This window comes from Sphingobacterium sp. UBA7038, from assembly GCF_002494055.1.
GTDB lineage: Bacteria > Bacteroidota > Bacteroidia > Sphingobacteriales > Sphingobacteriaceae > Sphingobacterium > Sphingobacterium multivorum.
In genome coordinates this window covers 1-57,671 of sequence record NZ_DLAV01000022.1, presented here as the reverse complement: position 1 = coordinate 57,671, position 57,671 = coordinate 1, and the positions used below count along the sequence as shown (strand labels likewise).

Annotated in this window: 52 protein-coding genes and 2 pseudogenes (1 of these 54 running past the window's edge); 27 read left to right on the top strand and 27 right to left on the bottom strand. The window is 39.3% G+C overall.

Annotated features, from left to right (window positions below):
- Positions 1 to 255, bottom strand: the start of a protein-coding gene (locus tag B3H30_RS14910; protein WP_070561099.1) for a glycerophosphodiester phosphodiesterase family protein. The gene continues 660 nt to the left of window position 1, outside the view; 255 of the gene's 915 nt are visible here — the first part of the coding sequence; it begins with the start codon at positions 253 to 255; the stop codon falls past the left edge of the window.
- Positions 256 to 633: 378 nt separating this feature from the next.
- Here B3H30_RS14910 and topA point away from each other — a divergent pair, with 378 nt between their 5' ends.
- From topA to cmk, 3 genes are read left to right on the top strand one after another with little or no spacing between them, the layout of a single operon-like run.
- Entirely contained in the window at positions 634 to 3,033 is a 2,400-nt protein-coding gene (gene topA / locus B3H30_RS14905) for a type I DNA topoisomerase (RefSeq protein ID WP_070561098.1), read from the top strand.
- A 2-nt stretch (positions 3,034 to 3,035) separates the two neighbouring features.
- Entirely contained in the window at positions 3,036 to 3,449 is a 414-nt protein-coding gene (locus B3H30_RS14900; protein ID WP_046672862.1) for a hypothetical protein, read from the top strand.
- Positions 3,449 to 4,144 (top strand): (d)CMP kinase, encoded by a 696-nt coding sequence (gene cmk / locus B3H30_RS14895; RefSeq protein ID WP_070561097.1) that lies wholly within the window; start codon positions 3,449 to 3,451, stop codon positions 4,142 to 4,144. Before B3H30_RS14900 ends, cmk begins: the two co-directional genes overlap by 1 nt.
- A gap of 52 nt (positions 4,145 to 4,196) precedes the next feature.
- Here the strand turns inward: cmk and B3H30_RS14890 are convergent, their stop codons facing one another.
- The 4 genes from B3H30_RS14890 to B3H30_RS14875 all read right to left on the bottom strand — a co-directional run bounded on the left by B3H30_RS14890 (position 4,197) and on the right by B3H30_RS14875 (position 7,388).
- Positions 4,197 to 4,490 carry a hypothetical protein gene (locus B3H30_RS14890; RefSeq protein ID WP_070561096.1) on the bottom strand — a complete coding sequence of 98 codons (294 nt, stop codon included), beginning with the start codon at positions 4,488 to 4,490 and terminating at the stop codon, positions 4,197 to 4,199.
- 162 nt (positions 4,491 to 4,652) lie between these two features.
- Entirely contained in the window at positions 4,653 to 5,852 is a 1,200-nt protein-coding gene (locus B3H30_RS14885) for a pyridoxal phosphate-dependent aminotransferase (protein ID WP_286776820.1), read from the bottom strand.
- A 97-nt stretch (positions 5,853 to 5,949) separates the two neighbouring features.
- Entirely contained in the window at positions 5,950 to 6,324 is a 375-nt protein-coding gene (locus tag B3H30_RS14880; protein WP_070561094.1) for a DUF1573 domain-containing protein, read from the bottom strand.
- A gap of 98 nt (positions 6,325 to 6,422) precedes the next feature.
- The gene (locus tag B3H30_RS14875) at positions 6,423 to 7,388 is read right to left on the bottom strand and encodes a KpsF/GutQ family sugar-phosphate isomerase (protein WP_070561093.1); all 966 of its coding nucleotides are present in this window, start codon (positions 7,386 to 7,388) and stop codon (positions 6,423 to 6,425) included.
- A gap of 101 nt (positions 7,389 to 7,489) precedes the next feature.
- Between B3H30_RS14875 and recQ the strand changes: the two genes are divergently transcribed.
- From recQ to B3H30_RS14860, 3 genes are all read left to right on the top strand, one after another.
- Entirely contained in the window at positions 7,490 to 9,679 is a 2,190-nt protein-coding gene (gene recQ / locus B3H30_RS14870) for a DNA helicase RecQ (protein ID WP_070561092.1), read from the top strand.
- Positions 9,680 to 9,693: 14 nt separating this feature from the next.
- Entirely contained in the window at positions 9,694 to 10,509 is an 816-nt protein-coding gene (kdsA, locus tag B3H30_RS14865) for a 3-deoxy-8-phosphooctulonate synthase (protein ID WP_070561091.1), read from the top strand.
- An 84-nt stretch (positions 10,510 to 10,593) separates the two neighbouring features.
- Positions 10,594 to 11,688 carry an SGNH/GDSL hydrolase family protein gene (locus B3H30_RS14860; RefSeq protein WP_070561090.1) on the top strand — a complete coding sequence of 365 codons (1,095 nt, stop codon included), beginning with the start codon at positions 10,594 to 10,596 and terminating at the stop codon, positions 11,686 to 11,688.
- Between the two features lie 140 nt (positions 11,689 to 11,828).
- Here the strand turns inward: B3H30_RS14860 and B3H30_RS14855 are convergent, their stop codons facing one another.
- Positions 11,829 to 13,127: a DEAD/DEAH box helicase gene (locus B3H30_RS14855; RefSeq protein ID WP_070561089.1), complete on the bottom strand. Its 1,299-nt coding sequence runs from the start codon at positions 13,125 to 13,127 to the stop codon at positions 11,829 to 11,831.
- Between the two features lie 53 nt (positions 13,128 to 13,180).
- Positions 13,181 to 13,510 carry a DMT family transporter gene (locus B3H30_RS14850; protein WP_070561088.1) on the bottom strand — a complete coding sequence of 110 codons (330 nt, stop codon included), beginning with the start codon at positions 13,508 to 13,510 and terminating at the stop codon, positions 13,181 to 13,183.
- A gap of 250 nt (positions 13,511 to 13,760) precedes the next feature.
- Here B3H30_RS14850 and B3H30_RS14845 point away from each other — a divergent pair, with 250 nt between their 5' ends.
- The 6 genes from B3H30_RS14845 to B3H30_RS14820 all read left to right on the top strand — a co-directional run bounded on the left by B3H30_RS14845 (position 13,761) and on the right by B3H30_RS14820 (position 21,156).
- Positions 13,761 to 15,911: a sensor histidine kinase gene (locus B3H30_RS14845; protein ID WP_201639164.1), complete on the top strand. Its 2,151-nt coding sequence runs from the start codon at positions 13,761 to 13,763 to the stop codon at positions 15,909 to 15,911.
- 12 nt (positions 15,912 to 15,923) lie between these two features.
- A complete protein-coding gene (locus tag B3H30_RS14840) occupies positions 15,924 to 16,556 on the top strand; it encodes a response regulator (RefSeq protein ID WP_286834558.1) in 633 nt (210 codons plus the stop codon).
- A 312-nt stretch (positions 16,557 to 16,868) separates the two neighbouring features.
- Positions 16,869 to 18,149: a hypothetical protein gene (locus B3H30_RS14835; RefSeq protein WP_070561085.1), complete on the top strand. Its 1,281-nt coding sequence runs from the start codon at positions 16,869 to 16,871 to the stop codon at positions 18,147 to 18,149.
- Positions 18,150 to 18,214: 65 nt separating this feature from the next.
- On the top strand, positions 18,215 to 19,219 hold the full coding sequence (locus B3H30_RS14830) for a YihY/virulence factor BrkB family protein (RefSeq protein ID WP_070561084.1): 1,005 nt from the start codon (positions 18,215 to 18,217) through the stop codon (positions 19,217 to 19,219).
- A gap of 67 nt (positions 19,220 to 19,286) precedes the next feature.
- A complete protein-coding gene (locus B3H30_RS14825) occupies positions 19,287 to 19,826 on the top strand; it encodes a helix-turn-helix domain-containing protein (protein WP_070561083.1) in 540 nt (179 codons plus the stop codon).
- A 106-nt stretch (positions 19,827 to 19,932) separates the two neighbouring features.
- Positions 19,933 to 21,156 carry a retropepsin-like aspartic protease gene (locus B3H30_RS14820; RefSeq protein WP_083295753.1) on the top strand — a complete coding sequence of 408 codons (1,224 nt, stop codon included), beginning with the start codon at positions 19,933 to 19,935 and terminating at the stop codon, positions 21,154 to 21,156.
- Positions 21,157 to 21,221: 65 nt separating this feature from the next.
- Here B3H30_RS14820 and B3H30_RS14815 read toward each other — a convergent pair whose 3' ends face one another.
- Positions 21,222 to 22,379 (bottom strand): Gfo/Idh/MocA family protein, encoded by a 1,158-nt coding sequence (locus B3H30_RS14815; RefSeq protein WP_070561082.1) that lies wholly within the window; start codon positions 22,377 to 22,379, stop codon positions 21,222 to 21,224.
- Positions 22,380 to 22,413: 34 nt separating this feature from the next.
- On the bottom strand, positions 22,414 to 23,466 hold the full coding sequence (locus B3H30_RS14810) for a sugar phosphate isomerase/epimerase family protein (protein ID WP_070561081.1): 1,053 nt from the start codon (positions 23,464 to 23,466) through the stop codon (positions 22,414 to 22,416).
- 348 nt (positions 23,467 to 23,814) lie between these two features.
- On the opposite strand from B3H30_RS14810, the gene B3H30_RS14805 reads away from it, so the two are divergent.
- Both B3H30_RS14805 and B3H30_RS14800 read left to right on the top strand, forming a co-directional pair.
- Positions 23,815 to 25,503, top strand: coding sequence for a GMC oxidoreductase (locus tag B3H30_RS14805; protein WP_286776824.1), 1,689 nt, complete (start codon positions 23,815 to 23,817; stop codon positions 25,501 to 25,503).
- Positions 25,504 to 25,524: 21 nt separating this feature from the next.
- Positions 25,525 to 26,094, top strand: coding sequence for a gluconate 2-dehydrogenase subunit 3 family protein (locus B3H30_RS14800; protein ID WP_070561079.1), 570 nt, complete (start codon positions 25,525 to 25,527; stop codon positions 26,092 to 26,094).
- Positions 26,095 to 26,131: 37 nt separating this feature from the next.
- Here B3H30_RS14800 and B3H30_RS14795 read toward each other — a convergent pair whose 3' ends face one another.
- Positions 26,132 to 26,668, bottom strand: a complete 537-nt coding sequence (locus tag B3H30_RS14795; RefSeq protein WP_139144872.1) for a hypothetical protein — start codon at positions 26,666 to 26,668, stop codon at positions 26,132 to 26,134.
- 266 nt (positions 26,669 to 26,934) lie between these two features.
- Between B3H30_RS14795 and B3H30_RS14790 the strand changes: the two genes are divergently transcribed.
- On the top strand, positions 26,935 to 27,957 hold the full coding sequence (locus B3H30_RS14790; RefSeq protein ID WP_046672841.1) for a bestrophin family protein: 1,023 nt from the start codon (positions 26,935 to 26,937) through the stop codon (positions 27,955 to 27,957).
- A 6-nt stretch (positions 27,958 to 27,963) separates the two neighbouring features.
- Here the strand turns inward: B3H30_RS14790 and B3H30_RS14785 are convergent, their stop codons facing one another.
- Entirely contained in the window at positions 27,964 to 28,422 is a 459-nt protein-coding gene (locus B3H30_RS14785; protein ID WP_070561076.1) for an Lrp/AsnC family transcriptional regulator, read from the bottom strand.
- A gap of 144 nt (positions 28,423 to 28,566) precedes the next feature.
- Here B3H30_RS14785 and B3H30_RS14780 point away from each other — a divergent pair, with 144 nt between their 5' ends.
- On the top strand, positions 28,567 to 29,772 hold the full coding sequence (locus B3H30_RS14780; protein WP_070561075.1) for an aminotransferase class I/II-fold pyridoxal phosphate-dependent enzyme: 1,206 nt from the start codon (positions 28,567 to 28,569) through the stop codon (positions 29,770 to 29,772).
- 73 nt (positions 29,773 to 29,845) lie between these two features.
- On the opposite strand, the gene B3H30_RS14775 is transcribed toward B3H30_RS14780, so the two are convergent.
- From B3H30_RS14775 to B3H30_RS14755, 5 genes are all read right to left on the bottom strand, one after another.
- Positions 29,846 to 30,574, bottom strand: coding sequence for a M1 family aminopeptidase (locus B3H30_RS14775; RefSeq protein WP_070561074.1), 729 nt, complete (start codon positions 30,572 to 30,574; stop codon positions 29,846 to 29,848).
- Positions 30,575 to 30,835: 261 nt separating this feature from the next.
- Positions 30,836 to 33,052 carry a hypothetical protein gene (locus B3H30_RS14770; protein ID WP_070561073.1) on the bottom strand — a complete coding sequence of 739 codons (2,217 nt, stop codon included), beginning with the start codon at positions 33,050 to 33,052 and terminating at the stop codon, positions 30,836 to 30,838.
- A 2-nt stretch (positions 33,053 to 33,054) separates the two neighbouring features.
- Positions 33,055 to 33,927, bottom strand: coding sequence for an ABC transporter ATP-binding protein (locus B3H30_RS14765; protein WP_070561072.1), 873 nt, complete (start codon positions 33,925 to 33,927; stop codon positions 33,055 to 33,057).
- Positions 33,928 to 33,996: 69 nt separating this feature from the next.
- Positions 33,997 to 34,203, bottom strand: coding sequence for a helix-turn-helix domain-containing protein (locus B3H30_RS14760; RefSeq protein ID WP_046672837.1), 207 nt, complete (start codon positions 34,201 to 34,203; stop codon positions 33,997 to 33,999).
- A 3-nt stretch (positions 34,204 to 34,206) separates the two neighbouring features.
- Positions 34,207 to 34,722, bottom strand: coding sequence for a DUF2975 domain-containing protein (locus tag B3H30_RS14755; RefSeq protein WP_070561071.1), 516 nt, complete (start codon positions 34,720 to 34,722; stop codon positions 34,207 to 34,209).
- Between the two features lie 317 nt (positions 34,723 to 35,039).
- Here B3H30_RS14755 and B3H30_RS14750 point away from each other — a divergent pair, with 317 nt between their 5' ends.
- Positions 35,040 to 36,224, top strand: a complete 1,185-nt coding sequence (locus B3H30_RS14750) for a metallophosphoesterase (RefSeq protein ID WP_070561070.1) — start codon at positions 35,040 to 35,042, stop codon at positions 36,222 to 36,224.
- Positions 36,225 to 36,373: 149 nt separating this feature from the next.
- Here the strand turns inward: B3H30_RS14750 and B3H30_RS14745 are convergent, their stop codons facing one another.
- Complete coding sequence (locus tag B3H30_RS14745) at positions 36,374 to 37,018, bottom strand: ankyrin repeat domain-containing protein (RefSeq protein WP_201303541.1); 645 nt, start codon at positions 37,016 to 37,018, stop codon at positions 36,374 to 36,376.
- Positions 37,019 to 37,408: 390 nt separating this feature from the next.
- Between B3H30_RS14745 and B3H30_RS14740 the strand changes: the two genes are divergently transcribed.
- Positions 37,409 to 38,635: an amidohydrolase gene (locus tag B3H30_RS14740; protein WP_175441938.1), complete on the top strand. Its 1,227-nt coding sequence runs from the start codon at positions 37,409 to 37,411 to the stop codon at positions 38,633 to 38,635.
- 268 nt (positions 38,636 to 38,903) lie between these two features.
- Complete coding sequence (gene arr, locus B3H30_RS14735; RefSeq protein ID WP_083295751.1) at positions 38,904 to 39,647, top strand: NAD(+)--rifampin ADP-ribosyltransferase; 744 nt, start codon at positions 38,904 to 38,906, stop codon at positions 39,645 to 39,647.
- A gap of 32 nt (positions 39,648 to 39,679) precedes the next feature.
- On the opposite strand, the gene B3H30_RS14730 is transcribed toward arr, so the two are convergent.
- Positions 39,680 to 40,264 carry a hypothetical protein gene (locus tag B3H30_RS14730; protein WP_070561069.1) on the bottom strand — a complete coding sequence of 195 codons (585 nt, stop codon included), beginning with the start codon at positions 40,262 to 40,264 and terminating at the stop codon, positions 39,680 to 39,682.
- Between the two features lie 234 nt (positions 40,265 to 40,498).
- Positions 40,499 to 41,065, bottom strand: coding sequence for a YceI family protein (locus B3H30_RS14725; protein ID WP_070561068.1), 567 nt, complete (start codon positions 41,063 to 41,065; stop codon positions 40,499 to 40,501).
- Positions 41,066 to 41,264: 199 nt separating this feature from the next.
- Here B3H30_RS14725 and B3H30_RS14720 point away from each other — a divergent pair, with 199 nt between their 5' ends.
- The 3 genes from B3H30_RS14720 (at position 41,265) to B3H30_RS14710 (ending at position 45,311) form a co-directional block, all read left to right on the top strand.
- Entirely contained in the window at positions 41,265 to 42,320 is a 1,056-nt protein-coding gene (locus B3H30_RS14720; RefSeq protein ID WP_070561202.1) for an NAD(P)-dependent alcohol dehydrogenase, read from the top strand.
- Between the two features lie 190 nt (positions 42,321 to 42,510).
- A complete protein-coding gene (locus B3H30_RS14715) occupies positions 42,511 to 43,455 on the top strand; it encodes an aldo/keto reductase (RefSeq protein ID WP_070561067.1) in 945 nt (314 codons plus the stop codon).
- A 140-nt stretch (positions 43,456 to 43,595) separates the two neighbouring features.
- Complete coding sequence (locus B3H30_RS14710) at positions 43,596 to 45,311, top strand: hypothetical protein (RefSeq protein WP_070561066.1); 1,716 nt, start codon at positions 43,596 to 43,598, stop codon at positions 45,309 to 45,311.
- 45 nt (positions 45,312 to 45,356) lie between these two features.
- Here the strand turns inward: B3H30_RS14710 and B3H30_RS14705 are convergent, their stop codons facing one another.
- Complete coding sequence (locus B3H30_RS14705; RefSeq protein WP_236560211.1) at positions 45,357 to 46,088, bottom strand: DUF3667 domain-containing protein; 732 nt, start codon at positions 46,086 to 46,088, stop codon at positions 45,357 to 45,359.
- An 86-nt stretch (positions 46,089 to 46,174) separates the two neighbouring features.
- A complete protein-coding gene (locus tag B3H30_RS14700; protein ID WP_070561200.1) occupies positions 46,175 to 46,981 on the bottom strand; it encodes a DUF5694 domain-containing protein in 807 nt (268 codons plus the stop codon).
- Positions 46,982 to 47,131: 150 nt separating this feature from the next.
- Here B3H30_RS14700 and B3H30_RS14695 point away from each other — a divergent pair, with 150 nt between their 5' ends.
- Positions 47,132 to 47,887: a response regulator transcription factor gene (locus B3H30_RS14695; protein WP_070561065.1), complete on the top strand. Its 756-nt coding sequence runs from the start codon at positions 47,132 to 47,134 to the stop codon at positions 47,885 to 47,887.
- Between the two features lie 59 nt (positions 47,888 to 47,946).
- Here B3H30_RS14695 and msrB read toward each other — a convergent pair whose 3' ends face one another.
- The 5 genes and pseudogenes from msrB to B3H30_RS14675 form a co-directional block, all read right to left on the bottom strand.
- On the bottom strand, positions 47,947 to 48,366 hold the full coding sequence (msrB, locus tag B3H30_RS24775; protein WP_349676162.1) for a peptide-methionine (R)-S-oxide reductase MsrB: 420 nt from the start codon (positions 48,364 to 48,366) through the stop codon (positions 47,947 to 47,949).
- A gap of 108 nt (positions 48,367 to 48,474) precedes the next feature.
- Positions 48,475 to 48,942 (bottom strand): annotated as a pseudogene (gene msrA / locus B3H30_RS24770) (peptide-methionine (S)-S-oxide reductase MsrA); the annotation flags it as partial.
- Between the two features lie 287 nt (positions 48,943 to 49,229).
- A complete protein-coding gene (locus tag B3H30_RS14685) occupies positions 49,230 to 50,300 on the bottom strand; it encodes a transketolase C-terminal domain-containing protein (RefSeq protein ID WP_254667630.1) in 1,071 nt (356 codons plus the stop codon).
- 54 nt (positions 50,301 to 50,354) lie between these two features.
- Positions 50,355 to 50,447, bottom strand: a pseudogene (locus B3H30_RS14680) (1-deoxy-D-xylulose-5-phosphate synthase N-terminal domain-containing protein); the annotation flags it as partial.
- Positions 50,448 to 50,499: 52 nt separating this feature from the next.
- Positions 50,500 to 51,150, bottom strand: a complete 651-nt coding sequence (locus B3H30_RS14675) for a 1-deoxy-D-xylulose-5-phosphate synthase N-terminal domain-containing protein (protein ID WP_254667629.1) — start codon at positions 51,148 to 51,150, stop codon at positions 50,500 to 50,502.
- 58 nt (positions 51,151 to 51,208) lie between these two features.
- Between B3H30_RS14675 and B3H30_RS14670 the strand changes: the two genes are divergently transcribed.
- The 3 genes from B3H30_RS14670 (at position 51,209) to B3H30_RS14660 (ending at position 54,734) form a co-directional block, all read left to right on the top strand.
- Positions 51,209 to 52,624 (top strand): PLP-dependent aminotransferase family protein, encoded by a 1,416-nt coding sequence (locus tag B3H30_RS14670; RefSeq protein WP_070561063.1) that lies wholly within the window; start codon positions 51,209 to 51,211, stop codon positions 52,622 to 52,624.
- A gap of 85 nt (positions 52,625 to 52,709) precedes the next feature.
- On the top strand, positions 52,710 to 53,225 hold the full coding sequence (locus B3H30_RS14665; protein ID WP_070561062.1) for an N-acetyltransferase: 516 nt from the start codon (positions 52,710 to 52,712) through the stop codon (positions 53,223 to 53,225).
- 210 nt (positions 53,226 to 53,435) lie between these two features.
- A complete protein-coding gene (locus tag B3H30_RS14660; protein ID WP_286834552.1) occupies positions 53,436 to 54,734 on the top strand; it encodes a hypothetical protein in 1,299 nt (432 codons plus the stop codon).
- Positions 54,735 to 54,885: 151 nt separating this feature from the next.
- Here B3H30_RS14660 and B3H30_RS14655 read toward each other — a convergent pair whose 3' ends face one another.
- Positions 54,886 to 55,287, bottom strand: a complete 402-nt coding sequence (locus B3H30_RS14655) for a helix-turn-helix domain-containing protein (RefSeq protein WP_070561060.1) — start codon at positions 55,285 to 55,287, stop codon at positions 54,886 to 54,888.
- A gap of 925 nt (positions 55,288 to 56,212) precedes the next feature.
- Here B3H30_RS14655 and B3H30_RS14650 point away from each other — a divergent pair.
- Positions 56,213 to 57,553, top strand: a complete 1,341-nt coding sequence (locus B3H30_RS14650) for a M60 family metallopeptidase (RefSeq protein WP_201639170.1) — start codon at positions 56,213 to 56,215, stop codon at positions 57,551 to 57,553.
- Positions 57,554 to 57,671: the final 118 nt, after the last annotated feature.

Genomic DNA, 57,671 nt, shown 5'->3' with positions numbered 1-57,671 from the left:
GTGAAAGACAACAACCTTACGGTCTTTGGTAATATGACAATCCATTTCCAGTGTTGTCACCTTTGCAAAATCTATTGCATTTTTCATGGCAGCGATAGATTCTTCAGGGTATAGGCCGCGGCCACCACGATGCGCTTCCAAGCTAAGTTTAGGGAAATTGTCTGAAGTTGATTTTGCTGAATCTTTCATAACTGAACAAGATGCAAATGGTAATAACGTGCCCCAAAAGGCAATTCTGAGAAGACTTCTTTTCATTATTAAAATATTTAAACAAAATAGCGGAGTTGTTATATATTGCCCTTTTGAATAAGCGAATATACATATATATTTTGCTTTTACGTATTTTAACTGTTTCGAATACTTGATTTTGCAACTTTATGAAGGTGAATTCGAAACCGAATAAAGTTAAATGAATTTGTTTTGGTTTGAAATTGAGGGGCACAAAGTAGTTCGATGGGCAAATTACCTTGATCTGACAGCGTTTCTATGCCAACCATGAGCTCGTTACCTGCTTCTTGATTGTAGGATAAATTTCTTAATTGTCGACATGAAATCTATTTTTTTTGTCTTTTTTGTAAGAAATTATTGTCATTCCTTTCAGAATTCCCTTTATTTGCACAAATCTCAAATTAGATGGCGAAAAATTTATTGATAGTTGAGTCTCCGGCGAAAGCGAAAACGATAGAAGGGTATTTAGGAAAGGATTTTTTGGTCAAGTCAAGTTATGGACATATTCGCGACTTGGTGAAAACCGATGATGCAATTGATACCGAAAAGAATTTTGAACAAAAGTATGAAGTTCCATCCGACAAAAAGGCGGTTGTAAGTGAACTGAAGAAATTGGCTAAAGCTGCAGAAACCGTTTGGTTAGCGTCCGATGAGGACCGCGAAGGAGAGGCTATTTCATGGCATTTATTTGAGACTTTGGGATTAAAAGATGAAAGCACAAAAAGAATTGTGTTTCATGAGATTACAAAGCCAGCTATTTTGAAGGCTATTGACAACCCGCGTAAAATAGATTATAACCTCGTAAATGCACAACAAGCGCGAAGGGTGTTAGATCGATTAGTCGGATTTGAATTGTCTCCGGTTCTATGGAAAAAGGTGAAACCTTCTTTATCTGCCGGACGCGTGCAGTCAGTTGCGGTTCGTCTGATTGTAGATCGTGAGCGTGAAATCAATAAATTTGAACCCGAAGCGGCTTTTAAGATCGTTGCTTTTTTTCATACGGGAAAAGTTAAGGATAGTTTTAAAGCCGAGCTTCCGCAGCGTTTTGCGACAGAGGCAGAGGCGACCAAATTTTTGGAGGATTGTAAAGCAGCGCTTTTTTCTGTAAAAAATCTCGAAACAAAACCTGCGAAGCGTTCACCGGCAGCGCCATTTACTACATCAACATTACAGCAGGAAGCAAGCCGGAAACTTGGATTTTCGGTTGCCCGCACCATGCAGGTGGCTCAAAGGCTGTATGAATCAGGACGAATTACCTATATGCGTACCGATTCTGTTAATTTGAGTGATACGGCGATTGAGGCTGCTGAAAAGGAAATCAAATCGGCTTATGGTAACCAGTACCATAAAGTCAGAAAATATAAAACAAAGACATCGGGTGCACAAGAGGCGCACGAAGCTATTCGTCCTACTTATTTCTCTGAGCACACCATCGATGGCGATGCATCCGAAAAAAGATTATACGAGCTTATTTGGAAAAGAGCAATTGCTTCTCAAATGAGTGAAGCGGAGTTTGAACGTACATTGGCAAAAATCGACATATCAACTCGTACTGAAGATTTGAATGCTTCAGGAGAGGTGATGAAATTTGATGGATTCTTGAAAGTTTACATGGAATCCTTGGATGACGATCAAGACAACGCGATGGACGAAGATAGTGACAATGCTATTCTTCCACCATTAGCTGTTGGTATGCCATTAACGTTGAAAAACATGTCGGCGACGGAGCGTTTTACACGACCTCCAGCACGTTATACGGAAGCTGCTTTGGTGAAAAAATTAGAGGAATTGGGAATTGGCCGTCCTTCAACCTACGCCCCTACGATTTCAACGATTCAAAACCGCGGGTATGTCATAAAGGAAGAGCGTGAAGGTAAATCGCGCGATTACCGTGTACTGACATTAAAGGATGCCGAATTAACAGCGGTAACAAAAACCGAAATCACTGGTGCCGAAAAAGGAAAAATGTTTCCAACAGATATCGGTGTTGTCGTGAATGACTTTTTGGTTGAACACTTCAACGGTATTGTGGATTTTCATTTTACGGCCAACGTAGAAAAAGAATTTGATGATATTGCGCATGGACTGACCGAATGGACAAAAATGCTGCATGATTTCTATGGGCCTTTTCATTCTGAGGTAGAAGATACTTTAGTCAATGCAGATCGTGCGAATAATGAGCGTGAGCTCGGTGTCGATCCGGTTTCCGGTAAGCCTGTTTCGGTTCGCATTGGTAAGTTCGGCCCATTGGTACAGATTGGTTCTCCTGACGATGAAGAGAAACCTCGTTTTGCTTCCTTGAGAAAGGGACAGATGATCGAAACCATTACTTTTGATGATGCCATGGAATTGTTCAAATTACCGAAAAAAGTTGGTTTATTTGAAGATAAGGAAATGACGGTTGCTGTTGGGCGATTTGGACCTTATATCCGTCACAATTCGGCGTTTTACTCACTACCAAAAGGTGTTGACCCATTGGATGTGACAGAAGAAGAGGCGATACAGATTATCAAAGACAAACGTCAGAAAGATATCGAAAAAGTGATTCGGGTTTTTGATGAAAATCCGGATGCTCAGATTGAACAGGGACGCTGGGGGCCATTTATTCGTTTTGGCAAGCAGAATCTGAAGATTCCTAAGGGAACGGAAATTGAAAAAATTACCTATGAAGATGTGTTAAAATGGGCTGAGGCGGATGCGCCAAAAGGAAAAGCAACTAAAACAAAAACAACAGAAAAGAAAACTGTAGCAAAAAAGACTACCGCTAAGAAGGCTCCAGCTAAAAAAACTACAAAGTCTAAATAAGCATGAAAGCAGATTTGCCTGAAAATATAGTCAAAGACATTATGATCGCCGTCGTTTTGGAAGGTGAGACGGTGGAGACAAAAAATTGGACTGTCTATGTTATCAACGACAAGAATATTGCTATTCAGAACGTGCTGATTAGCTCAAAAGGTTATGGCGAAAAGGATGGCCGACAAGTAACAACAACGACTTTGCGTCATTTTATTGGTAATATAGAAGCTAAATCTTTCGATCGTGTTGAAGCGATTGATGAACAGGTATTCGGGCTTACAAATGAATATTGGTTGAGTTTTTATATTGATAACATTATTTACGATAAAAAATATATCTTTTTACCTGAAAGCATTGTGGATGGTAACCTGACTAAGGTTCCTTTGGTCAATCGCCCAGGTGTAATCATAGGAGGAAACGAATAATGAGTGGACGTCACAATTTTATTATTGCCATAGATGGTTTTTCCTCCTGCGGTAAGAGTACACTGGCAAAAGCTTTGGCAAAAAAACTGAAGTTTGCCTTTATTGATAGCGGAGCCATGTATAGGGCTGTCACACTCTATTTTATCCGGCATAAAATAGCGCTGGATGATCAAGAAGCGATCGAAAGCGCACTAAAAGATATCCATATTGATTTTATCCCAAATGCAATAAAGACGGAGATCCATCTAAATGATGAGGATATTTCGGAAGAGATCCGTCAGATGTATATTTCTGATAAAGTTAGTGATGTGAGTGCAATTAAAGCTGTCCGGGTTGCCATGGTTGCCCAGCAGCAAAAATTGGGTAGCAGACGAAATATTATTATGGATGGCCGTGATATCGGTACTACTGTTTTTCCAGATGCTGATCTGAAGATTTTTATGACGGCCGATCCTAAAGTACGTGCTGCGCGACGTTATTTGGAGTTGACGGAAAAAGGGGAGGATGTGACGTTGGAAGAAGTCGTGGAAAATCTTGCAACACGTGACCGTATCGACAGTACCCGTGCGGAAAGTCCATTACGACAAGCGGAAGACGCGATTGTTTTGGATAATTCTAATCTGACACCAGAACAACAGCTCCATTTTGTTGAAGAAGAGTATTTGAAAGCTAAGGCTGCAAAAGTCCAATTATAAAACACAAAGAAGGCCGATTATTTAATCGACCTTCTTTGTGTTTGGAATATCATTATTTTATACTGTTAATTTGTTGTTGTTCCAATAATTTTCCAACATTGTTCTTTTCTCCAAACTCTGCTGTCTCATCTTGAAAAGATTCCAGAAGAGCTTTAATAGCATCTGAATTATCTGCTGTACGTTGATAGATATCGGGAATTGTTTTTTCGATATTTTTATCGCCGAGTTCAATGTTATCAACTTCGATTTTGCCTATTTTTTCCAAAACAGCTTGCTGGCTATTTCTGACATCTTCTAATTCTCTCGCTATTTTTTCCATCAATTGGAATTTCTTCAATTTATCCATATGAAATCGCTTTTGTTACTATTAGAAGAACAAGATGCTTCAAAACTTTGTTTTGTTTTTTTTTAAAAAGAAATAGAATTGGGGTTTATGGGAAGGAACCATGAAAAAAGAAAAAGGCGGAACATGCATGTTCCGCCTTTCTTAAGTGCTGTTATCTTATTGTTAATTTGTGCGTCCCGGATACACTTGGAGTGCTTTCTCTAAGCAAACTAAAGCGCTTTTAAGATCATCCTGATTCAGTACATAGGCCAGGCGGACTTCATTTACTCCAGCACCCTCTGTACTATAAAAGCCCGTAGCTGGAGCCATCATAACTGTTTCGTTATTGTAAGAGAACTCTTCCAACATCCATTGACAGAATTTATCTGCATTATCAATTGGTAATTTGGCTACGACGTAAAATGCGCCACCCGGGTTAGGAGAGTAAACTCCTTCAATGGCATTGAGCCCTTTTACGAGGGTATCTCTTCTTGCTGTATATTCTTTGGATACCGCCTCGAAGTAACTGTCTGGTGTATCAACAGCAGCTTCACCCGCTATTTGTCCTTCTAAGGATGGGCTTAAGCGCGCTTGTGCAAATTTCAGTGCTGTCTGATATAGTTCTTTATTTTTGGTAATGATACATCCAATACGCGCACCACAAGCGGAGTAACGTTTTGATACTGTATCAAAAATAACGACATTATTTTCGAGACCTTCTAAATGCATTGGTGAGATAAACGCTCTGCCATCGTAACAAAATTCACGATAAGCCTCATCTGAAAAAAGGTAAAGATCATATTTTAGACAAAGTTCACGAAGAGCTTCGAGTTCTTCTCTGGAATAAAGGTAACCTGTAGGGTTATTTGGATTACAGATGCAGATTGCTTTGGTTTTAGCGGTAATTACTTTTTCAAATTCGGCGATGGAAGGTAATGCAAATCCACTTTCAATATAGGACATGATTGGTTTGATTACCACATCGGAGGAACAAGCAAAACCATTGTAATTCGCATAAAATGGCTCTGGAATGATGATCTCTTCGCTTTCATTTAAACAGGCTTGCATAGCGATCATAATCGCTTCCGAACCACCATTTGTTACTAATATATCTGTCGGCTCGATATTATAATTTAGCTTATTATAATATTCTGCTAACTTGTTTCGGTAAGAGGCTGTACCTTCAGAAGGTGTGTAGGCCCACACTTTGAACTGTATATTTTTCAAAGCATTAAGCATCACTTCAGGTGTTTGGATATCAGGTTGTCCGATATTGAGGTGATATATCTTTTTACCTTCTTTTTTTGCTTGATCAGCATATGGCGTCAACTTTCTAATAGGCGACGCAGGCATATTCAGCCCTTTTTCTGATATTACTGGCATTATAGTTTTTTTAAAATTAGTAGTGCAAAGCTAACCAAAATAAAACGAAAAAAGCCACATGATAATGTGGCTTTTTTCGTTTTATCTATGGGAATTGTTATTCTACAATACCCTTAATGTATAGCGTTTTTACAGGAGTCTTGGTATTCGACTGCACCGTGAAGCTCTTTGTGAATGGCGCTTTTGCTGCAGCATTGTAAGTCACTTTAATCGTACCACTTTCTCCTGGTTTGATTGGCGTTTTTGTAAATTCTGCTACAGAACATCCACAGGTAGGCACCACGTTGGAAATGATAATTGGCTCGCTACCGGTGTTAGAAAATTTGAAATTATACGAAACGGGCGTGCCGGCAGGAATTTTACCAAAATCATGTGTTTCTTTTTCGAATTTAAATTCTCCTTGTCCTGTTTGCATCGAAGAAAAACCAATAAAGGAAATGATCACTGCTAAGATTATTATATACTTTTTCATGCTTCTAAAATATTACTTTACGATTAAAATAGTACAACTGATATGCCAAATTTAATATTTATTGCCAATTTATTGTACATCTAACAACTTTATTACAGTTATATTATCCCTTCTTTCAATAGATCCTGTATGTGGATAACACCAGCGTAATTTCCTTTGTCGGAAACCAATAGTTGTGTGATATTGTTTTCACGCATAATATGGAGCGCATTGGCGGCCAATTCATCTTTATCGATAATTTTAGGTGATTTTCCCATGATATCGGCGGCAGTAATTGTCGCTAAATCCGTGTGTTTCTCCAGCATACGACGGATATCACCATCTGTGATGATGCCAAGTATGTTTTCATCATCCAACACGGCGACAGCTCCCAGTCTAAACTGTGTTATGGTGATGATGATATCACTTACTGTGGCTTGTTGTGGGACGCTAGGTTTGCCATTCTGATCGGATAGATCGCCGACTCTCAAGTACAGCTTTTTGCCTAATGCTCCTCCTGGATGGTATTTTGCAAAATCTTTATCCGTGAAATCACGGCACTCTTGTAATACCACGGCAAGCGCATCACCCATTGCCAACTGAGCAGTTGTACTTGAAGTTGGTGCAAGGTTGTTGGGACAAGCTTCTTTCTCAACGGTGGTATTTAAAATATAGTCGGCATTTTTAGCGAGGTAGGAATCTGTATTTCCGACCAAAGCAACCAATACATTCTTTGTCTGTTTTAAAAAGGGAACAAGTACTTTAATCTCAGGTGTATTACCACTTTTAGAGATGGCAATAATCAAATCATTTTGTTGGATGATACCAAGATCTCCATGGATAGCATCAGCAGCATGCATAAAAATCGATGGTGTACCTGTCGAATTGAGCGTTGCAACTATCTTTTGAGCAATAATAGCGCTTTTACCAATTCCAGTTACAATAACTCGGCCGTGCAAATTAAGAATACGATCGACAACGGTAACAAAATCATCATCAATATATTGAGCTAAAGCAGCTACTGCCTTGGCTTCTTCTTGAATAGCTTGAATAGCTATATTTTTTATTTCGTAGTTGTTTTTCACAAAAAATACTCTTACTTTTATGTATTAGAATAGATTGCAAAAATAGATTATTTTTCAAGATTATTTCTTCATTTATCTATCTTATTTTTGCCCAAGGCGCAATGGAAATAGAAAAATCACTTTTCGACAATTTACAAGATTTTTTTGGTTTTGATACTTTTAAGGGGGATCAGGAGGCAATTATAAACAGTATTCTTCAACGGAGAGACACGTTTGTAATTATGCCAACCGGAGGAGGGAAATCAATTTGCTATCAACTTCCAGCACTCATGAGTGAGGGGACTGCAATTGTTATTTCTCCATTGATTGCTTTAATGAAAAACCAAGTAGATCAGCTTCGTGCATTCGGTGGCGAAGATAGTATCGCTCATTTTTTGAATTCTTCATTGAATAAAAGTGAGATTACAAAGGTTAAGGATGATGTAATCGCTGGGAAGACCAAATTGCTGTATGTCGCTCCGGAATCTCTTGCTAAGCAAGATAATTTGGACTTCTTACACCAAATCACCGTGTCATTTGTAGCGGTTGACGAAGCGCATTGTATTTCCGAATGGGGACACGATTTTAGACCAGAATATCGTAAAATACGCCAGGTCATTAATGAAATAGGGGCCAATATTCCTATTATTGCGCTTACAGCGACAGCAACACCTAAAGTACAGTCTGATATTCGTAAAAATTTGCAGATGACTGATGCTGTTTTATTTAAGTCATCATTTAATCGTAGCAACTTATATTACGAGGTAAGACCTAAAAAAGATGTCGTAAAAGAAATTGTACGTTTTATCAAAACCAAATCGGGTAAGACGGGCATTGTCTATTGTTTGAGCCGTAAAAAGGTAGAAGAAATCAGTGAGGTTTTGAACCTAAATGGCATCAAAGCTTTACCTTACCACGCGGGTTTAGACGCCAAAACAAGAGCAGATACACAGGATAAATTTTTGATGGAGGATGTCGAAGTGATTGTGGCTACCATTGCTTTTGGTATGGGAATAGATAAACCTGATGTTCGTTATGTGATTCACCACGATATTCCTAAATCCATGGAGGGATATTATCAGGAAACTGGACGTGCTGGACGTGATGGGGGTGATGGTTATTGCTTGGCTTTTTATTCGGAAAAAGATGTTGAAAAACTGACCAAGTTTATGAAAGATAAACCTGTGGCTGAACGTGAGATTGGCACGCAGATCTTAAAAGAGGTTATTGATTATTCGGAGTCTGCAGTATGTCGCCGTAAACAGATTCTTCATTATTTTGGAGAAAATTTTGACGAGCAGGGCTGTAATAATATGTGTGATAATTGTCGTTCGGAAAAAGAATATTTTGAGGCCGAAGACGCTTTAAAAGATGTATTGGGCTTTATTCAAGAACAGGGTGAAAAATTTGATGATCATCACGTGATTAACGTCATGATCGGCCAAAACAACCAACCCGTATCCGCCTATAAACATGATGAACATCGTCTTTTCGGAAAGGGCAAAGATAAAGGTGTTATTTATTGGAAATCCTTACTTAGGCAGGCAGTGCTTGATAACTTTATCGAAAAAGATATTGATCATTATGGCCTTTTAAAATTGACAGCTATTGGTCGTCATTATCTGGATAATCCTTATCAACTAAAATTTGTTTTGAATCGTCCAATTGAAGGGGGGGATAATACAAATTCGGAAGATACAGGACAGGGTACAGGGGCCTTAGATACCGTCTTGTTGGGTATGCTTAAAGATTTACGTAAGAAAATTGCAAAGGGCAAGTCCCTGCCGCCGTTTGTTATCTTTCAAGATCCTTCGCTGGAAGAGATGTGTACACATTATCCAATTGCTATCGATGAGTTGAAACAGATTCAGGGGGTAGGGAATGGTAAAGCGATTAAATTTGGTGCTCCATTTATTGCCTTGATCAAAGACTATGTTGAGGAGAATGAAATTGATAGACCTGTGGATCTTGTCATTAAGAGTACAGCTAATAAATCGGCATTAAAAGTGTCTATTATTCAAAATATCGATCGTAAAATTGCATTAGATGATATTGCCTCAGCTAAGGGGATAACTTATGAAGAAATATTGAAAGAAATTGAGACGATCGTAAACGCAGGAACGAAAATCAATATCAATTACTTTATTGATGAGGTCATAGATGAGGATCGTCAAGATGAGGTATATGACTATTTTAAGACAGCAGAGACTGATTCAATTAATGATGCGCTTAAAGAATTAGGTGGAGACGATTATAGCTATGAGGATCTCCAATTGATGCGAATCAAATTTTTATCAGAACTCGGCAATTAATTTTTTATAATTATATGATTAACAAATACATTCCCGAAATCAAGAATGGGACATCGCAGAATTTCTTTTTAATGGCGGGGCCATGTGCAATTGAAGGAGAAGAAATCGCTTTGCGTATTGCTGAAAAGATTGTTACAATTACAGATAAACTAAATATTCCGTACATTTTCAAGGGATCTTACCGTAAGGCCAATAGATCGCGGCTAGATTCATTTATGGGGATAGGTGATGAGAAAGCGTTGAAGATTTTAGAGAAAGTTGGGAAAACTTTTGGTGTACCGACGGTGACGGATATCCATGAGAGCCATGAGGCGGAAATGGCAGCCGCATACGTTGACGTTCTTCAAATTCCAGCATTTTTGTGCAGACAGACTGACTTATTAGTTGCAGCAGCAAAAACGAACAAGGTGGTCAATGTAAAGAAAGGTCAGTTTTTGAGTGCTGGATCTATGAAATTTGCAGTGGATAAGATCGTGGAATCTGGAAATGAGAAGGTTTTTTTAACTGATCGGGGTAATACGTTCGGCTATCAGGATCTCATTGTAGATTATCGCGGGATTCCCGAAATGCGTTCTTTTAACGTGCCCACAATAATGGACTGTACACATTCCTTACAACAACCGAATCAAACTTCTGGCGTAACAGGAGGGAAACCAGCATTAATTGAAACAATAGCCAAAGCTGCAATAGCGGTGGGAGCCGACGGCCTGTTTATAGAAACACATCCTGATCCGGCAAATGCGAAGTCTGATGGCGCCAATATGTTACATTTGGATTTACTTGAAGGCTTGATGGAAAAACTGGTCCGAGTTAGACAAGCTATTTTATAGTATAATAAATAAATCGCAATAGAAAGGAGCCAATAGGCTCCTTTTTTATAATCAATTACACCAAACTTAAAGCTAAATTATTGTATGTTCTCAAAAGTTGCATTGACAGCGTTTTTGTTGTTGTCTTTTTCTGCCATCAAAGCGCAGGAGAGTTATAGTTGGTTTTCTCCACTAGAAGATAAGCATGTGGAAGGTAGGCTGGAGAATCAGAAGCTTTCGGCCTTCAATAGACTTCCGGATGAACTGGAAAGCCAGGTACGTAAACCCGTATGGGAACTGGGGAAGAATAGTGCGGGATTCTATATTGACTTTCAAACTACTTCACCTGAGATTATGGTTCAATACCAAGTGGCTGGCGGTTTAAATATGCCCCATATGCCAACAACAGGTGTCAGTGGGCTTGATCTTTATGCTTATGATACTGTAAACAAGGAATGGAAATGGGCTTATGGCAATTATGATTTTTCGGATACCATTTCTTATACATGGAAGAATATAGGGCGCAATGGAAAATTTAATTACCGCTTATATCTTCCGCTATACAATACGGTTAAGTGGTTAAAGATTGGTGTGCCAAATACCGCTAAATTAACGTATACCCATACCACAGCAGCCAAACCTATTGTTGTGTATGGGACCTCGATTGGACAGGGGGCCTGTACCAGTCGCCCAGGCTTAGCTTGGACCAACCAAGTGGGACGTGCGTTTGACCATGAAATGATCAACTTATGCTTTTCTGGTAACGGTCGATTGGAACAACCGATTTTGAATGTGATGAATAGTGTAGATGCTGCCTGTTATGTGTTGGATTGTATTCCTAATCTTGCTATTTCAAAGTCGCTAACAGAAGAGCAATTGGATTCACTGTTGGTCAATGCGGTGACATTTTTAAGAAAAGAACATCCGACGACACCCATTATTTTGACACAGCATAGTTCGGGGAGCATAGCCGAAGTCTTTAATGAAGATAAAAATGCGGAATACCAGCAAAGTAGCCGTGTGCTGAAGGCGACTTTTGAAAAATTACAATCAAAAGGAATCCGTCAGCTTTTCTTATTGTCGAGTCAAGACCTTAATCTGGATCTGAATTCGACCGTTGACTACGCTCATCCAAATGATCAAGGTATGGAAAGAATCGCAAATGCGTATATTAAATTGTTGAAGAAAATTCTCAAGTAAACTACAGTCAACGAGGACTTCACCATAGCAGTATTTCGAATTTACCTCATCGAAGGGAAATTGTGTATGAAAAGGATTTGTTGATAAAATGATAACAGTATGCTGTTATTTAAAAAAGGGAAGTTTTAAACTTCCCTTTTTTATTTCTTTTTCATTTTCATGGTCATTTTTGCCTTTTCGCCACCGCCATAATTAAAAGTCTTGGCATTGCTTTCTTTCTTTTGGTGGAATGCGCCACCTCGGGAAAGATCTTCTTTATCTTCCTCCTTGCTCGACTTTTTCTTTTTGTCGGTGATGGGATTATAGATTACAAGATCCTCTGGCAGTTCCAAAACATCCATTCTTTTACCGACAGCCTGTTCTATTTTTTTAACCATGGGTAATTCCAGATCTGTTGTGAAAGTCAACACGACTGATTCTTCATTTTCGTCATTTTTAACAAGATGATTTAAGAATTCCTCCTTTTCATTTGGTAACTCAAATTGAAAAATGAATGGAACAGCGGAAAGGTCTACATCGTTCGTATTTTCCCGTGCAATTATTAGGACACGAGATTGACTATTTTCCTTGAAATCTTCCATCGTCTCATAGCCAAAATCATCATAGAACAATGGATTGAGGATAGCAATTTCTTCTTTATTGCTACTGAACAAACTGCTGGCCAACTTTTGGGCAGTAAGCTTCGAATTTACAAAGACGACTACTTTTTGAAATACTTCTTTATCCTGCAACAGAAGATTTAATAAATTGATCTTTGTTGTGAAATTAGGAACATGATATAATAATAGATCTAGGGTGTCGACAGTGTCATTCTCAAGTTCATCTATTTCGACCGAGGCACAATTTTCATTCATGAAATTGTCGATCATGTCATAAAGTTTTTGGTGTTCAACAGTACTGAAAACTAAATGTTGTACTTTTCCGCAGCTTTCGGCTAATTCCCTTACCGTATTTTGCATTCCTTGTTTGATAATCTCTTCAGCATCATCGATAATCAGTGTCTGAATACGGTTGAGATTCAAAGCCAATTTAAGATAGATAGCTCTTGCACGATTTGGGGTAGCTACAACAATGTCTTTTCCATCAACCAGTTCTTCGATTTCTTCTTCCATGCTGCCTGAAGCCCGCAATCCAATGATGCGAAGATCTTTATTTTTGCTTAATTGATAGAATCTCTCAACAATTTCGTCGATACGTTCTTCATTAGGCGCCAAGATCAAAAACTTCGGAGCTTCATCTGTTGTGAATTTCAACTTCATCAAGGTAGATAAGACATAAGTTGTGGTTTTGCCTGCACCTTCTGGAGCGATGGCAATCACATCCTGTCCACCAAGAATTCTGGAAATGCATCTACTTTGAATTTCCTTTGGAGCAAGATAACCGAGTTCGGTCATCGTAGCATTCAATCTTTTGCTAAGTTTTAGTTTCTCTAACGACACGTATCCTTTTATTTATGTAAGTTACAAAAATACAAATTTTGATCTTAGATCAACTAATGTGCGCCCATTTTTGAAAACAGATTGATAATAATGACTCCAACAACAATCAAGACCATACCGATAATGGCTGCTGTATCGGGAATCTGTTTAAATAAGAACATACCAATAAGCGTAATGGCTACAATACCAACGCCAGACCAAATTGCGTAGGATATTCCGACGGGCAGGTATTTAAGTGTGATACTTAAAAAATAGAAGGCAATAATATAGCCTACAATACAGAGAATGGTAGGCTTTATAAGGGTAAAACCCGCAGACTTCTTGAGGAAAGTGGTTGCAAATATCTCTGCGGCTATAGCAAGAAAAAGATAGGTGTACTTCATTGTTACAAAGGTACAATTTTTTGCTCAGCAAGGTTCGGTTAATTAGGTCAATAACAGGGGGAAGTTAATTTATTTTCGAGACAACGAATTGCGTATAAGAGCAATTTTATCTATGTTTGGCCAATTCACATAGCTAGACGCTAGATTTGATTTTATGGGGCATGTTCGAACTTTTTGGAAATCTGTACTAATATTCTTTGTTTTATTGTGCTTTTGCGATGCTATTGTTGCGCAAGAACAGCTGCAAGATTTGCAGAAGTCGTATTACAGTCTTCCTTTAGGAAGTAAAGAACGGTTTGTGTTAACGGGTAAATATGCACAAGCCCTATATTTTAGTAATGAAAAAGCGCTGGCCAGTCAATTGCTTAATGATAATATTCAGTTGGCCAGAAATTATCCTGACAAGCAATATTATGCCTATTTGAATTGTATTGCTGCCATGAACAGTTTTAATGATCATGCATTTGAAAAATCACGCTATTATTTAGAACATGCTAAATCTGTACTCCCCATAGTTAACGATAATGGAATAAAGGGGTATGTGCATTATTGTGATGGATGGGTTATGACACGACAGAATAAAGAGGATGAGGCTGTTTCCCAATTCCATAAAGCAATTTCATTTTTAGAGAAGGCGCCACCGACTGAGGCAAATATCGCCCGAAAATTGGCAGTTTATAAGGAGCTTACAGCGATCTATGCAAACCAACGCAATTATGATTTTCAAGAAAAGTACACCACGCTTCTGCTGGAAACGGCGAAGGAAGGAAAGAATGTCAATAGCCTATTTGACGCTTACATGCAGGCTGGTTACCTATTTGAAGAGGAGTATAGATCCAATAATGCAGACCAAAATCTATTAAGGAAAGCTGAACAACACTATCTTGAGGCTTACAATTTGGTAGAAAAGAACGAGAAACATCTTGTTAATCCAACAGATTTAGCTTACGTTTCTGTTAATTTAGCGAATCTGTACCATGAGTTTTATCCAGAAAATGGTGGTAAAAAAGCAATATCATATGCGAAACAGGCCTTAGATATTGCTGCTGAAACGGGACAATATGCCATTACAATACCTGCTTACGGTATCCTCGCTGATGAATCTTTCAAAGTCGGACATCGAGAGGAAGGAAAAAAATATCTGCAGCAGGCACTGCACAATCTTCAAAGAGAGCCCCATTATGATTACCAAGTCGGGTTAAGCCTGTTTAGCAGACTGGCTGAAGTAAGTGTTGAAGAGGGTAAATATGAGGAAGCTTTCAATTATCAAAAAAGTTACATAGATGTATTTGAAAAAGCATTTAATTCGGATAAACTGGATAAGACGAAGCAACTTGAGCTAAAGTATGAGCGTGAATTGCAAAACCAAAAGTTAATGCGGCTTCGATTGGAAGGCGAGAAAAAGGAACAGCAGATCAAGCTGATGAAAGTCTTGAACGATAGACAACGTCAACTGGTGGAGAATTTGAAATTAAATGAACTCAATCGAACACAACAGCTCAAGGTACTCCAACTTGAACGGGATAAAAAGGAACAGGATTTGCAATTAAGCCAACTGGAAAATGAACAGCGCTTGCAAGAACTTGACGTGTCAAAAAAGCAAATTGCCTTTAAATCACGAATGAATTCAATTTATATTTGGTTGTTCGTCAGTTGTTTGGTTGTGATTGTTTTGCTGTTTTATGCGTATTGGCAACGTTCAAAGGCCTTGAAGCAGAAGGTTCATTTGCATGAACTGGAGATGGAAAAGAATAATCAACAACATGCTATTAAAAACCTGACTGCAATGCTGGCCGGGGAAGAGAAAGAGCGTACCCGTCTTGCTCGCGACCTGCATGATGGATTAGGAGGTTTGCTGTCAAGTACCAAATTGGGATTATCAGCCATAAATAAAAATGTATTGGAGCAGGAATCCATGAAAGAAGGAATCGATCGAAGTATTGATTTGCTGGACGGGGCTGTAGATGAACTTCGCCGGCTTGCACATAATCTTATGCCAGATTTAATTGTAAAATATGGTTTGAAAGAAACTTTAAGAGACTATGCAAACCGAATGAGTCAATCGACATGTCAAGTAGAATGTGAATTTTTACAATTTGAATCAACCTTAAGCACGGAACAGGAAATTTCTTTGTACAGAATTATTCAAGAATTGGTGAATAACGCGTTGAAACATGCTAATGCGGCCAACATTTTAATACAGCTTTCTTCACATAATAAACGTTTACATATTACTATTGAAGATGATGGCAAGGGTTTTGATATGGAAAGTGTCGATTTGCAGCACTCTGCGGGAATGCATAATGTGCGGTCAAGACTTTCGTTTCTACACGGGGAAATGAAGGTTATGTCGGAGAATGGAGCGGGTACAACCATAGAATTGGAATTACCTATGATTTAACTTTTTGGAAAAATGATAAAAATAGCGATTACAGACGATCACCCTTTGCTACTTGAGGGATTGAAAAACATTATAAATGCGCATGAAGATTTTGAAGTTGTGGGCATGTATTCCAGCGCCACTGAACTGTTCCATCGTATTCCTGCTGATATGCCATTGGTATTGCTGCTCGATATCAATCTGCCGGATGCTAACGGTATTGATTTGGTTAAAGGTCTAAAGGAAAGCAATAAGGATTTGAAAATTATTGCGTTTAGTGTACATAATGAATTTGCAGTGATTAACAGCATTTTAAATGAGGGTGCCAATGCCTATCTACACAAAAATGCAAATGGTGATGAAATAATTGCTGCCATTTCCGCTGTTCTTGTCGGCAAAAGGTATCTCTGTGAGAAAACGCAGGCGATCCTGAACAAGAAGGTGGAAATGGGGCTTAAGCAGGTGCCAAAATTGACACGTCGCGAGAAAGAGGTGCTTACTTTCGTGGCGCAAGGAATGACAACAAATCAAATTGCCGATTCATTGTTTATCAGTTCACATACGGTAGAGAGCCATCGCAAAAATCTAATGGAAAAATTTCAAACCAAAAGTGTTACTGCGGCAGTAAAATCGGCTATAGAATACGGATTAATTCGGGAAGCCTAATTAGACTCCCCAATTCCCTGATTTCAGGGATGAAAAGATCCCCAGGCATTTGATACTTTTGCTATTATTGATTTTAAAATAGAAGGTATCAAGTGCATTGCTGAAACCTAGTTTTTACGCTCTTTTCAGAGAAGGTATTGTTTCAGCCTTTGATTCATTGATCTATTTTAAATCGAATAGGTTTCAGAACAAAATTTCAAATCTAGGATTTTCTTAAGGAGCTCAATACTGCGGAATCTAATTTCTTAGTTGAGGGGTCTGTCAGATAGTTCTTTACGAGATAAACTACCAAAAATTACTGATTCAATTGTTATGATTAAAAAAATAATGCTTTGGACGATAGCTGTCCTCGTACTGTTGGCGATTGTCGCCTGGGGCGGATATATACTACGACAGCAAGAATCCTATAAATCATTGGTCCATAAAAAAAGTAAGGCTTTGTTGACCATATCATTGGATGATATCCTGCTGAATCAGTTTTTTAATAAATGGCAGTCAGCGCCGAAAGAGGGACAGGATTTTGGCAAAAAACTAAGTAAACTCAAAGATAATGGTATTGATATAAAAGCGAATGTATTTCTTTTTGCTTTGGAACCGCATCCAAAAAACTTTTATGCTTTTTTTCAGCTAAAAAATAAACAACAATTTTTGACCTTTCTAAAGGATGTATTACAGGTTGGTGCGGTGGAAAGTGATCTCGCCCCTGATGTGAGCTATGCCTATCATCAACCGAGTAAAATCGCCTTTATCTGGAAAGGGGATGATCTGCTGCTAGGTCTAGGCTTTGATCTTGATACAAAGAAGGAAGAAATGCTTCAGCTAATTCAATCAAAAGAGGACCGGGTTACCATAGAACAATTTATCAACCGTCCAAGCACGTTGACCGGAAAATCACTGCGTTATAGCAATATTTCAACAGATAATTTTATCGAACTTGATTTGAAAGGAGACCATGTCGAAGTATCCGGCGAATTTTTCTCAACAGATTGGAATTTTCCAAAGGAATATCTTGTGAGAGAACTCGCTTCCGCAAAATACATTGGTAAAGCTTGGATCAATATACCCAATAGTCAATTTAAAAATCAGCTAAAACAACTACTTAGTGAACTCCCTTTAGCCGCCGATTCTATTATAACACATTTGGATGGAAATTACGTCGATATTGAAATTTTGAAAAATAAGGTCATTCAAACAGATACCATTATAAATTATGCGGTTGATGAAAATTTTGAAACGATCGAAGAGAAAACACCGTACGAAACGAAAGTTCCGGATGTAAGAATAGCCATGCGTGGAGATAGCGACATGAGTAGATTCCTCCCCAATAAATTATTTTATCACTGGTTTCAAAAACAAGATAAGGGATTTAGTTTGCTGTCCACATCAAAGGATATTGATAAACTTAACGTAGCTTACAATAAGACGGTTGAACTATCCCATGTGGCAGTTCATTTGGCGGATTGGCCAAATGAGGCTAAAATATCACCGATTCTATTATTGAAAACGATCGCGTCAGACATTACGCTGAGCCTTAAAGTTGCAGACCACAATCGCTTGGTTCTCCAGGGAACAATAGGAGACTACTCGCATTAAAACGCGTTAACGACAAACATTCTTAGCTTCTCAATGGTTTGTTTTGGAGTACAAAGTACAAGAACATGGATAAACGAACTAAAAGTAGAAGTAAGGTGAAAACCTATTGGCGAATTTTAAAGAGTACGGTGGCTGGATTTTTGAATGAGGATTCGATGAAATATAGTGCTTCATTATCTTATTATACTGTTTTCTCTATTGGTCCTATATTGGTTTTAATGATTGCCTTAGCTGGAATTTTTTATGGTGAGGATGCGATTGAAGGGAAAGTATTCCTGGAACTCCGCGGTTTGGTGGGAAGCAATGCTGCAAAACAGATTCAAGAAGTTATTCAGAATTTGCAGCTTTCGGGAAAATCAAACCTGGCGTTGCTTATCAGTAGCATTACATTGGTTTTAGGAGCAACGACGGTTTTTGGGGATATACAGAATTCGATTAACAAAATTTGGCACGTAAGGGCAAAGCCGAAAAAAGGCTGGTTAAAATTGATTCAGGATAGATTGTTATCTTCGTCTTTGGTGATTGGATTGGGCTTTTTATTAGTCGTTACACTCATCGTAAATGGTGTAATATTGGCGTTGACAGATCAGCTACAGCATTATTTCCCGGACGTGACCGTAATGTTAATGGATGGGATTAACTTTGCATTGTCTTTTGGAATTATATTCTTGTTATTTAGTGTCATATTTAAAGCACTTCCGGATGTAAATATTCACTGGCGGACCGTACGGGCGGGTGCCTTATTTACGTCAATTTTATTTGTATTGGGACGTTATTTAATTGGAGTCTATCTGGAGCATTCTGCAACCCAAGATACCTATGGTGCGGCAGGTTCATTTGTGTTGATCTTACTTTGGGTCTACTACACAGCAGCTATTTTATATTTTGGTGCAATCTATACAAGGGAGTACGCCACTGTCATGGGCATCCCTATTGAACCCTCGCAATATGCCGTGCATGTTGAAACGCAGGAAATTGAGCGTAATGTAACCGAAATACCTCCGGCCCCGTTAACACAAGAGGAGCAGACGATTACCGAAGAGGATACTACGATCCCCAAGAAAGCATAAACATTAGATTTACTGAATTCTTACCACCAAATTCTGTAAATTTGATGGTAAGATCGATCTATTGTTTATGAACAAATTACAATCATTACGTGAGAAACTCAATTTAACACAAGAGGAACTAGCGCAAAAATCAAATATTTCAGTAAGAACAATTCAGCGGATTGAAGCGGGGCAGTCGCCAAAGGGTTACACCCTTCGCGCACTTGCACAGGCATTGAATGTGGAGGAATCGGAGTTTTCTGCGTATGATATACCTCTTGAGTCAGAAAACTTGAGATGGATCAAGATTATCAACCTGTCTTCCTTACCCTTTTCTATATTGCCACCATTAAATATTTTGGTACCTGTCGCAATTATGCTCTTCAAAAAACAGCATTCATATAAAGTTCGCCAGTTAATCTCAATTCAAATCGTATCGACTTTAATTGCTGTTTTACTGATGCTTATTATTTTTATACTGAACGATTGGGTAGGTATTAAAAGCAATGTGAAATTGCTTATTCCGTTATGTTGGATACTTATGAATATAATCATTATACTGCGAAATGCGATTGGATTAAATAAAGCTGGGCATGCACGTATTTTGCCCGATATAAGTATATTATAGGTGCTTTTATACAATTGTCGGCTAGCTGTCGGGACATTGTCGGGCTGTAAAAGGGTATTCTTCGTCTGGTATTTTTTTTCTTTGATCTTCAAAAAAATGCAAAATTATGAAAACAGACAATCAAAAGAAGAAACGCCATATTGCCTTGGCTACCTTTGCTATTATTCTTTCTTTTTTTACGATGACGAACGTCTTTCCGCAAGCTAAGATTCCTTTGATCAAAGCTTCATCTGAGAAAGCCGGTATTACAGATGGCGCCTATTGCCATGTTGACTGGAAATTAGATCCCAAGGCAGATCCCGACGTCTATTTCGTAAATATTCCAACAAAAGAAAGTACAGTTGTTTTTAAAACAGATCAGGAGGAATTGACTGTGATGACTAAACCCGGGTCGATGTATGATTTCATAGTACTATTGAATGGAACGGATTCTTGTCACGTTCGTATAAGCGCTCAATTACCGCCGGATCTACCCACAATGGATAATAGTAATTTATTTCCGATGCGGATACCGTTTCGTCTTATTGGCTCACGGATTTTCCTGAACGGTACAATTAACAAAAAAGACGTTACGATACAGTTTGATTTAGGAGCTGGAACTGGCGTTGTTAATAGAAATAACGCAAAGCAGCTGGATTTATCATTTTCATCGTTTACGACAGTTGCGAATACCGACGGGCTTAATAACGAGCGGACAAGTCTGGGCAATGAATTGCATATTGGGCCGATTGTTTGGAAAAACGTGTCAGTGACTGAGGTCGGTAATATGAAGCCTTTTGAAGATCTTATTATTGGCAACAGTTTCTTTCGAAATCACATTATTGAAATCGATTATGATAAAATGGAATTGGTAATTCATCGCGATCTCCCCACTAAAGCAAAGAAGTATACAAAGCTTCCAGTATACTATGAGCAAAACCGACCCAAGTTTAAAGCTGCTTTTAGACATAACCAACAAGACTACGATTTTTGGTTCCTTTTTGATACAGGTCGTGATGGTACGATGCTGTTAGGGGAAGATTTTACCGGTATAGATCATAATTGGACCGATCTAACGCCGCTTACCATGATCAGTAACCGTAAGATTATCCGTTTGGATGCTTCAATAGCTGGTGTGGAGTTTAAAGATATTGTGACGAATGCCGCTGATCCGGCCAAGCCCAATGGCAGACCAAGCCTGTTCGGAAATCAGATTCTGAACCATTTTAATGTCATTTTGGATAATCAGGAAGGATTTCTTTATCTGAAACCAAACAGCAGGATCAAGGAACCTTATTCAAACTATGAGGGCTATTTGAAACAGATGTCTCAGTCAATGCAGAAAAATTAAAGTGAGCAGCCAATGCCGTTTGTTCAGGGAGCAAATGACATTGGCTACTTATGGTAAGTATGTATCTAACGAATAAAATCGGTCCATTTCTGTTCGGATTTTCCCGAGGCAATTACAGTTTCTAGAAACTTCATGCCACGCAGACCATCAGCTACAGTTGGAAAATCAGTATCTTCTTCTCGCGGCTCTATACCTTGCATTGATGCCAATAGTGTGGCTGCAAAATTTCTATAAATATTGGCAAATGCTTCGATATATCCTTCGGGGTGACCGGCCGGTAGACGAATGTTATGTTTGGCGATTGGTGAAAGGTACTGCTGACCTGCACGAAATAGCTGGATTGGCGCATCGAGCTGTTTAAAGATGAGTGTATTTGCATCCTGCTGGTTCCATTCCAATCCCCCAAGTTCACCATATACTCTAATTTTTAACGCATTTTCTTCTCCTGCAGCAACTTGGGATGCCGATAGTACGCCGGTGGCTCCATTCTCAAATCCAAGTAATATGTTGCCGTCATCTTCAAGTTTTCTTCCGGTCACAAATGTTTGAAGATCGGCACACATTTTAGTGATTTTTAAACCGGAGATATATTCCGCTAGGTGGGCAGCATGTGTCCCAATATCGCCCATACAACCACTTTTTCCGCTCTTTTCCGGATCTGTCCGCCAGAAGGCCAGAGAAGGACTATTTTCGATCATCTTACTTAGCCATCCCTGCGGATACTCGACCATAATTTTTCTAATCGAACCTAATTGGCCCTCTTTGACAAGATGACGGGCTTGTTTCACCATCGGATAGGCAGAGTAGGTGTATGTGACACAGAGTATTAGTCCAGTTTCCGCTACTTTTTGTTGGAGCAATTCGGCCTGTTCTGTTGTCAGAGTCATCGGCTTTTCAAGCACGACATGGAAGCCATGTTCCAGCGCCATCATTGCTGGTTCGAAATGAGCAAAATTGGGCGTGACGATACTCACAAAGTTCATGCGATCATCCGCCGGACGTTTACTTTCCTCGACAATCATTTCCCGATAACTTCCATAGCTCCTTTCCTCTGGAAGCCCTAAAAGCGCAGCGGATTCTTTTGCGACAAGTGGATCAGCACTCAGTGCTCCGCAACATAATTCAATCAGACCGTCAATTCCAGTAGCCATGCGATGTACAGCCCCTATAAATGCATTTTTTCCACCGCCGATCATGCCCATTTTTAGTTTTGTATTGCGCATAAAGTTGATTTTTTAATGAGGATATCTTTCGTATTTACAAACCCAATAGTTTGCGGTTAAGGCTATCATTGGTTTCGACGGCAGCAAAATTATCGAACGCCTTATCAGTAACACGGATAATATAGTCTTTAATATGTAGCGCGCCTTCCCGTGCACCATCTTCAGCATTTTTGAATGCACATTCCCATTCCAGTACTGCCCAGCCTTGATAATCATATTGTGTGAGTTTGGTAAATATGGATTTGAAATCCACTTGTCCATCACCAATTGATCTAAAACGACCTGCTCTTGACTGCCAGCTCTGGAAGCCACCATAGACGCCCTGACGACCAGAAGGATTGAATTCAGCATCTTTAACATGGAACATTTTAATTCGTTTATGGTAAATGTCGATGAATTGAAGATAGTCAAGACATTGAAGGACAAAATGGGAGGGATCATAGAGAATGTTTGCCCGCTTGTGATAATTTACATTTTCGAGAAATAAGTCAAAAGTAGCACCGTCATGGAGATCTTCTCCAGGGTGTAATTCATAGCATAGGTCGACATCATACAGGTCACATTCATCAAGAATGGGTAACCATAATTTTGCAAGCTCAGCAAAACCTGTTTCGATCAACTTCGCGGGTCTTTGTGGCCAAGGGTATATAAATGGCCATAGAAAGGCTCCACTAAAGGTCGCCAGCGCTTTAAGCCCGAGATTGTGGGAAGCTCGTACGGCATATTTTAATTGCTGGATCGCCCACTGTTGTCGTGCTTGAGGATTACCATGTAAATGCTGTGGTGCAAATGCATCAAATAGATCATCGAAACTTGGATTTACAGCCACTAATTGCCCTTGGAGATGGGTTGAGAGTTCGGTAATTTCCAATCCGAAAGACTGTACTTTCGCTTTTAGATCAATTGCATAGCTTTTATCGAGCGCTGCTTTTTCTAGATCGATAAAACGGGCATCCAAGGTGGGCAGTTGTATACCCTTATAGCCAAGTGCTGCAGCCCACTGGCAGATAGAGTCCAAGGAGTTAAATGGCGCTTCATCACCGATAAACTGCGCGAGGAAGATGGCAGGGCCTTTAATTGTTGTCATATGTATTGCGTTTAGAAAAAGACTACGTTATGTACAAAACAGATCCATATTCCAATACGTTTAAAGAAATGGCTGCGTCTGTCGTTTATACTATTATAATTTGGTTATCCAAGCTACCTGCTTGTTTAATACAATATTACAAAAATTTGCAACCGGTTGCAATAAAATCAAAAAAAACCTTAAACTTGTCTAGACGATCCATTCTTACGCTTTCCAAATGATATAAGAATGTCTCGTCTAAACAAGTAAAGCTATCAGGCACCAGTGTGGCGCTTGATTGTGGAGAAGACTTGATTTGAGCGGGAAATTTCCCCTCGAGTAATAACCCAATAAACCAATTATAAATAAATGGCAAATAATGTTTATGATGCAATTGTCATCGGGTCTGGGATCACAGGTGGCTGGGCAGCCAAGGAGCTAACAGAGCGTGGACTTAAAACCATAATGTTAGAAAGAGGACGCAATATTGAGCATATCAAAGATTACCCATCACCCAATAAAGATCCATGGGATTTTCCGCATCGAAGCCGGGTGCCATTGGATCGCGCCCAGCACTACCTACCTTTTGGAATTAAAAATCAATGGATGAATGAAGGGAACATCGACTTTTGGACTAATGAGACAGAGAGTCCGTATAAGGAGATAAAACCCTTTAATTGGTTCCGGGGTTATCACGTTGGCGGGCGTTCGCTTATGCGGGGACGGCAGAGTTATCGTTGGTCGGATGTTGATTTTGAAGCAAATAGCAGAGACGGACATGGCATTGACTGGCCCGTACGTTATAAAGAAATAGCACCTTGGTATAGTCACGTTGAAAAATTTGCCGGCATTTCGGGTAATAGAGACGGTATAGCGGTGTTGCCTGATGGTGAATTTATGCCACCCATGGACATGAATATCGTGGAAAAAGACCTTGCCGCACGCTTAAAATCGCATTATCAGGGAAAACGACATTTTATAATTGGCCGGGTAGCCAACATAACAGTGCCCCACCATGGCCGTGTTAATTGCCAATACCAAAATAAATGTTGGTTGGGTTGCAATTTCGGCGCTTACTTTAGCACACAATCTGCAACATTGCCTGCAGCAGTGAAGACAGGGAACCTTACCTTACGGCCATTTTCAATTGTAAAGAGTATTATTTACGATCGTGATACCCAGAAAGCTAAAGGAGTAGAAATTGTTGATGCGGAGACGAATCAAACCTATGAGTATTTTGCTAAAATCGTCTTTGTATGTGCTTCAACGTTAAATTCCACCTGGGTATTAATGAATTCCGCTACCAATGTATGGGAGGGTGGGCTTGGAAGCAGTAGTGGTGAACTGGGACATAACCTAATGGATCACATGTTAAATAGTGGGGCTGGGGGAAGAGTAGAGGGATTTGAGGATAAATATATTTTTGGACGACGGGCCAATGGATTATATGTGCCCCGATTTGCCAATATTGCCGGCGATACCAAGAGGAGAGATTACGTCCGTGGTTTTGGCTATCAGGGTGGGGCTTCGAGGGGACAATGGTCGGGTAAGGTCGATAATAAGAGCGTGGGCGGCGCTTGGAAAGATGCTATCGCCGAGCCGGGCAGCTGGGGAGTGGGTTTCAGCGCGTTTGGTGAAATACTCCCATATCACGAAAATAAAGTCCTATTGGATTCATCGGTAAAAGATAAATGGGGACTTCCCGTATTGGCAATAGACGCAGAGATTAAGGATAACGAGCGGAAAATAAGGGTTGATGCAAGCAATGAAATGAAGGAAATGTTAGAATCTATCGGTGTCAAAGACGTAACAACCTACGATAACGGGTTTAGTATGGGACAGGGAATTCATGAAATGGGAACAGCACGAATGGGAAATGATCCGAAAACCTCGGTATTAAACAAATTTAACCAAGTATGGGATGCTAAAAATGTTTTTTTGACAGATGGGGCCTTTATGACTTCTTCTTCCTGTGTGAATCCATCGCTTACCTATATGGCATTTACAGCTAGGGCAGTAGATTTTGCTGTAAATGAATTAAAAAAAGGGAATCTTTAATTATTTTATGATGTAATAGTTATGAATAGACGAGAAGCAATACAACGTGTAGCCATGCTCATGGGCGGAACAGTTATTGGTGCTTCATTATTTTTGGAAGGATGCCAAAGGTCTGCTTCGAAAGATATAGAAATGCTCTTTGATTCAAAATCAATCGATTTTTTGGGTGATCTCGCTGAGGCCATTCTTCCTAAAACCACTACACCGGGGGCGAAGGAAGCTGGTGTAGGTTCTGAGATTCCCGTTCTGGTGCGAGACTGCTATAAACCTGAAGAACAGCAGGTCTTTCTGGCTGGAACAGCCGGAATTGACGAACGTGCCAAGAAAGAATTTGGACGCAATTTTCAGCAACTCGAAAAGAAAGACCAAACGGCCTTTGTCGATATTTTGGACAAGGAAGCGCAGGATTATGACGAAAAGAAATCCGCTAACGATCTACCTCATTTTTTCACACTGTTTAAACAGCTTACTCTCCTTACATTTTTTAGCTCAAAATTGGGAGCCACGGAAGTATTCCGTTATGTGAAAATCCCAGGGAAATATGATGGCGATTTCCCTTATCAAAAGGGTGACCATGCCTGGGCAACCTAGCTAAAAATCGTATAAATTTAATATTGACCCCTTGTCCTTAATTGGCAGCGGGGTCAATTAAAGAGGTTGTCAAGCCTATGAACTTTAACAAATTTTTGCTATCGAAAAGTAGAGTGGTAAAATGTGTCCCTGTTTTCATCGTCAGTCTGGTACCGCCCGGAAACGAGCTTCCCGCATCAAGTTTTTGCTTTTTGACATGGTGTTGGCTGAATTTTGAAAGAGCCTCTTTGACTGTTGTTTTATTGATCGCCAGATCAAAAGGTAATCCTTCGACAATCAAAAACTTGTCTTCTGGTATATCAAAAAATAGTTCATTGACGGATTTATCAGCCCCATAATTGCTATAAAGTTCTAAACCGGATTTTGTGATCCATTTTGCATACTTTTCTTCGTTGGCATCTTCATAGAATTCTGTTTTCACATTCAATGTAGCAGCAATTTTATCCACTGTCTGTGGAAATACAAATTCACTGTTTTTATTTAACAATGATTTTAAGTCGGCTTTATTCTGCGCGAAAGTCGTTGCCGCAAAAAGGAAAAGACCTATATTTAATGTTAGTGCTTTTATCTTCATCGTATCTTTGTTATATCTTTGGCAATTGTTTTTATCCGTAAGATTAAAATTAATCAAATACATAAAAAAATACAATAGTTCTTTATACTTGTTTTATTAATCAGTAATGGAATGATGGTAATGTTGTTGTAGTTGTTGGACCTATCTATCGCGCTGAAATTAGTTGATCAAATATCGTTATGCCGAAAACAATTTGAAGTATTGGACAGTTACAATTTAAATTGTACTTTCATAGCGTTTTTAATAAAGGAAGATATTTACTTTTTATGATCACAACCAAGTATTTCAACTATCGACAAATATTTAATTTAGCGGGCGCACATTTAATATGGCTGACGCTTTGGTGTTCTTTGGTGGCGGTCATTTATTATTTTTTCAATTGGCAGTGGATGATAATTCCGTGGGTGCCATTGGCATTAATCGGAACGGCCGAATCTTTTTACGTTGGTTTTAAAAATAATCAAGCCTATGACAGGCTTTGGGAAGCCCGAAAAATCTGGGGTGGAATTGTCAATTCAAGTCGTTCGTTCACGGCTATGTTATATGCTTTTGATACCCAAGACGGTGATCATACCGATTTGGAGGAACGGAGGAAAAGAATCGCCTATCGTCACATTGCCTGGCTCTATACTTTTCGTGAGCAGTTGTTGGTCCCGACAGAGTGGGAGCATATCAGCATGAAAAAACATTTTGGTTCAATGAATGTGAAACGGAACAGGTTGATAAAGGCTGGCTTTCCAGATTATAGTAGAACTTCGATTTTTTTGCGTAAATATCTTTCTGCGGAGGAGTTTAAGTTGCAGAGCGAATATAAAAATTTTGCGACTTATTTGATTTCTAAACAAGCAAAAGAAGTGAATGCGTTGAAAAATGATCAGATTATTTCGGATTTTAACCAAACGCAACTGCAGAATTGCCTGAATCAATTTTACGATTATCAAGGACAGGCAGAAAGGATCAAAAAATTTCCATCACCTAGGCAGTTTGCCAGTACAGCCTTTGTCTTCAATGTTATTTTAATCATTCTACTTCCTTTGGGCCTCGTGAATGAATTTGCGAAATTAGGGGACTGGGGTATCTGGACCAGTATTCCTTTTTGTGTGGTCATAGGATGGATTTATATTGTGATGGAATTGGTCGGCGATTATACCGAAAATCCTTTTGGAGGTCTGATGTTTGATGTACCGATGCTTTCCATTTGTAGGACCATTGAAATTGATTTATTGCAGATGGTGGGAGATGAGGATCTTCCGGAAGCTATTGCATCGAAAAACGGTGTGTTGGTTTAGAACTTCTTACAGATCTATTACCAATGTATTTTTTACCTCAGCGATCATAAAGGAACTGTGGGTGCTTGCAATGTGCTGTAAGCTAGTTAGTTTTGTTAACATGAAGCTGCGATAGTCTGCCATGTCCTTGACACAAATCTTGAGGATATAGTCGTAGTCGCCACTCACGTGAAAACACTCGGTTACCTCTTGAAGGTTCATGACCTCTTTTTCAAACTGTAAAATATACTCCTTTTTGTGCTGTGTTAATTTTACGTGGCATAATACGAGGAAATCTTTTGCTATCTTCTTTTTATCAAGTATGGCGACATAGCCTGCGATAATTCCCGTATTTTCGAGCTTGCGGACTCTCTCATAGACTGCTGTCACGGACAAGTTCAGCTTGTAGGACAGTTCTTTGGTCGTTTGTTTCGCATCTTCTTGGAGAAAACGCAATAACTTAAGGTCAATTTCGTCAAAGTGCATAGATTATTTTTTTGTGTTTGGTATCAGTTTTTAAAGTGTTCAGATGTTTTAACTAATTATTGTTGATATAATAGATTTATATTCTAATATAGATAAAAATACTTGTGATATAATCTAAAATATCTCAATTTTAAAGATAAAAATATGGATAATTTTAATGCAGCAAATGAAATTCAAGATTTGCAATACTTTGGAGAGTTTGGAGGTGTGAATCCGTCAATTTCAGACAGCTCTACCTATACCTTTCTTTCCGCTAAAAAAATGTTCGACACATTTGAAGGGAATGCAGAAGGCTGTTATCTCTATTCAAGACATTCCTCGCCAATGAATTTGTATTTGGCGCAAGCTTTAGCAAAAATGGAGAATACCGCTGCGGCCAATGTAACATCTTCGGGTATGGGAGCGATCACAACAGTTCTTTTACAGTTATGTAAAAGCGGCGACCATATTATTTCCAGTAGGACGATCTACGGTGGAACTTATGCCTTTCTCAAAAATTTTCTCCCACCTTTCCAGATTGAGACAACATTTTTGGATATTAATGATGCCCACGAAATCGAAAGATCGATAAGACCTAATACAAAGGTGCTGTATTGCGAAAGCGTGAGCAACCCTTTATTGCATGTGGCTGACTTAAGAAAACTTTCAGCCATCTGTAAAAAACACAAGCTAAAACTGATTGTCGACAATACGTTTTCTCCGTTGTCTATATCGCCGATACTTTTGGGAGCAGACATTGTCATCCATAGTCTAACGAAATTTATCAATGGCAGTAGTGATACAGTAGGTGGGGTTTATTGTGGAAGTCAGGAGTTTATTAATGAAACGAAAAATGTGAACACAGGGACCTGTATGTTATTGGGACCAACGATGGACAGCTTACGTTCGGCGAGTATATTGAAAAATTTAAGAACACTTCATATACGGATGAGACAACATAGCTATAATGCGATGTATCTTGCCGAACGGTTTGAGAAAGATGGACTAAAGGTATCTTATCCGGGCTTACATTCGCATCGAGATCATGAATTAATGAAAAGTATGATGCATGAGACCTATGGTTTTGGAGGCTTAATGACAGTTGATGTGGAAACCACTGAAAAAGCCAATGAATTAATGGAACTGATGCAGGCTGAAAATTTAGGGTATTTAGCCGTCAGCCTAGGATTCTATAAGACGCTATTCTCCTGTTCAGGTAGTTCTACGTCATCAGAAATTCCTGAAGAAGAGCGCTTAAAGATGGGTATTTCCGATGGATTGATCAGGTTTTCCATTGGCCTAGATCAAGACATTGAGCGCACTTATCAAAAAATGAGAGCATGCATGCAAAAGATTGGGATTCTACAATAATGCGGATAATCGCCATTAGTTGAATAAAAAGTTCACGACGACAGAGAGGATCCGTAAACTGTTTCGACATTTTCTACAAAAATAGTTTACGGATGTTCTTGTGCAATGCTGGTTCGCTGATCCTGAGAAATTCATGAATTAGGTCCTTACTTGTGGGCGGTCGATGTGGAAAGGCATAGTGCTGTAAAAAAGTCCTCAAAGCAGTATTTATTTTTTGTTCACCTATCAATTCATGTAATTGATACATGGCTAAAAGGCCTTTATAATAGGCAACGTTTGTATTTCCAGGGGATACTCTCATTAAATCTTCGTCTACACTGTTTGCTTTTCCAATGTCATAAAGATCTTGATACATTTTGACCATTTTCTTTACTCCTTCGGGACCATGTTTGTGTTTATAACACATTAATTCGGTATACATAGCGAGCGTTTCTGTTAGCATTGTAGCGCCTTCTCTCCGGTCATCGGGGTCAATTTGACTGTTACCCCACCATTGGTGCGATAACTCATGGCCGGCAAGTTCATTAATGACGTCTCTTGTTTTTTCGCGACGTAGATCTGAATGAAAGGTCATGTTCTCATTCATAAAAATCATACCGGGATAAGCCGTCGCGTTAAATCCACTAACAAATCCAGATATTTCGACGAAACGTATGCTTTTAAATGGATATTTTCCAAAGTTGTTTTGACAATAGGCTAAAGTTTGCTTTGAGTCGTTTATAAGTTGTTTAACATTCTCCGCGTGTTTGCTGTCATAATATACCTCGATGGATATATTGTCGTAAGAGGATTTTTCAACCATATATACAGCTGATGATATACCGAAACGGAAGGGAATTGGTCCTGTTGATTTATAGTGAAAAAAGTTTCGATTTCCTTTTTGCCATTTTCTGATAAATTCTCCAGTCGCGATACAGGTTTGGTCACTGTCACTCGAAATAATTGTTTCAAGGTCGACATATCCATAGTCGTAGGGAAGAGCATCAGGCTGTTCTAACTTTTTTAAAGCGCTTGCTTTTCCCAGCGCTCGCTTTTTACGCTCAAGTGGGTCTTCTATTTCATTTTATTGCTGATAACCAAATATGGGGTAATAGCGACTGATACGCATAAAAGAACCATTAGCTAAGATAGCATTCATGGGATCGTGACGATTGAACGGTGTCCATTTGTATTTTATTGTAAATTCCATTGTAATAGAATCTCCAGGCATGAAGGGGCTTGTTAGTTTAAATCGGTGGTGACCATAGGTGCTGTCGGTAGCTTTTTGTACGGCGCGGTCTATGTTGACATGTGCTAATTCCATAGCAGGATCCGTGTAAAGTAATAGACTATCCAGCGGAGCGGCTGATTTATTGACTAGCTTATATAGACCACTAATGATATATTCATTTGACGTCGGATAAAGATCTATTTCGGTTTTGACCGAAACGATCGTTGGCTGGGGAATATGCTGATAGTGCCTGTATTTCTGTTCATAATGTTGCATCCAATCTATTTCCGCTGCTGAATTGCCGACTTGAGTTCGCTGATAGATGAAATGGCCTGAAATCAACAAGACAGCAACCATTAACACAGCGAAGACCTTTAACTTTGAATGCGATTTTAAGTTTACTGAAAAAGATCTTGCCTTTTGCCGGGTGAGCGTTGTGCCAATAGCGATAAGGGCCGAAAAGGAAGTCCAGTAGATCATTTTAAAGCCAAATGCATGCAGATAGGCGCCAAACCCATTCATGTCGCCGCTATAGTTTAAGGGTGATTTTGCAAAACGGAAAAGTGGATGCTCTATGCCAAGCATGGTACCAATAAAGGAATTGGTCAATGCAAAAAACAAGACTGTCAAAAGTAATGCTGGATATTTTAGTCCCACAATAGTCTGTATACTGATAATAACTGAAGCATCCAGTAGAGATGGGACGCCAAGGATATAAAAAAGACTTAGATATAGATTCCATTCAATTTTTGGATATTGGAATATAAGTTGAAGAACCATGCATTGCAGAATGCTTATTGTAATAAGTAATAATGCAATACAGCACAACGAGATCCACTTGGCCAGCATGACAACTGTTACTTGTACTGGAGTGCTGTCTTCGAGTACATATATCCGCGTACTTCGAGATCTCCAGACTGTTTCCATGCCATAAAAAGATAGGACGGAAAGTAAAAAAAGAGGAAAGCTATTGATGATGTTCCGAACCATTAATCCCGTGCTGGCATAGCGTTGTGGTAGGCGCATTCCTGCATCGATGTTACTGTATATTTCCATACCTAGAAAAAACAACCATAGCGCAATGACAACGACAAAGGGTAAACCTTTTAGTAGGGCTCGAAGGTCAATCTTTAGAAAGCTATAAAGCGTATGCCAATCATAAAGCCAACCTTTTTCGGATATGCTTATTTGTCCCCTAGGAAGGATTGGCTGGTTTCCAGCCTTTTGCAGCGGCGGTTTTATATTCTTTTTTGTCGTGCAATGAAAACGTGCTCGACGGATCGCAAGTAACGTCAATGCAGATGAAAATACAAGTAGACCAATCCGGTTTATCAAAAAATTTCCTTTGAGCTGGAGCAATGTCGAGTTTTTCAAAGCTGGGCTCCATGACTGACATTGTTCAAAGAAAGCAGCCAGACCAAAAGGGTCGACTATGGCCATCCGGCTCATGGTCTCGGAGGAAACGGGGGATGCGTTGGCAAATAATGGCGAATTCGAAAATAAAGAGACAGCGAAGTATAGGATATAAATGAAAACTCCCGAAAGAAAAACAAGCATTTTACTACGGCTGGTCCAAGCAATTGCACTAACAGTTGCGGTGCAGAAAAAAATATTTGGAAGGACGAGTAGTATATAGGGCTGTAGGTAGTTGAGCATACGGAATGGCATAAATTTCTCATGTTCATCTCCTTGTGAAGCATGACCGAACATCAGCCCAAGGATAAAGAATAGAAATGTAAGGGCCGTGATCAGAAACACCAGCACAAAACGACTCAGTTGAAAAATATTTTTATTGACAAGGGTTGTATACAGGAGTGATGAAAATCGTGCATCTATTTCACGTAAAAATATTTGTGATGAAAAAATAACGATAGTAAAGATATTCAATAGCGATACTAATCCTATGGTGTAAGTTAACACAAAGGGAGAATTGGCGTAAACACCGGCAAATGAAAAAGAAGCTATGACACTAACCCAATAACCAAATGCAAAAAAACAGCATAATAGTGCCAGAAACCATTTTTTTGGAAAGTAAAAGCTGACTTCCAGTAGAAAGTAGTCGATAAACATGGCTATACAATTTGAGATAAATGTGTGAAATAGACATCTTCAAGATCAGGTTTAATTTGCTCAAAACCATTCCCTGGGCTTTTTGTGGCATAAATATGGACGTCTAGCCGCCCCCCGTGTAATTGGGCTGATAAGGTGTGAAAATTTTCGTTAAAATAACGTAATTCATTCTTGTCAATCGTTTTTGCCCAAATACGGCCTTCCAACGATTTTAAAAAGTCGTTGGGTGCGCCATTGACCATCAAACTTCCGTTATTGATAATGGCCATTTGAGCACAGAGGCTTCGCACATCTTCCACTAGATGTGTTGAAAGGATCACTATCATCTGTTCCCCGATTTCACTAAGTAGATTGTTGAAACGATTGCGCACTTGCGGATCGAGGCCCGCTGTGGGTTCGTCTACAATGATAATTTGAGGCGAACCCAACATCGCCTGCGCAATACCAAAACGTTGCCGCATTCCTCCCGAAAAATTGTGAACTTCTTTGTCACGGAATTCGTAAAGATTTACACGTGCGAGCAAATCTAATATATGTTCTTTTCGTCCCTCTTTTTTAATTCCTTTAAGTACGGCAAGATGATGCATGAGTTGATAAGCCGACAGATGCGGATATACTCCAAAATCTTGCGGTAGGTAACCGAGCTGTTTTTTTATAAAAGAGGGCTCATTTAAAATATTGACATCATTCAATACGATGGAACCGGTATCTGCCTGTTCTAAGCCGGCAATGATCTTCATTAATGTCGATTTTCCAGCTCCATTTGGACCTAGCAGTCCAAACATGCCCTGACCGATATGTAATGAAAGTCCCGTAATTGCTTTCATCCCGTTAGGATACGTTTTCGAAAGATTCTGGATTTTTAACTGGTTCATAACAGACTTGTCTTTATACCCACATCGCAATCTGGGCCCTATTAATATTTAATGTCATGGTTTTATGCGCTAATCTGGCACGAATTCCAATATATCACCTGGTTGACACTCCAATACAGTGCATATCGCTTGTAGCGTTTCGAAACGTATACCTTTTGCCTTTCCCGTTTTTAATACCGAAAGATTACCTTGTGTAATGCCGATTTGTTCTGCAAGTTCTTTGCTTTGCATTTTTCGTTTGGCCAGCATTACATCTATATTTACAACAATAGCCATGTACTAGATATATAAATCTTGTTCATCCTGTAAATGGAGGCCTTGCCGGAAGATTTCCGCGAGGAAAAAAACAAAAATGCCTAAAATGAAATGTACAGCAATGAGTATGGCAATACCCCCTTCGACTGTAACAAATACTGCAGCAATAGCCGTGCAGACGATTGGTAGCAATATATTTAACCTGTAATATCGTTTGAGTATAAGCAGGTGGAATTTGGTAAATAGCTTCCTTCGGGTAAACAATTTAAATATTTGCGCAGACAAGAGAAAAAAGATGGTATAGAATGACAGGGGTAGTAAGAATGAAAATACTTTGTACGATACGTTATTATCCACATTCATCAAGGGCGTTATGGTAAATGGATAGTTGATATGAAGAAACATCCCATTGCCATAGGATGCTGTGTTCCAGCCTGTCAGCAGGCATATCAAGGCATACAGGGTTATGATTAAATATAAGCTCCCTAAAAGTGAAGTTATATAGAATAAGATTCTGCCGATTATTTTTGTCCGGTTCATTATGTAATAATTTGGTTTGATACTGTAAATATATAAATAATTACCGTTATACGGTAATTATTTATTAAAATAGAATATTTATAGAGAAATGATAGGATGCTCAAACACTTACATTGACTTTGGCGCCTGCGAGAATGTGGAGCTAGTGCGACATATTGACAGGAATTTAAATCGATCGTACAACCCTTATATCGATCCCTGCCAACAGCGATGCGATTGTCACATAGACATCACTATTTAAGAGGATAAGGGCTGTAAAAGTTAAAAAATATCTTTTGGCATATCATTAGTGATTTAAAATCAATACTTTAATCACTATGGCAAAGAGACTCTTACTGATAATATTCCTATTCGTTTTGGGAGATATCTATTTTTTTCAGGCGTTTAGTACGGTTATTCATGGTTCAATTTGGCACAACATGTATTGGGGGATTGATATTCTGCTGTTTTTGGGTGTTTTTATTTTAATTTTTTTACGGAGAACGGGTTATGATGTCCAGCGGACCGCCACAAGTCTGATCACAGCATTTTTAATTGTTTTCATCCCAAAATTGCTTGCAGTGCCCTTTTTATTTGTTGAAGATCTTATGCGTATTTTTAGTTCCTTTCCTCCACGAAGTCTATTTTTGAGTGAAATTGTATTGTTTTTGGCGGGAGCCATGCTGTTGGTTATTTTTTTCGGTTTAACGAAAGGTCGTTATTTTTATAAAGTGCGTGAGGAAGTCTTGACTTTTCCTGATCTACCTGCGGCGTTCGACGGTTTTAAAATTACACAGCTGTCGGATATTCATTCAGGGAGTTTATCTGATATCAAAAGAGTACGTAAAGGTATCGAATTGGCCAATGCACAAAACAGTGATCTGTTATTGTTTACGGGCGATCTAGTCAATAATAAGGCTTCCGAAATGGAACCCTGGGTTTTAGACTTCAATCGATTAGAAGCTCCTTCGGGAAAGTTTTCTGTCCTTGGAAATCACGACTATGGGGATTATGTGCAATGGGAAAGCATGAAATCAAAAGCCTTAAATTTGAATAGGCTCAAGGAAATTCATCATGAAATGGGGTTTAAATTGTTGCTAAACGAATCGATAGCTATAGAAAAGCAAGGTGAGCGTATCTCGTTAATTGGTGTTGAAAATTGGGGAAAAGGAGGGTTTCATCAATATGGCGATTTGGCTAAGGCAACTCTTGGATTAGAAAAAGATACGTTTAAAATTTTAATGTCTCATGATCCTTCACATTGGGATCATGTTACTTTGGACTATGATCAACATGTCCATTTAACGCTGGCTGGTCATACACATGGTATGCAGTTTGGGATAGAACTATTTGGGTTAAAATGGAGTCCAATTCAGTATTTTTATAAACAGTGGGCTGGACTTTATCAAAAACAGGGAAAATATCTTTATGTCAACCGTGGTTTTGGTTTTCATGGCCTAAAGGGGCGGATAGGTGTTTGGCCGGAAATTACAGTTATTACATTACGGAAAAGCGTTGCCTGATATTTCGGTATGAGATACAACACTCATCTATTAATCGATAAGGTTCATTTCCTTCAATTGGTGAAACATACACTGATCTGCAGCATGGTGAGATCCTTACTGAAATTTTATTTAAATTTGACCATTTAATGGAAGATGAACCTTGATATTTATAATGTTAGTATCTTAACAATTTCATTGAAGCCTCTTTGTTGTGCGTGTTGCAACGGGCTTGTGCCATTGAAGTCCGGAATATCTAATTTTGCTCCGGCATCTTTTAGAATCTGAACGATTTCCTGATATTTTTTGCTTCCGTCACCGAGTATAATTCCTTCCATCAAAGCGGTCCATCCTAAGCGATTGACATGATCTAACGGAAAATTTTTAGTATTGGCCAATAATCTTACCGTTTCTACATGTCCACGTTCACATGCCGGTATTAAAGCTGTGCCATTATATCGATTAAATAAATCAAAGCGAGCACCGTGATCTAAGAAAAGCTTGACGAGTTCAACTTGCCCACTTGCTCCCGCGTATAAAAGTGGGCTATCCATATTATCAGCCTGAATGTTGACATCGGCGCCATATTCTACCAATAATTTGGCCATTTCAAGAGCTCCATTGTTTGTAGCGATAAGTAGAAGAGTACGTTTGTTCGCATCTTTGCTGTTTACGTTGGCCTTATTTTCTAGTGCTCTTCTTACTCCCTGCAGGTCATTTTTGATGACCAATTGAATAATCTCTTCCTGGGACGAATTTTCAGTATAGGAGTTTTCTGTTAATGCCGATCGGCACGAACTTGTTATGCTCATCATGATCAGGAGTATTAAAGTCGTTTTCATCATTCTATTATGCTGTAATTTTCGATAAACTGTCGAATAAGTTTGACGTCTAGTACAAAAATAGGAGATAGGGCTGTTTTTACAATGTGGTTTTCATTCCATCTGTTGGACAATTTATTACAAGCGTGGATCTTAAATTTCGCTATTATTGGTCAAACACTGGCTGAAAGTGTACTCGTGTAGCTCCTGCTCACACACAATGTTAAGTCAAAGTTTGCGTTGTGATAAATTGTTCAAGCTTCGAGATGTATTCTGCAAAACATCCAGAAAAATCATCGCGACCTTTGTTTTGGTCATACTAAGTCATAAATGCGGAAAAAATAATACCGTTTCCATTGTCTAGTAAATTTTAGAAAAAAGAATATGATCAAAAGAAATATGAAAGCTAAAACATATATTTTAAAAAACGTACGGCTTGAGACGGGATTCGAGTTTGATGGAGAGGAAGTAATAAGTACAAATACCGCTTTATGCTGTGTAGAAGTTGAAGCGGGTAAGATCAAAGGAATCAAACCAAATACCCCAAATGCCAATGGAATCGATGCAAAAGGACATTTGATGTTGCCGGCCTTTAAGGATATGCATGCCCATTTGGATAAAATGTTGTTTGGTTTGCCATGGGAAGCAGTATCTCCCACGCGGCATACCGTAAAAGATATGATCGCGTATGAGCAAAAGATGATTCCTGAATGGTTAAGCACCTCGGTCGAAAGAACGGGCAAAATGCTGAATTTTCTGCAGGCATACGGAACTGATTTTATTCGTTCGCATTTCAATGTTGATCCAACATCTGGACTAAGATCGCTAACAAATTTAGAAAAGGCGCTTGCATCAAAAAAAGACACGGTAGACGTGGAGCTGGTTGCTTTTCCACAGCATGGTCTCTATTATACGGATACCTTACCCATTTTGAAGGATGTTGCAAAACTGGATGCTGTTAGTTTCATCGGTGGAGTAGATCCGTACTCTTTGGACGGAAGTATTGAAAAAAGTATGGAGCAGATTACCCGGTTGGCGCTTGATAACGATAAGGGAGTTGACATACATCTCCATGAAATGGGAGAAAGTGGTCTAAAGACAATCGACTTTTTGATCGACCGAACATTGGAAAACCCCCAATTAAAAGGAAAAGCTTTTGTTAGCCACGCTTTTGCACTTAGCCGTCTCGCAAATGTCGAAGTCGAAAAAATTGCGGCGCGTCTTGCCGAGGCGGGCGTGGGAATCGTCTCCTCAGTGCCTTTTGGCAATATGATTATGCCTATTCCGACACTTCGAAAATATGGTGTGGAAGTTTTGATTGGAAATGACAATATTCAGGATCACTGGAATACCTTTGGTTCGGGAAACATGCTCCAGAAAGCGAATCTAATTGCTGAGCTGTATGGCTATGGAACAGAATTCGGCTTATCCAGAACACTCGCTTTCGCCACACGTTACAAATTGCCTTTGGATAATAATGGAAATCAACAATGGCCGAAAGTGGGCGATGAAGCCAGTATGGTTTTTGTTGAGGCAAGTTGTTCTGCTGAAGCAGTTTCTCGGATTTCACCTGTGACTTCATTGATTCACAAAGGCAATATTGTGTTCTAAAGGACGCCACTATCGGATAATGATTGCGTTCCGAACGCTAACTGCCTTCGGGATTCCAGCAATGTGTCGTTTCCTAAATGCCCAACCAATTGTACGTTATTGCGTGGAGAAATATTGAAATTAAGAGAACAATTTTGTTGAAGAGCCGGTTATCCTCATAACTGGCTTTTCACGTCCAAGGCCTTGCTGTAGAACAGATGTTTTTAAGGAGTGGTCATTTGTAATTGAGGCGAGAATAATGTATGTTGGATAAAAAATAATTTATACGATGGAATTTTCACCATTTAATGAAGTTGTCAAACTTTGTCTAAAAGGAATACAACTGGAAGAAAGCGGTAGAGCGGAAGAATCACTGTCATTTTTTATGCAAGGTTATCGGGAGGCAAGTGATGACCATGAAAAGTTTTTTGCGGCTTATTTTGTATCGCGGCAACAAAAATCGCTGTCTGATGGTCTGAAATGGCTACACATAGCCTTAGAGCATGCATTGGTAATCAACGATGACCGGACGACCAGTGCATTACCCGGATTGTATTTGAAGATTTGCGCCTGTTACACAGGCTTAGGAGAAGAAGCAATGGCAAGTGAGTATGCTCGGCTGGCCTCTTCTTATAAAAATATCCCCTTTGATAAGGGACCTTTTTATCATGGGACAAAAGCAGATGCACAAATCGGCGATTTATTGGTTCCAGGCTTCAATTCCAACTATCAAGCTGACTTAAAAATGAACCACATTTATTTTACAGGCTTGATGAATGGGGCTGGACTTGCAGCGGCACTCGCAAAAGGTGAGCGTAGCGAGCGCGTATTTATTGTTGAACCTACCGGTGATTATGAGCATGATCCCAACCTGACGGATCAGAAATTCCTCGGAAATCCGACACGTTCCTATCGATCTGAATTTCCATTAAAAATTATTGGTGAAGTTGCTAATTGGGCAAAACCCGGCACTCAGGAACTTGAAAAATTTCGTGATAAACTAGACGAGAGTGGCGGCGACATTATCAATTAAGAAATCACGAGTGCCTGCTCCGGCAATCGGAGTTATGTCTTACTGATAACAATCTTGCTGATAACTTCGAAGGCTGAAATTCGATAATCGTCGTCAAAAAATAAACCATTGATATAACGTTGGATCGGATAGAACAGATCGGCTGGCGTATCGCCGAAAAAAGTTTTGAAATCGTTCGGAATAGAATACAGGTAATTGTATTGCCCTTTGCCCAAACTGATTCCGCCGATCTTTTTTAAATAACCGGTTATCTTATGTTTGTATCTATTGGAAAATGCTTCTTCCGTTTCTATGAAATAATCTTCAATATAAAAATTACGGATATCCTGAAGACTAAGGACGCTGTTTGGAGCAGGTTTGATACGTCTTGAATAGGATACATCAACCAAAATACAGCTGGCTTTACGGGCTTGGGTGAGATCGATAAAGTAGCCTTCATCGACCATAAGATGTTTACTGTCTTTATATACGCCGAGAAGCATTTCATTGATCTCGCGATCTGAATAATCTGCTATGTTAGAAGATCTTCCCAACTTTTCAAATGCGAGGCCACTGTCACTCCAATTTTTTCTAATTCTATTAAGCTCGTGCTGTTGAAAAGTTTTTATTTTCTCCATATATAATTTGTCTAACCTTACTTTTGGGAGTTTAAAGATAATTTTAAAACTTTACTTTCGTCAATCTTATCGGTTACTAAGTGCAATTTGAATCAAATCTAATTTAACGGAGTCTTTGTTTGCTGCTGTAGAAATGCGCGGACGCGCTATGTTGAGGAGGGAAGATCATATCGATTCTCGGTACGATGCAATGAAGGAAGAGCCATCTGTATTAACAAATGGCTCTAATAGTTTTTATTTTACAGCCTTAAGTAGGATATCTAAGGTGAATTCATCATCGATAGCGCGATTGCCTAAGTCGGAGAAAAAGCTTGCTGAACGATACTGTATATCAAAGTCCAGTCGATTTACTTTGACTCCGATAGCTTCAGCGGAAAGCCCATCTGCAGTTGTGGTGACTTTTGCTGGAAAGGAGATCGATTTTGTTTTATTCTTGATCGTCAGATTGCCTGTTATGATTGGATTGCCTTTGCTATTATCAACCTTACTGATGACAAATTTACTGTTGGGATAGGTAGGCACATTGAAGAAATCTTCATTTTTTAGTTGCCCGGTCAATTTAGGTGCATCAGTACAAGCCATGGAATTCATATCTATGGTAAAACCACCGCCGGTAATTTTCCCTTTTTCTGTCTGTACCGTTCCTTCTTGTATATTGATTGTTCCCACATGTCCTCCGACAACTTTTTTAGCATTCCATTTGATTGTCGAATTTTGCGTGTTCACTTTGTAGCTTATCTTTTGGGCGAAAGCCATTGATGTTAAGCAAATAATTGCTAGCGTTAGACTGGTTCTTTTCATTGAAATGATTTATATGAACTCAAATATACATGGTCTTGTGCGGATATTTCTATGTTTAAACTTGTTTTTTTGTTTGCGGAGTGTCAATATTGTGTTTGCCTTGCTCTATTCGTCATCAATACCCGCTAACTTAGTACAATATAAAAAGGGGATCGGAGATATCTTCGCATCCAAATTGTGGTCTATAAAAAAAGATAATATGATTAAGTCGAAAGGTTATGCGGCGAAAGACAGCAGTTCTCCACTTGAATACTGGGAGTTTGAAAGGAGGGAGCTTGGTGCAAACGATGTTTTAATAGATATCTTATACAGCGGGATCTGTCACTCCGATATTCATCAAGTACATGACGAGTGGGGTGGTACACAGTACCCAATTGTTCCCGGGCACGAAATTGTCGGTCGGATAAGTGCCGTTGGTAGTGGAGTGACTAAGTTCAAAAAAGGAGACCTGGCAGGTGTCGGTTGTATGGTGGCTTCCTGTGGCGAATGCGATAACTGTAAGTCAGACCAACAACAGTTCTGTTCGGAAAAGAAGACCGTCTGGACTTACAACAGCAAGGATGTGATGCATGATCACAGCTATACTTTTGGTGGTTATAGCAATAATATTGTTGCGGATGCGGACTTTGTGCTGCATGTGCCGGAATCGTTGGATATTAAAAAGGTGGCACCGCTACTCTGTGCTGGAATCACCACCTATTCGCCATTAAAAAGATGGAATATTAGCAAAGGACATAAAGTTGGTGTGTTGGGCTTAGGTGGATTGGGACATATGGCTGTTAAAATTGCAGTAGCAATGGGAGCAGAAGTCACAATGATAAGCCATTCTCCACGTAAGAAGGAGGATGCGGCTCTACTTGGCGCACACAAGTTCTTAAATACGCATGAGGCAGATGAAATAAGAGAATTCTCATCGTATTTTGATTTTATTATTGATACCGTATCGGCACCGCATGATTATAACCTCTATCTTGCATTATTGAAAACAAAGGGAGTTTATATTTGTGTGGGGATTCCAGCTGCGCCCATGGAAATCAATGGACGCTCAATTATGGGGGGAAATAAGATCCTAACGGCTTCCAGCATTGGGGGAATACAGGAAACTCAAGATATGCTTGATTTTTGTGCTGAACATAATATTCTACCCGAAACAGAAATGATTGATATCGACTATGTAAATGAGGCTTATCAAAGGGTATTGGATAGTGATGTAAAATATCGTTTCGTAATCGACATGTCGTCTATTGAAAAGTAATCCAAGAACAGGTCGGTTAAAGAGCCGACCTATTTTTTTAATCGCAATAAAATCTTTACGCGTTTTGACAATTGGATTTGAAGAATGCTGACATGATTCAAGATGGATACCGTAACTTTAGCTTGAGCTTTTCAGCTGGAAAGGCTTAGCTATTTTTTTATTTAAAGGAACAATAAAATAGATAATTTCAATGAAGAAGGTAGAAATACAGCACACAGATTTGCAGATAGCTCCAATTAATTTTGGTGGGAATGTTTTTGGCTGGACATTAAATGAGCAGCAATCGTTTGAAATGTTAGATAAATTTGTAGGAGCAGGGTTTAATTTTATTGATACGGCAGACACCTATTCGTGGTGGGTAAATGGAACCGGAGGGCAGTCCGAAGAAATTATTGGAAAATGGTTAAAAAGCCGTGGTAACCGTCAAAATATAGTAATTGCAACAAAAGTCGGATCGGAGACCAAGGAACACGGATATGATATCTCAAGGAAACATATCTTGAAATCGGCTGATGAATCATTACGACGGTTGGGAGTAGATCATATAGATCTATACTATACCCACTTTGACGATAACATAACCCCCGTGGAAGAGACGTTGTCGGCTTATGCGGACTTAATAGAGGCAGGCAAGGTACGTTATATCGCCGCTTCCAATCTATCGCCAGCGCGTTTAACGGAAAGCTTTGATGTAGCAGAGAAAAACGGTCTTCCCAAATATGTTGCGTTGCAACCGCATTACAATTTGGTAGAGCGTGCAGGTTTTGAAACAGATTATGCGGGCTTGGTCGAGAAGTATGGGTTGAGTGTATTTCCATATTGGTCGCTTGCAGCAGGTTTCTTGACCGGTAAATACCGTACTGAAACTGACTTTGATAAAACGGCAAGGGGCGGTGGGATCAAAAAATATTTTGATGCTAAAGGTAAAGCTGTCCTGAAAGCGCTCGATGCTATCTCCGAGAAGCATGAGACAAAACAGGCTACTGTAGCATTAGCATGGTTGTTGGCTAAACCGCTGATTACCGCTCCCATTGTGAGTGCCACAAGTGAGCGTCAATTGGATACGCTATGTGCGGCGCCGGCTCTTAAGTTGGATACAGAAGATATCGAATTATTAAACGAGGTCAGCAATTAAAATACCGGTAAAAGAGCAATCACAAAATCCCTACATTTCTGAGGGATTTTGTTTTTATTGAGAAGTCGTTCTTGATAGACGGTGGAGATAGCTTATGTATTTTAACAAGTTTATCGTAAATTGGACGCTAAATTGATCTTATGAAACGGTTCCTGATATTATTTTCTTTTATGCTTTTTGGCAGAAGTTATGCGCAAATGCCTACACCTTATGAACGGGGCAATGGTAATCAATCCACAACATTTGAAGAAATGCGGGCCTACTATCAGGAATTGGCGGAGAAATATACATCAATTCATTATGAAACAAAGGGAGAAGACGATAACAATAAACCAATAGATGTGGTCGTATTTAATCCGTTTGGAAAGACACTGGAAGTCGCTAGGAAAGGGAAGTGTATTTTATTGGTCAACAACGGTATTCATCCCGGAGAACCCGATGGTATTGATGCCACTATGATGCTCATGCGGGATTTGGCGACAGGAAAGGTAAAGGCACCTCAAAATGTTATCGTTGTTGCGCTCGCGAGTTACAATGTCAGTGGGATGTTAAATCGTGGGAGCTTTTCCCGAGCTAACCAAAATGGCCCTGAAGAGTATGGCTTTCGTGGAAATGCAAGGCATTATGACTTAAATAGGGATTTTATTAAGACAGACACTAAAAACTCGCGCAGTTTTCAGCAGATTTTCCACTGGGTCAAGCCGGATGTTTTTATCGATAATCATGTGAGCAATGGGGCCGATTATCAGTACACTTTTACTTATATCTCAACAAACAAAGAACGTCTGGGAAACCTTTTAGGTAATTATTTTAATAACAACATGCAAAAAACCTTACTGAAAGATCTCCAGGAGAAAGGGTTTATGTCTGTTCCCTATGTTAACATCCACAACGATGTACCTGATGGTGGTTTTCCAACTTTTATGGATTCGCCAAGATATGCAACAGGTTACACCAGTCTATTTAATGTCATCGGAACCGTGGTGGAAACACATATGTTGAAACCTTATCAAGAACGTGTCAAAGCGACTTATGATTATATGCGTTGTAATCTGGATTTTATGGAACAGCATTATAAGGAGATTAAACAAAAAAGAACTGAAAACCTCAAGCAATATCAAATAGGGGATAAATATGCCATAGCATGGAAGCTTGATTCATCGAAATATGAACCACTGGACTTTAAGGGCTTCGAGGCAAAATATAAGCCGAGCGATGTCTCCTCGAAAGATAGATTGTGGTATGATAGAAACGCTAAGTTTTCAAAACAAGTTAAGTTATATAATACCTATGTTCCGACAAAAGAAGTAACTATTCCATCGTATTATGTCATTCCGCAGTCTGAATGGGAAATTGTTAACTTGCTAACACTCAATCAGATCAAAATGATTCCGCTAAAACAAGATACGGTAATAGCGGTGGAACAGTATCGAATTAAGGATTTCAAGACAACTTCAAGTCCTTATGAAGGGCATTATTTACATTTTGATACCAGCCTCCTCCGGGAATCCAATAAGGTAAACTTTCGTGCTGGTGATTATTTAGTCCCCTTGAATCAGGACGGTGTAAAGTTCTTGCTGGAAACTTTAGAACCTGAAGCAATAGACTCTTATTTTAATTGGAATTTCTTTGATGCGATCTTAGGACAGAAAGAATATTATTCAGCATATGTTTTTGAAGATACAGCAGCCAAACTTCTAAAAGAGAATAAAGATTTAAGAGCTGCCTTTGAACGCGAGAAGATGAACAACCCTAAACTTGCTGCGAGTAGTAGTGCGCAGCTGGATTGGATATACAAACATTCACCTTACTATGAAGAGTCACATCTTCTTTATCCTATTTATCGCATCAATTGATCACGGTGATTTTTGATACACAAGGCTGCGTTCGTTACAATATGGCTATCTTATAAGTATATCCAGGGTAATACCAATGAACATTATGACGATCAAATAGGAGATAAAGCCTATTATTAAAGCGGCAAATGCTTTGAAATAGCTGATCTTTTTAGTCTTATCAAAAAACTGTCCCATGGCCCAGGAGTAATATGCAAAGGTCACCAATGTTGCGTATAAGATAAAACGCTGGTGGGTTATACCATCAATTATTGCAAAAAAAGCATAAATTAACATCGCCATCCCCATAATAAAACATAATAAGATGATGATTTCAAAAAGATTATAGCCGTATTTTTTAAAGAATAATTTAGTCCAAAGGGCGATAAAGAATCCCATGATAATGTTAGCATAACCATAATGATCTTGTAGCCATCGGAAGATGTGGGTCGTGATGATGAGTTTACTTTCAATACCATGGCTGTCGATTGACTGCATATACCGTTCTTCAGTATGGAAAAAGTGGGCAATAATTGAGTACACTAAAGAGGTTACTATAACAAAAATAATAGGTTTGACCAGCCGGCTACGATTCTCAGAAATGTAGTTTTGCACATTCTTCCCCGGCGCTGTTACCAATCCGCTAATGGTATAGAGAATGCCGCGTTCAAAGTGAAGCACATGTTCTATTTCATGGGTGATATAATGCGCATCTATTCTTTTCAGCGTTGCAGGTTGGCCACAATCGGGACAAAATTTTGACGTAATGTCTGTACCGCAGTTTTTGCAAGTTATCATGTTGAAGTTTTTCTTTAGGTAATTAAGGTTAGGTACTCTATATCATTTTTAAAGCCTATAAAGGCAAACTTTCTTTACGGACCATTTTATTGGAGGTATTCAGCAACTTCCACAAGCTTGTATTTGGGGCTCCGTTGCAAAAACTCACCAAGAAAAGCTGCGTGAGTAGCACCGGTGATCAGCAAAATACGATCTTGCGCCGTGACAGGGATCTGATTTAAATTGGAGAGTATCCGTAGATTTCTTCCGTAAAATTTAGTGGCTTCGTCTGCTCCTTCAAAATTACCTTTTGTACTACTGTAGGTTAAGATATCAGCGTTTACATTGATAAATTTTTGCAGGGTCTCTTTGTGATTAAATACCTTTAATTTATCTAAAATGGAGAGTTGGTCAATATGGGTGAATTCCTTCATGATTTTTCCCATGTAGTTTTTATACGTTACAGTATCCACCTGGTTCTCCAGTTCATTGGCAATGTTGTAATTATATGCTGCAGTTTGTTGTTCATCAATTCCATAAATTGTTTTTACCCCTGCAAGTTTGCCAACTTCATAAGCGATTAACGCTATTTCACCACCAAACTTAGCTTTATGGCCTTTGTCGTCGATAAAAGATCTGTAGTCACTGTTCAATTCTTTGTTTTTTTCAGAAATGACTTCTACGCAAATGATGGTTGGTTTAAAATCAGCCAACAGTTTGGCTACATGATAAGTTTCTCTTCTGTTTTTTTGATCTTTTTCATCAAATTCTACTTTATGGGCATCAGGGGTATAGCTCATGTGAAATGTCCCAAAATTTAAAACTTCGATTTTCTGCTGTGCGTAGCTGTTCCCAAAAAATAAGACCCCAAGGGCGATTCCAATATTTCGAATCTGTATAGTTTTAATAAGCATCTGTGTAAGAAATGGATTTATGTTTTTTCCGGCTTTTCGTTCAGTTAGCTGTATTTTTCTAGCTGTTTTGTCCAAAAGTATTACAGTTTGTCCAAATAAAAGCTACACTTGAGTGTAGTTTTATTTAACTTCGAAACTTAGAATTTCGTTATGGATTTTAACGCGCTATTTTCACAAAAAAATAATGTTGATCGTCTTTCAGAAAAGGACATCCTGCAGACGCATGGCTATATTGAGCTTGTCAAAGCTTTCTCACGAATTACTTACCAGAGTATCTATCTAATCGATTATCAGGCCAAAAGCTTTGAGTTTGTTTCAGACAACCCGCTGTTTCTCGCTGGTTTAACAGCCACAGAGGTGATGGAAATGGGCTATGGCTTTTATCAAAAATATGTTCCGTCCGATGATTTCCGGATGCTCATTACGATTAACGAAGCGGGGTTCAGTTTTTACGAAAAAATACCCATAGAGGAACGGAAGCTTTACGTTATATCGTATGATTTTCAGATACAAAATGCGCATAACAAATTTATTTTGATTAATCATAAACTGACGCCGGTTTTTTTGACAGAAGAGGGGAAAATATGGAAGGCAATTTGTATCGTATCTTTATCCACCAATGTGTCTTCGGGCAACGTGACGATCGAAAAGTTCCACTCCAACTTAGTTTGGGAGTTGGATCTGTTGACTGGGAGATGGAACTCCCAAAAAAAGATTAACCTTACCGAACGTGAAATAGAAATTTTACGCTTTTATCATCGCGGTCTGACCATTCATGAAACTTCCGAAAAAATTTTCGTTTCCATTGACACGGTGAAATTTCATCGGCGAAAATTATTTGAAAAACTGGGGGTAAGTAACATGAATGAAGCATTGGTTTATGCATTGAATAATAGGTTATTGTAACGATGGCTTGACGGATGTTGAAATGTTCAGGGCAAGCGCCTCAATCGAGGCGCTGCAGATTATTTTTTTACCAATAGGGGCAAGTACTTCTCGTAGCCCTGTGCTTTCATCTTGTCTTTTGGAATAAATCGAAGTGAAGCACTGTTTATACAATAGCGTAGACCACCTTTATCTGCGGGTCCATCGTTAAAAACATGGCCGAGGTGTGCATCACCAGTTTTGCTGCGTACTTCCGTTCTGCGCATCCCGTACGAATTGTCGGCGTGTTCTTGAATCAAGCTATCGCTAATTGGTTTGGAAAAACTTGGCCATCCACAGCCCGATTCAAATTTATCTGTTGAGACAAATAAGGGTTCTCCAGTTGTGATATCGACATAAATGCCTTCCCTAAATTCGTCATTATAGGCGTTGTCAAATGCGCGCTCTGTTGCACTGTTTTGTGTAACATCGTATTGCAATGGAGTTAACTCCTTCTTCAAGGTCTCCTTGTCAGCTTTTTTATACCTGTTCTCAATGTTCACTTTCGCTTTTTCGGGGTTGGCATTTCGTGCAAGTTCAAATAAATCAGGGCTTATATGGCAATAACCACCGGGGTTTTTGTCCAGGTATTTTTGATGATAAGCTTCAGCATTATAGTAATTCTGTAAAGGTTCTATTTCCACCACTATTTTGCTCCTGTATTGACTTGCTAAAGCAGCTATTTGCTCTTTGATAACAGCAGCATCGTCGGCATTGGTATAATAGATGCCTGTACGGTATTGCGTACCGATATCGTTGCCTTGTTTATTCAGTGAAGTTGGGTCAATTGTTTTGAAGAAAAGGTCTACGAGCAGCTTTAGATCGACAAGCGCTGGGTCGAAGTTTACCTTTACGGTTTCGGCAAACCCGGACGTTCCTGTCGAAACTTGTGCATAAGAAGGGTGCTGAAGGTTTCCATTGGCATAGCCAACTTCCGTTGCGGTGACCCCGCGCACTTGTTTAAAGAAGTGCTCAGTTCCCCAGAAGCATCCTCCTGCAAAATAGACAACATGATCTTTTTGATTTGTAGTATTCATAGTATTTTGTGTTGACGGTTTTAAGTCTTTCCCTTTTTGTGAAAAGCAAACCTTGCTGATCAGAAATAAGCCGGTCGCTATAGCAAGGAGGACGAATAAGTGTTTCATGGTATGGATTGCTACATGAAAGAAACAACATTGTTTCTTTCATGTAGGCTACAAACACCGTACCTTTCTGGATGTTTAACTTAGAAGATATAAACAGTTTTGACTCTAATAGATTCTTTTTACAATTGGAAGACGAAATAAGTCTATGAAAGGTATGTCCTGACAAAAAGACCTTTTAGCTAAACTTCGCCAGCTGTATCTCTGTGTAGCTGTCTCACTGTGGCTATAATAGCCTGTTTGTCGTAGTAATAAAGTTGGTGAAGCTGTTGCTGTGTACCCTGTACTGCGAACGAGTCGGGCAAACCAAGACGTTTTAACGTAGCCGAGTAACCATGTTCCACCATAAATTCAAGCACTGCGGTGCCCACTCCACCTGCGATACATCCATCTTCGATGGTGATGATAGACGAATATGATTGGAATACCTCATGTAATAACGCTTCGTCGAGCGGTTTAAAAAACCGGAGATCATAGTGCCCGACGTGGATGTCCTCCTGGAGCAGCTCGCAGCAGGCGTCCTGTGCATATTGACCAACGGGTCCAAGAGAGAGTAGGGCAATGTCTTTACCTGAACAAAGTCTTCTTCCTTTTCCCATTTCAAGTCTTTTATATTTGTCGGATTGCTTCTCTTGGTTACCTCGACCTTTTGGGTAGCGGATTGCAAACGGTCCGTCGAGAGCGATGTCCTGAGCCGTGAACAACAAATTTTTAAAGTCTGTAAGCGTCATGGGGGAAGCGCCCGTAATGTTGGGTATGCATCGGAGAAAAGCAATGTCGAATGCCCCCTGATGAGTGGGGCCGTCGGGACCGACAACACCGGCCCTGTCAATACAGAACACGACTGGCAATTTCTGCAAAGCGACGTCGTGGATAAGCTGATCATAGGCGCGTTGTAAGAATGTCGAATAGATAAAGCAGAAAGGAAGTAGTCCATCGGCAGCAAGGCCAGCAGAAAAAGTAACGGCATGCTGTTCGCAGATACCAACATCAAAAACACGGTTGGGCATCTGCTGTTTCATTGCGGTTAGCCTGCTGCCGGAAAGCATCGCTGGGCTAATAGCCATAATACGACTATTCCTTCGGGCCAGCTGTGTCAGCGTTTCGCCCAGCACCTGCTGAAAAGTCTCGTTGTGGAGTTGCGGTAGCTGGTGTTCTAACCGTTCACCTGTCAGTTTGTCGAATTTCCCCGTGGCATGCCATTCTGCCTTATTTAACATGGCCGGTGCAAAACCTTTTCCTTTCTGCGTCACACAATGTACTATTTTGGGCCCCATTATATGCTTCAACTGCTCGAATATTTTGATAAGCTTATGGAGATTATGCCCATCCACTGGTCCAAAATAACGTATACCTAAGGCCTCAAAAATATTGCTTGAAGCAAGTAGTCCCGTTTTTATCAGTTTCTCTATTTTTCTAATCGCAGCAATTGACCATTGTGCCCGATCCTTATTACGCGACAGCAGCTTTGATCTGTGATTTGAACTGATTATAGGCTTGCCCCGAGGTCAGGTCGGTCAGATAATTTTGTAGCGCTCCCGTACCGGCATCAATAGACATATTGTTGTCATTTAATATAATCAATAGGTCGGGCTGCTCGAAACCAATATTATTTAAAGCTTCGAATGCTAGACCGGCAGTCATGGCGCCGTCACCGATAACAGCGATGTGTTGACGGTTATGATCACCCTTATACCTGGCCGCGCAGGCCATACCCAGAATTGCTGATAAGGATGTGGATGAATGACCAGTACCAAAGGCGTCAAAGTTATTTTCTTCCATAACAGGAAATCCGCTGATGCCATGTAGAAGCCTGTTCGAATGGAAGCGAGCCGCTCTACCTGTGATTAATTTATGGACATAAGCCTGATGACCAACGTCCCATATCAATTTATCCTCAGGGGTGTTAAACACATAATGTATTGCTATGGTAAGTTCTACAACACTAAGGCTTGAACTAAAATGACCGCCATGTGTAGCAATATGGTCAATGAGGAGGTTCCTTAATTCCTGACCTAATTCGGGTAATACCTCCTGTGGAAGAGCTCGTAATTCACTGGGGCTGTTGATTTGATAATTACCTGTCATTTCTTTTTTAGACAAATTTAGATTGATTAGATTTGCGATACAGGTACAGTATAGGTAAAAGTGATCAATACAGATGAAGAACTATAAATTTGAAATCTTTACACAGGCAATCGAGAAAAATATAAAATCAGGGGTCTATAAACCCGGACAAAAGCTACCTTCAGTACGTGATTTTAAAGATTATTATGGTTTAAGTATGAGTACTGTTCAAGCTGGATACGAATATCTTATGATTCGTGGCCTAGTGGAAAGCGTTCCGAAATCTGGCTACTATGTCAGTGCGAAAAATGAAATGCTGGCAGAACCAGGAGGGCATGGTCGTCCACCAATAGTAAGGGATGCTGTCTTTGAACAAAGGCTGGGCCTGACAACAGCGTCACCTTTGGGGCGGGGTTTTTCGGAATTTAATGTTGCGGCTCCAGGGGATCTCCTTGTTCCGCAAAAACTTTTACTTCGGACGATGCAACAGGTCATTCGGGAACTAGGGGCAGGATTGCTACGCTATTATCCGTCTAATGGCTCTGTACAATTGAAGGACAACATTGTCAGCCGTGCGGCCTCTCATCAGACCTTGCTGCATACAGATGAACTGCTGATCACAGATGGCGCTTTACAGGCCTTGTATATCGCCTTGGCAGCCGTATGCGAAGCCGGAGATATTGTTGCTGTGGAAAGTCCATGTGTATTTTCTGTATTGGAGGTCATTCGGGTGCTCAAACTGCGTGTCATTGAAGTTCCTGTTCTGACTAAAGAAGGCTTCGATATTGATTTTTTTAGAAGAGCATGTCAAAGAAGTGCTGTAAAAGCCGTCGTGCTAACACCGAATTTTCATAATCCAACAGGTATTTTGCTTGCAGATGAACAGAAAATTGCTTTATTGGCGATTGCTCATCAATATCATGTTGCTGTTATCGAGAACGATATATATGGCGACCTAAACTTTCACGGGAGTAGACCATCTACTTTAAAACAATTTGATGAAAGCGGATTGGTGATGACTTATTCATCTTATTCAAAAACCCTGGCACCTGGAATTCGACTGGGCTGGTTAAGCACAGGGCTATTTCTGAAAGATGCCGAACAGATCAAGTTTGCGTTGGGCAGTACAGTTTCCCCTTTGAATCAGGAGACTGTAAGCCGTTTAATCGGCAGCAGTAGTTACGATCGGCATATTCGTTCACTGAAGATGCAACTGGCAAAAAATGCCTATCTAGCCACCAACCTAATCGCTTCCAGTTTTCCCGAACAAACCAAAGTGATTGCCCCGGCAGGTGGATATAGTCTTTGGGTTAAAATGCCCGAAAGTACAGATATGTCGGATTTTTATGCGCAATGTGAAAAAATTGGTGCGAGATTCACACCGGGTTATACGTTCTCTTTTGCGAATACTTTTGGACATTATTTTAGGTTGGTCATCGCGGATAAATTTTCTGATAAACGAATTGAAGCGATCCAGCATATAGGTCGGTATTTATGTGGGAACCTGTAGCTGTACTGATGCTAAATGAATAATGTGTATCGAATAATAGCAAGTGATAGCATGTACATTTGTTTGTTTAATAGGAGATGCATATATGAATATAGTTACAAAATTTACGGTGGCAACAGAGCAGGGAATTGAAGCGTTGTCGATGATCACCAAAACACTGGCGCTAGAAAAATTCGCCAACTTAGTGGAGCCAGCTGAACTGGAACATTACATCGCTGACAATTTTAATTCCAGAACACTTGTCAACGAAATAAACAGCATGTCAAACCAATGGCTGGTGGTGTATGCCGACGATCAACCAATGGGTTATGCAAGAATAACCTCGAAAGGGCAGAAACCGGATGCCCTGGCAGGTACACGTGCGATTCGAATCGCGGACTTTGGTGTCTGCCAACATGCAGCTCGGCAGCAAATGGAGACATCTTTAATGGACAAATGTCTTGCCGTCTGCAATCCCTATGACGTGATATGGGTGAATGAACCCATAATAAGTTCGTCGATAGGATTTTTTGAGCAGAATGGATTTATAAAACAGCCAGGGATTAGCAGATTCGAGGGATTGGCCTTGGAATCAGCAATATATCTTAAGGCGACCTCATAGTTCAAAGGAACTTTATCGTGAAGTTTAAACAAAGCATAATAATGTTTAGCAAAAAAAGTGCACAGATTAGTGCGCTTTTTTTTGTTTAATGATAGATATTTTAGTTTTATAATGTGTATTTTTAGTTTTTAAAAAGAAGGTGTTTGTCAAACTTTAACAATATCTTTAAACTAAAAAATATCGTTTATAATCCCTTTTCATAATTGTTTAATGAAGAAAATAGTTATAACGCTTCTATATCTTTGGTTCTGTGTATTCGCATTTGGGCAAGAATTTAAGGACATAAAGCCAGAGAGTATCGTTCAGTACTTTAGTGAAATTAAAACTGCGGCTAAGATTGGTTATTCGTTGTGGAATAGGGATTTATATGATAATATTATTTTGGTAAACCCTGATACGCGGCAGCTATTTAGTAATAACTCTGGTGCCGATAGTTCGTTTGTGCAATACAAAAATAGCTATATCGGTAAATTACCCGATAGTGTAAATATTGCCAATACATCTTTAACGTGGAATGGGCTTACTTGGGCGATGATTATGCTGCCTTTATCTAAAGATTATTATACACGGATCAATTTGTTGGCCCATGAATTGTTTCATTCAACACAATCGGTTTTGGGATTTGTTCAAAATAACAGCGAAAGTATCCATCTCGACCAAGAGAATGGACGAATATATTTACGTTTAGAATTGGAAGCACTTAAAAAGGCGGTTTGTTCAGACGCGCAAGATGAACAACGAATGCATTTGAAGGGTGCTTTGATTTTTCGGAAGTATCGAAATTCACTTTTTCCAGGTTCTGCCCACATTGAAAACCAATTGGAGCTTAATGAAGGAATCGCAGAGTATACCGGGCTAATGATTAGTGGGAGAAACAAAGAAAAAACAAAAAAACATTTTACTAATGTTGTAGACAGATTTTTCTCGAATCCCACTTATGTAAGGTCTTTTGCCTATAATACCACGCCGATCTATGGTTATATAATGAGTTTAAAGGATCCGCTTTGGAACCAAAAGATTTCAGTAAATACGGATTTAACCGCATTTTTTATGCGCGAATTGAACATTGAGGTTCCGAAAGATCTTGCGGCAACAGTAAAAGTCATAGCAGCGAAGTATAACGGGAACCTGGTATTCAGAGAAGAGCGGCTACGTGCGGAAAAAATAAGAAAGCAAATCGCATTTTATCGTTCCTTGTTTGTAGACCAGCCTCATATGACTATAAAATTCGAGAAAATGAATGTGTCTTTTGATCCGAGAAATATCCTTCCAATCGCAGATTTGGGAACTGTTTATCCAACCATAAGGATTACTGATAACTGGGGGATTCTTGAAGTCAAAAGTGGAGCGCTTATGGGGCCCAATTGGGATAAAATAACAGTTAGTAGGCCTACAAAAATCGAAGGGCAACGCGTAGAGGGTGAGGGCTGGGTGATGCAACTCAAAGATCAGTATGCCGTGCAAAAGGACGAACCGCTGAATAACTACAGGCTTATCAAAAAGCAGTAGATACACTATCTTGATTTTTTGTACTATGCAGCTTTACCAAATCAGCATTAAATACTGGTAAATATAGGAATATCGCCCAAATTTCATAAAAAGCTTACCCTATGCTATTCAATTTTTAGCTATCGATCGGGAGATAGCTTCGAGTTATTTTTTAAATATAATCCAGCGCATTTAATGCCCTAAATTTTCGGGGACTCAGACCGGTATGCTTTTTTATAAACCGTGTTAATGATGCTGAAGAACTAAAACCATAATACGAAGTCAACTCTTTAATCGGAATTTCAGTGGTAGCAAGTTTTTTGGCAATCTCACTTGCGACAATTTCCTTGACGATCGTGCTGGGTGAAGTTTCACTGCTTGAAAGTGTCAATCGATGTAAGGCCATTCTTGAAACGTTGAGCTTTTTCAAGTAGAATTGGAGATCCCAGTGATTCTGAGGATACTGGTGAATGAGTTTTTTAAATTCTACTATAATGGGGTGTTCCGCTAGCGGTGCTGAATTTTGATCCAATTGATTTAATGTTTCTTTTTGTTCCTTTATGTTATTTTTCATGTTTTAAGATAATCGCTTGTTATTGATTCACTATAGTGTTCTGAGGCTATAGTTTAGATTAAATGTTTCATCAAACTTTTTTGAATACAAGCAAAATTAGGGTATTAATTTCATAGTGTACTTTTCGAAATTAACGATTCGCTTTTTAAAATTATAATTTTTTATAATTGATTCTGGTAAACTGAAGCGAAGCAGATTATCCTTTGAAAAATAGAAGGATAAATTAAAACTTGGCTCCGAGAAGAGAGAAATCGTTTTTTTGTTCTATTTTCTGATTTCATTTTTCTCTTGTTTTATTTTGTATTATTCTTTGTAATATAGGTTTTTACGTATGTTATCTTTATTAAAAATAAAACTATGAAATACGTTGATTATAACCTTTGGTTATACTGCTTTTTTTTAGGTTTTTTAGGATTCACGTCTAATTAATCCACTTCAAGTCATCTTCATCTATAATTTAATCATGGTTATTGAGATGATCATGCGCAGCTCCGCTAGTGCTGGATGATGGAGTGTTCGAGCGAATAGCGTTAGATCTGAGCGATTAGTTTGAATAACATCTAGCTTCTATCGCGGTACAGAATAAGGTTATTACTCGATTCTTGTCATTTTTTATAAAATATACTTTCTTTTGGGTTATTTGATGTTTGTCTAAGCGAAAAGGTTTTCGTTGATTGTGCAAACGTTTGATCTGAAGCAGTTGATTATTTTTCTGTACAATATATTATATCTTGCTTTAAGATTATGAACTAATACTTTACCGAAGGTGAAGAGAATTCTTTGTATGGATCATCTTGTTTCAAGTTTTGTGGAATCCTAAATCGATAAAAAAAATAAAAAACTTCGAAACAGCCGCTGAGGCTTTGTAGGATGATCGGAAGAAGTGCGGACAATTAATACAATTTATAAACTTTATTTAAAAATTATGAGAAAGACCGTGTTTTCCTTAATCACGATTTTAGTGATCGCTATGAGCATTTCCTGCCGGAAAGATGGCAGCTTAATGTACACCTTACCAAACGATACCGGCGCAGAATCCTTAGCAATAGCGGATTCGGTCCAACTATTCAACGTAAGTCCTTCGGCCGCAACGGAGGCTGATAGACTTCAATTTCGAGCGAATCACAATGAAATGCAAATGACCGGATTTTATGTGGCGCCAAACAGTACCATAACCATAAACGTAAAAGTCAACTCGGGTACTACAGCAGCACGCTTAGCGATCGGGACGCCTTTTAGAGATAATATTCGACCAGTCCGGCAGTATTTCAATCTCCAGGCAGGTACGCAAACTTTCACAGTGGATCAATACGGGGGATTGGTTTATGTGATTTATACAGCTGATAATTATACAACAACTGGAGAAATCGAGCTTTCTTTTGGCAATGGATTTATTCCGGTCCCTTACTTTCAAAAGGGGATAACCTCCCATGAGCAATGGGTAGCTACATTGGATTCGTTGAAAAGTACCGTTCCGGATGTCATCTTCTCGTCGGATCACACCATTATGGTAGCCAAAATTGCCGATGCCCTGTTGTACAGGGACGAAGATCAACAGCTGATTGTTAATAGACTGGATTCAATTATTGACTTTTCCAATCGGATCAGTGGCTTGAATGGTACCAGTGGAGTTCATGCGATACCTTACAATAAGCATCTGATTACCGTGAGGGATTCGAGTGCTGGAGGCTATATGGCAGCCGGTATTTCTATTTATTTTACCGATGCCTTATCTTATCGTATGTTGCAGCCAAAATATCTGTCCAATACAAATGGATGGGGAATATGGCATGAGGTCGGCCACACCTATCAACAAAAAGCTTGGACCTGGGGCAATCTGACAGAAACAACCGTGAATGTCTATTCCCTAGCCAGCGAAAGGGGATTTGGATTGCCGGTAAGTCGAGTGACAGCCAATAATTCCTGGCCTAAATTGACGACTTACTTTCAAAAAAATATCGCTGATCGTAACTTTAATTTGGGGGATAATGATTTGAAAATGATTATGTTTCATCAACTCTGGTTGGGATTTGGCGACGATTTTTACATCAAACTTAGCAAAACTACGCGCGAGAACAGGCCCGCAGTTTCGACAGATGCAGAGAAAATGCGCTATTTTATGCTGTCTGCATGTCAGATTGCTCAAAAAGATCTCTCGGATTTTTTTAGAAAATGGGGGTTTAAAGTTGATGAATCTGTCTATACAGCAATAGCTGATTTGAATTTGCCAGCGCCAATGCAGGATCTAACTACTTTAAGAGATTAAACATTCTTAAATACCCTGTTGGACAGGATAGACGGATAGAAACAAGTACGTTATCGCGGAAAAAAAATTAATCGTTGTTTTACAATAAAAACATGGAAACACTTGCGTCCTAAACGTT

Bases quoted from the DNA above. Each gene is read 5' to 3' on its own strand.
- B3H30_RS14810 (WP_070561081.1), bottom strand. From the start codon at position 23,466: ATGACAACAATTAAAGGCCCTGCCATCTTCCTCGCGCAGTTTATCGGT.
- B3H30_RS14745 (WP_201303541.1), bottom strand. From the start codon at position 37,018: ATGATGAGCATAACAAGTTCGTGCCGATCGGCATTAACAGAAAACTCC.
- B3H30_RS14740 (WP_175441938.1), top strand. From the start codon at position 37,409: ATGATCAAAAGAAATATGAAAGCTAAAACATATATTTTAAAAAACGTA.
- arr (WP_083295751.1), top strand. From the start codon at position 38,904: ATGGAATTTTCACCATTTAATGAAGTTGTCAAACTTTGTCTAAAAGGA.
- B3H30_RS14800 (WP_070561079.1), top strand. From the start codon at position 25,525: ATGAATAGACGAGAAGCAATACAACGTGTAGCCATGCTCATGGGCGGA.
- kdsA (WP_070561091.1), top strand. From the start codon at position 9,694: ATGATTAACAAATACATTCCCGAAATCAAGAATGGGACATCGCAGAAT.
- B3H30_RS14760 (WP_046672837.1), bottom strand. From the start codon at position 34,203: ATGGCTATTGTTGTAAATATAGATGTAATGCTGGCCAAACGAAAAATG.
- B3H30_RS14725 (WP_070561068.1), bottom strand. From the start codon at position 41,065: ATGAAAAGAACCAGTCTAACGCTAGCAATTATTTGCTTAACATCAATG.
- B3H30_RS14790 (WP_046672841.1), top strand. From the start codon at position 26,935: ATGATCACAACCAAGTATTTCAACTATCGACAAATATTTAATTTAGCG.
- B3H30_RS14775 (WP_070561074.1), bottom strand. From the start codon at position 30,574: ATGGTTGAAAAATCCTCTTACGACAATATATCCATCGAGGTATATTAT.
- B3H30_RS14720 (WP_070561202.1), top strand. From the start codon at position 41,265: ATGATTAAGTCGAAAGGTTATGCGGCGAAAGACAGCAGTTCTCCACTT.
- B3H30_RS14885 (WP_286776820.1), bottom strand. From the start codon at position 5,852: ATGCCAGTAATATCAGAAAAAGGGCTGAATATGCCTGCGTCGCCTATT.
- B3H30_RS14825 (WP_070561083.1), top strand. From the start codon at position 19,287: ATGAACAAATTACAATCATTACGTGAGAAACTCAATTTAACACAAGAG.
- B3H30_RS14700 (WP_070561200.1), bottom strand. From the start codon at position 46,981: ATGCTTATTAAAACTATACAGATTCGAAATATTGGAATCGCCCTTGGG.
- B3H30_RS14770 (WP_070561073.1), bottom strand. From the start codon at position 33,052: ATGTTTATCGACTACTTTCTACTGGAAGTCAGCTTTTACTTTCCAAAA.
- B3H30_RS14880 (WP_070561094.1), bottom strand. From the start codon at position 6,324: ATGAAAAAGTATATAATAATCTTAGCAGTGATCATTTCCTTTATTGGT.
- B3H30_RS14660 (WP_286834552.1), top strand. From the start codon at position 53,436: ATGAAGAAAATAGTTATAACGCTTCTATATCTTTGGTTCTGTGTATTC.
- B3H30_RS14750 (WP_070561070.1), top strand. From the start codon at position 35,040: ATGGCAAAGAGACTCTTACTGATAATATTCCTATTCGTTTTGGGAGAT.
- B3H30_RS14665 (WP_070561062.1), top strand. From the start codon at position 52,710: ATGAATATAGTTACAAAATTTACGGTGGCAACAGAGCAGGGAATTGAA.
- B3H30_RS14785 (WP_070561076.1), bottom strand. From the start codon at position 28,422: ATGCACTTTGACGAAATTGACCTTAAGTTATTGCGTTTTCTCCAAGAA.
- topA (WP_070561098.1), top strand. From the start codon at position 634: ATGGCGAAAAATTTATTGATAGTTGAGTCTCCGGCGAAAGCGAAAACG.
- B3H30_RS14890 (WP_070561096.1), bottom strand. From the start codon at position 4,490: ATGGATAAATTGAAGAAATTCCAATTGATGGAAAAAATAGCGAGAGAA.
- B3H30_RS14840 (WP_286834558.1), top strand. From the start codon at position 15,924: ATGATAAAAATAGCGATTACAGACGATCACCCTTTGCTACTTGAGGGA.
- B3H30_RS14795 (WP_139144872.1), bottom strand. From the start codon at position 26,668: ATGAAGATAAAAGCACTAACATTAAATATAGGTCTTTTCCTTTTTGCG.
- B3H30_RS14820 (WP_083295753.1), top strand. From the start codon at position 19,933: ATGAAAACAGACAATCAAAAGAAGAAACGCCATATTGCCTTGGCTACC.
- B3H30_RS14755 (WP_070561071.1), bottom strand. From the start codon at position 34,722: ATGAACCGGACAAAAATAATCGGCAGAATCTTATTCTATATAACTTCA.
- B3H30_RS14850 (WP_070561088.1), bottom strand. From the start codon at position 13,510: ATGAAGTACACCTATCTTTTTCTTGCTATAGCCGCAGAGATATTTGCA.
- cmk (WP_070561097.1), top strand. From the start codon at position 3,449: ATGAGTGGACGTCACAATTTTATTATTGCCATAGATGGTTTTTCCTCC.
- B3H30_RS14650 (WP_201639170.1), top strand. From the start codon at position 56,213: ATGAGAAAGACCGTGTTTTCCTTAATCACGATTTTAGTGATCGCTATG.
- B3H30_RS14835 (WP_070561085.1), top strand. From the start codon at position 16,869: ATGATTAAAAAAATAATGCTTTGGACGATAGCTGTCCTCGTACTGTTG.
- B3H30_RS14705 (WP_236560211.1), bottom strand. From the start codon at position 46,088: ATGATAACTTGCAAAAACTGCGGTACAGACATTACGTCAAAATTTTGT.
- B3H30_RS14715 (WP_070561067.1), top strand. From the start codon at position 42,511: ATGAAGAAGGTAGAAATACAGCACACAGATTTGCAGATAGCTCCAATT.
- B3H30_RS14655 (WP_070561060.1), bottom strand. From the start codon at position 55,287: ATGAAAAATAACATAAAGGAACAAAAAGAAACATTAAATCAATTGGAT.
- B3H30_RS14780 (WP_070561075.1), top strand. From the start codon at position 28,567: ATGGATAATTTTAATGCAGCAAATGAAATTCAAGATTTGCAATACTTT.
- B3H30_RS14670 (WP_070561063.1), top strand. From the start codon at position 51,209: ATGAAGAACTATAAATTTGAAATCTTTACACAGGCAATCGAGAAAAAT.
- B3H30_RS14815 (WP_070561082.1), bottom strand. From the start codon at position 22,379: ATGCGCAATACAAAACTAAAAATGGGCATGATCGGCGGTGGAAAAAAT.
- B3H30_RS14805 (WP_286776824.1), top strand. From the start codon at position 23,815: ATGGCAAATAATGTTTATGATGCAATTGTCATCGGGTCTGGGATCACA.
- B3H30_RS14860 (WP_070561090.1), top strand. From the start codon at position 10,594: ATGTTCTCAAAAGTTGCATTGACAGCGTTTTTGTTGTTGTCTTTTTCT.
- B3H30_RS14710 (WP_070561066.1), top strand. From the start codon at position 43,596: ATGAAACGGTTCCTGATATTATTTTCTTTTATGCTTTTTGGCAGAAGT.
- B3H30_RS14830 (WP_070561084.1), top strand. From the start codon at position 18,215: ATGGATAAACGAACTAAAAGTAGAAGTAAGGTGAAAACCTATTGGCGA.
- B3H30_RS14730 (WP_070561069.1), bottom strand. From the start codon at position 40,264: ATGGAGAAAATAAAAACTTTTCAACAGCACGAGCTTAATAGAATTAGA.
- recQ (WP_070561092.1), top strand. From the start codon at position 7,490: ATGGAAATAGAAAAATCACTTTTCGACAATTTACAAGATTTTTTTGGT.
- B3H30_RS14765 (WP_070561072.1), bottom strand. From the start codon at position 33,927: ATGAACCAGTTAAAAATCCAGAATCTTTCGAAAACGTATCCTAACGGG.
- B3H30_RS14695 (WP_070561065.1), top strand. From the start codon at position 47,132: ATGGATTTTAACGCGCTATTTTCACAAAAAAATAATGTTGATCGTCTT.
- B3H30_RS14900 (WP_046672862.1), top strand. From the start codon at position 3,036: ATGAAAGCAGATTTGCCTGAAAATATAGTCAAAGACATTATGATCGCC.